The sequence below is a fragment of the Pseudorhodoplanes sp. genome, assembly GCA_032027085.1.
Lineage (GTDB): Bacteria > Pseudomonadota > Alphaproteobacteria > Rhizobiales > Xanthobacteraceae > Pseudorhodoplanes.
Window position 1 is genome coordinate 2,123,053 of sequence record JAVSMS010000001.1, and the last position, 57,671, is coordinate 2,180,723.

The window sequence follows — 57,671 nt, forward strand, 5'->3', positions numbered from 1 at the left end:
AATCGAAATACTCATTCTGCTCCCAGTCGCTCGGCTCGTCGGCCGGCGCCTGGCGGCCGTGATCCTCGCGCCAGCGCGCATAACGGCCGAGTTCGTTGCGCTTGAGCCTGAGGAAATAGTCCATGAACACCTCGCCGAACTGCGCGCGAAAAATGTCCGACACCTCGAGCGCCTTCAGCGCGTCTTCGAGATTGTTCGGCAGCAGCGGATATTGTGACGCGTAAGGGTTGAGCTCCTGCGGACCGGGATCGCGCTTGTTGGCAACACCGTCCAGGCCGGCGACGATCTGCGCCGCCATGTAGAGATAGGGATTGGCCGAAGGTTCCCCGGCACGGTTCTCGATGCGCGTCGCGCCATCGCCCGGCGCGCCCAGGACGCGCAGCATCACGCCGCGATGATCATAAGCCCAGGTGGCGCGATCGGGCGCCAGCGAATTCGGCCGGAAGCGCCGATAGCCGTTGATGGTGGGTGTGGTGAACGGCGTCGCGCCTTGCGCATGCGCGAGCAGTCCGCCGAGATATTGCAGACCGAGCTGCGACAGCGGATCGCCCTTCTTTGGTGGCATGAACAGATTCTTGCCGCTTGCATCGACCAGCGACTGATGCAGATGCCAGCCGCTCGAGTAATAACCCTTGATTGCAGGCCGCGCCATGAAGGTGGCGAAATAGGCCATGCGGCGGCAGATCTGTCGTGTCGCGCTGCGGAAGAGGATGAGATTGTCGGCGGCCTCAAGTGCCGAACGCGGCGCAAAGGTGCATTCGACCTGACCCGGGCCCCATTCATTTTCAATCGACCTCAATGGCAGATCGATGGTCTCGAAATGCTCGGCGAGCTGTGACAGCACCGGCTGCATCAGGTCGAAATTGGATTCGGAGTGATACGAGTAGCCGGGTTCTGCCGGAATTGTGCGGATCGGTTTTCCGCGCGTGCCGGGAATGCCGATATTCTCCGCGCCCAAACAATCATCGGCAACGCGCAGCAGATACCATTCGACTTCCAGGCCGACGACGAGGCCTTTCTTCTGCTCGGTCAGCCTCCCAATCTGCCGGCGCAGCAATTGCCGCGGCGAGAAATGGAAGGGGATGCCGGTGTTGAAATATTCGTCGCAGAGAATCCATCCGACGCCGGGCGCCCAAGGCAGCACCCGGAATGTCGCTGGATCGGGAACGATCGTGAGATTGGGCGAGCCGGTCATCTCCTCGAGGCCCATGCCGCCGCCCGGCGTGAACGAGGAGAAGGTGCGCGCACCGGACGCATCCAGCGTCGTCGTCGCGACATTGATGTTGTAGCCGTTCGAGAGCGCCGACAGGAAAGCGGGGACAGTCAGCTCCTTCGTGCGGGCATGACCGTGCGTGTCGGACCAGACCACGCGGATCAGGCGCAGCTTGTCTTTTTCGACGCGGCGCTTGATCTCGGCGGCGCGGCGCTTCTGTTCGGCGGTCCAGAGGCCGAAACGCTCGATAAAGGGAATAGCCTTGGTCGATCGGGGATTTCCCGATTTGCTGGATCGGTAAAGCATGCGCCCATCCTCGTTCGGATCGGGCAAAGGCCCGCATCCGTCGGACCGCGGCTCTCGGATCGCCGCTCGTTGGAATCATTCTCAAAAATCGATATAGATATTTCAAATGAATTATCGGCCTATATTCATGCTAAAAGCGGCATATGTCTAAACCCACGGCCGCGCGCGCGGGACAAACCTTGCGGCGCCGCGTCCGCTTGCGGCAGCTCGAATTGCTGGCCGCGCTGGATCACGCGGCGACATTGAGCCAGGCGGCGCGGGAGGTATGGCTGTCGCAGCCCGCCGCATCCAAACTGCTGGGGACGCTGGCGCAGGATCTCTCGATCGAATTGTTCGAGCGCGTCGGCCGCACCTTGCGGCCGACGGCCGCCGGGCGCGCACTGATCCGGCATGCGGCGAGTTTCATCAGCAATCTCGATCGCGCCCAGGCTGATCTCGACGCTATTGAAGGCGGGTTGATCGGCGTCACCGCCCTCGGCGCCGGGATTGGCGCCTGCTACGTTCTGGTGCCGCGCGCGCTGTCGCTGCTGCTCGAAAAGGCGCCGGGCATCGCCGTGACGTTGCGCGAAGGCCCGATGGAGGAGATGCTTTCCATGCTGCGCGACGGGCGGCTCGACATGGTCGTGGGGCGCGTGGATTCCGCGCTGGTCGACCGCGATTTCGTGCTCGACGAACTTTACGATCCGCCGATCCACATCGTCGCCGGCCCCAGACATCCTCTCGTGAAGAACCGCCCAGTGAGCTGGGCGACGCTGGCGGACCAGGAATGGATTTTGCCGCAGGAAGGCACGCCCATGCGTACCGGCATCGAACGCATTTTTCAGCGCGTGCGGAGGCGGCCGTCGCGCTGCATGTTCGAATCGTCGTCGATCCAGACGAATGTCAGTCTGCTCAATGCGCGCGACATGCTGTGGGTGCTGTCGGCGGATATTTCGGACTACTTCGAGAGGCTGGGCTTGCTGGCGGTCCTTCCGGTGGAGAGCCTCTGCGGACCGGCCGCACTCTCGGCGGTGCGGTTGCGCGGCCGCAGCCTGTCGCCGCCTGCGATGCGTCTGCTGGATTGCATTCACGCCGCTGCGCGGCAATTGCCCGGCCAACATGACGGCAAGCCAAGGAAGCCCTCCCGAAATAGAGACAGGAAAGCTTGAGGCGGCAGATGCGGTTGTGCATCCGCCGCCTCGCGTCGTTCAGAACTTGTAAGTGAGGCCCCCGCCGACGATCCACGGGTCCAGCCGGGCCTTGCCGGTCAGCGGGATTGCCCCGTCATTGACCGCCGCTTCGAATTTCGGACGCAGGAACAGCTTTTTAACGTCGACGTTAATTCCCCAGTGCCGGTCGATCATGTAGTCGAAGCCGGCCTGCAAGGCGGGCGCGAAGGCATTGTCGATGCTGAGGCTCGAAATGCGGACCGCCGGATTTCCGCCTGGTATGTTGGCGGCCTTCTCGCTGAAGAACACCGTATAATTCACGCCGGCGCCAACATACGGCTTGAATGCGCCGAAATTGGTGAAGTGGTATTGTAGTGTCAGCGTGGGCGGCAGCAGCCAGGTCTTGCCGATCGGCAAGCCGTCCATGTTCAATCCCGGCGCGGCGCCGCCGATGACAGTCCCTTTGCCGGTGGCTTTGTGCGGCGTGACGCCGAGGATCAGTTCGGCCGCGATATTCGGTGTAAAGAAATAGGTGATGTCGAGTTCAGGCACGACCGACGTCGACCAGTTTGCATTGCCGCCCGGCAATTGGTCGAAGGTTGTATCGTCGCGCGGATCGACGACGATCGCCCTCAGACGAATCATCCATGGATTCCACACGGAAACCGGCGACACAGCCTTGACGGGCATATCCGCTGCAGAGGTCAAGGTTGGACTGAACGCCGCAGCTACCAAAGCAAGACATATTGCGCTTAAAAGGTTTTTGATCATGCAGGCCCCCGTTTCTGACGTTATGGCATAAGCAAGCCATCAACTGCCCCTGATGACCGAACGCCGATCGGGTTTTCGAAAACTTGATTCACCTCAAGTTTATTTATTCGTACAGGCGTGTTGCGCAGTTGCAACAAATCGATCGCTTGTTTTCGATTAAGCTAGCTCTGAAACCGGATGTGGGAACATCCGGCCAATCCTTCTGTGAGTTGTTCAAGCGCCGCACGATTGACCAGCCTAATACCGCGGCGTCCTTTCATCTCGATCAGTCCACGCTTGGTGAGCTTGCTGAACGTGCGCGAGACCGTTTCGGTTGTGACACCGAGATAGTCGGCGATGTCCGTTCGGGATATTTGCAGCAAGACGTCCATGCTGTCGGCTGCCGATGTTCGCGCATGCATCTCAAGAAGGAATGCTGCAAGACCTGCCTCCGAACCGCGCTGCCCAACCGTCAAGGCAAGATCATAGGCGCGAACCAGATCCGCCGAGACCGCCTCGAACAGCTTGGACGAAAAACCGGATTCCTCGCGGGCTATGGCTTCGAATTCCGACTTTGGCACGGCGCGCAATTCAGTCGCCGCCACCGCCTGGGCGCTGAACAGATATTTCGCATCAGGCCCGAGCCCGACGAAGTCCCCGGGAAATGCAAAGCCAACGATCTGTCGCCGCCCATTCCCGAGGCTCTTGTAGAGCCGCATGACGCCTTTCCTGACCCAATGCACATGGGTCTGGACGTCGTTCTCAAGAAAAGCGTGCTGATGACGGTTCAGCCTGCGGGTATGGCAGTGCAGGCCGATACGGCATTGGCCCTCGCATGAACAGACCGCGGGACCTCGGCCTACATCACTCCCGATGCCGGAGACGCATAGTGGGAGAGGCTTCACGGGGAGTGCCGGTGTCATTGCTGACGATCTTTTAGCGCTTGGACGAGCTTTGAATTTGACCTGGATCAACAGTGTCGCATCGGGTCCCGCCGCCAGGACGATCGGGTGCCTGCGATCCTGCTGCAAGTCCGGGCTTTCACGATGGCAAAACAGGCCATTAACGGGGGTTTTTGCCGGCTGCAAAGCCACATTATGATCGACACGCAGGGCCAGGACGTGACATGAGAGCGGCGCTCCGGCCCTTGCAGAAGGAGATGACGACGTGCCCAGCGGCATGCGCAAAGGACTGACCAGCTATGGCGACAGCGAATTCTCGCTGTTCCTGCGCAAGGCCTTCATCAAGGCCATGGGCTATTCCGACGATGCGCTCGACCGGCCGATTGTCGGCATCACCAACACCTATTCGGATTTCAATCCCTGTCACGGCAATGTGCCGCAACTGATCGAGGCAGTGAAGCGTGGCGCGATGCTTGCGGGCGCGATGCCGATGGTGTTTCCGACGATCTCGATCCACGAGAGTTTCGCCTATCCGACCTCGATGTTCCTGCGCAATCTGATGGCGATGGACACGGAGGAGATGATCCGCGCCTTGCCGGTGGATTCCGTCGTGCTGATCGGCGGCTGTGACAAGACCATACCGGCGCAGGTGATGGGCGCGGTGAGTGCCGACATTCCCGCCATCGTGCTTCCAGTCGGGCCGATGCTGGTCGGTCATTTCAAGGGCGAAGTGCTCGGCGCCTGTACCGATTGCCGCAGATTATGGGGTGAATTCCGCGGCAACCGCGTCAGCGGCGAGGATATCGAGGTTGCCAATGCGCGGCTGGCACCGTCGGTCGGCACCTGTGGCGTGATGGGCACCGCGAGCACGATCGCGATCATGATGGAAGGGCTTGGTCTTGCATTGCCCGGCGCAGCGTCGATTCCGGCGCCGCATGCCGACCGCATCCGCATGGCGGAAGCGACCGGCAAGCGCGCCGCCGAGATGACAAAGAACGGCCCGAAGCCGTCAGAGATTTTAACCAAGGATGCGTTCCACAACGCGATCGTGATGCTGCAATCGATCGGCGGCTCGACCAATGGCGTCGTGCATCTGTCGGCGATTGCCGGGCGCACGAAGAATCCGATCAAGCTCGAAGATTTCGATGAGATCGGCAGGACAACCCCAGTACTGGTCGATCTGAAGCCGTCCGGCGATCATTACATGGAACACTTCCACCAGGCTGGCGGTGCACCGCGGCTGATGCAGGAATTGAAGGATGTGCTCAAGCTTGACGCGCTGCATGTGATAGGCGGCACACTCGGCGACGCGATCAAGGTTTACGAGGACGTGCCGGGTCAGACCGTGATCAAGGCGCGCAATGCGCCGCTGAAGAAAGAAGGCGGTCTCGCGATTCTGCGCGGCAATCTGGCGCCGCGCGGCGCCGTCATCAAGCAGGCGGCGGCCTCGACCAAGCTGATGCAGCATGAGGGGCGCGCGGTGGTGTTCGAGTCGGTCGAAGACATGACCAAGCGCATCGACGATCCCGATCTCGACGTGAGCGAAGACGATGTGCTGGTGATGCGCAATGCCGGCCCCATCGGCGCCCCGGGCATGCCGGAGGCGGGCTATCTGCCGATTCCAAAAAAACTCGCGCAGAAGGGCATCAAGGACATGGTGCGCATATCCGACGCGCGGATGAGCGGCACCGCTTTCGGCACCATCGTGCTGCACGTCTCGCCGGAATCGGCGGCCGGCGGCCCGCTGGCGCTGGTTAAGACCGGCGATCGCATTAAGCTTGATGTGGCGAACCGGCGAATCGATCTGATGGTCGACGATGCCGAACTGAAGAACCGCGCGGCGGAATGGAAGAAGCCGCCGATGCCCGAGGTCGCGCAACGCGGCTACGCAAAGCTTTACCGCGAGCATGTGCAGCAGGCGGACGAAGGCTGCGACTTCGATTTTCTCTCTGCGGTGAAGAAGTAGCCTGCTATTGGCTCGCCACGCGCGGTGCCCGCTCGCGCACGGGCGCTGCCGGCGGCTCGATCGCATCCGCGGGGGAGCGTTGCCACATTTGGCCGCTGCGCCCGCGTTCGTAGCCGTATTCGAACACGCTGCGCATATAGGCGGTGTCGAAGCCCGGTCGCTCTTGGTTCGGGAAGCTGTCGTCGATCGCGGCGAGATTCATGTCCCAGCCACGGCGCCTGACGAACTCGTAGGAAGCCAGCAAGGTGTTGCGGGTATTGGACCGCACTGATGTCGCAAAAGCCCGAACCGCAATCTGCAACGTCCTCGGCTTCACCACCTCGAAATAGGGGCCAAGCTTGCCGTTGAGAATTGCGTAGATTTTCGGCCGCACATTGGCGGGAAGGATCGGCTTTCGGGCCAGCAGGGCCGCCTCTGGCACGACAAGGATATTGGCAGTGACGCCGCCGTCCACGTGCATTTCGGCGAACCGCTTGCCGTTGCCTTCGACATCGATCAGAACCGGTGAGAAGATACCGGGGATGCTGGCGGAGGCTTCCATCACCTTGCGGAAGAGGTCGAGCGCGCCGGGCTGTCCGCTCGCTGCGATCCGGCCCATGTCCCAGATCGAAGTACGCTGCGAATCGAGATCGGTGGTGACGATGAACAGCCGTCGGCCGGCGCGATATTCGTTGGCGACCGCCTCCAGCATGTTGGCATCGACATATTTTGCGATCAGCGCCTTGAGCGGCTCGGCCTTGAACAGGCCGGTGCCGAACAATCCGCTCACGCCTGCGAATTGCAGAAAGTTTTCCATCTCGCCGCTGGCGAAGACATGGCGCAGCGCTTCGTCATAGCCGGAGCCGAGAAATGCGAAAGGCGCGATGAGCGCCCCGGCGCTGGCGCCGGTCACGACCGTGAATTGCGGCCGGTTGCCTCGTGCGGTCCAGCCGTTGAGAAAGCCGGCGCCGAAGGCGCCGTCGGCACCGCCGCCTGACAGCGCCAGCATCGTGGGCTGGCGCGTATTGATGCCCGCGTAGCGGGACACGATGTTCGGATCGTCAGCCCACGCGCGCACGTCCGGAAATCCGGGAACGGTTGCGAACGCCTGATCTTCCTGCGTGTAGGGGATGCGCTCGATGCTGGCGCAGGCAGTGAGCAGGATCGCAAGCGCGAGCCCGGTAAACAAAGACAAAACCGACTTGAACCGAACCCCGCCCACCAAACTCGTTCCTGCCGCCCAGGGTCCCCGACCCGCGCATGTCCGGCCCACAAAGCATGTTCCGGTTCGCTTCCGCTTAAATTGCGGCGATCTTGCGGGGTAGCGTAAATAATTGGTTACGTGTGGCTCCGCTGCCACCCCACACGAGACAGCTCCGCAGCAGTCGCATCGCGAGACACTTGCATCCGGCGGTGTTTTGACTACCCGATGGCGGTTCAGAAATGGGTGAGGGACCCTCCATGGCCAAATCGCACAAAGTCATCATTACCTGCGCTGTCACCGGCTCGATCCATACGCCGTCGATGTCGCCGTATCTGCCGGTCACACCCGAACAGATCGCCGATGCCGCTATCGGCGCGGCCGAGGCAGGAGCGGCGATCGTGCATCTGCATGCGCGCAATCCGCGGGACGGCCGGCCGGACCAGTCACCCGAGGCCTTTGCGCCGTTCCTGAAGGTCATCAAGCAGCGCTCCAATGTGGTGGTGAACATCACCACCGGCGGCGCGCCGACCATGGCAGTGGAGGAGCGTGTTCGTCCGGCCGCCACATACAAGCCGGAGGTTGCCTCGCTCAATATGGGCACGATGAATTTCGGGCTCTATCCGATGCTCGGTCGCTTCAAGGACTTCAAATACGACTGGGAGCAGCCTTATCTCGAAGGCACTCGCAAGGGTTTCTTCAAAAATACCTTCGCCGACATCGAATACATCCTCACCACCTGCGCCGAGAACAATACCCGCTTCGAGATCGAATGTTACGATATCGGCCATCTCTACACGCTGAAGCATTTCCTCGACCGCGGCGTGGTGAAGCCGCCGCTCTTCGTACAGTCTGTCTTTGGCATTCTTGGCGGAATTGGCACCCATGCCGAGGATGTCATCCACATGAAGCGCACCGCCGATCGGCTGCTGGGCGCAGAGAATTACCACTGGTCGGTGCTCGGCGCAGGCCGCTTCCAGTTGCCGATCGCGGCGCAGGCAGCGGCCATGGGTGCCAATGTCCGGGTCGGGCTTGAAGACTCGATCTGGCTTGGCGCCGGAAAGTTGGCCGAGTCGAATGCGGCGCAAGTGACCAAGGCGCGCCAGATCATTGAAGGGCTTGGCCTCGAAATCGCCAATCCGGATGAGGCGCGGGAAATCCTCTCGCTCAAGGGCGGCGACAAAGTTGCATTCTAGACATCTTGCGCCGTATCGTCGCGGTGCCCGTTGTATTGAACAGTCGCCAGATTGGATGGCGGCCATTAATAAAGGCGCATGACCCATCATTCGCCTCTGATTTCCATTATTGTGGTCGGCTTGGTGCTGGCCTTTGCCCTGGGCGCGTTGGCGCATCGGTTTCGCATTTCTCCTCTGGTCGGTTATCTGCTGGCTGGCGTGGCAGTGGGACCCTTCACTCCCGGCTATGTTGCTGACCAGGAGCTCGCCAATCAGCTCGCGGAAATCGGTGTCATTCTGCTGATGTTCGGCGTCGGCCTGCATTTCTCGCTGAAGGATCTTCTCTCGGTCAGGGCAATCGCCATTCCCGGCGCAATCGTCCAGATCGGCATCGCCACCATTCTGGGCATGGGGCTGGCCTGGTGGCTTGGCTGGTCGATCGGTGCCGGACTGGTGTTCGGCCTGTCGTTGTCCACCGCCAGCACCGTCGTGCTGTTGCGCGCCATGCAAGAGCGGCGCCTGCTCGAGACCGACCGCGGCAAGATCGCCGTGGGATGGCTCATCGTCGAAGATATCGCGATGGTGCTCACGCTGGTTCTGCTGCCGGTTGCAGCCGATGTCATGAAAGGCTCCGCGGCGGCCGACTGGACAGTTTTGGCCATCCCTCTCGCCATGACGGTTGGCAAAGTCGGCGCCTTTGTCTTTGTGATGCTGGTGATCGGCCGTATCGTGATTCCCTGGATATTGCATTACGTGGCTCATACCGGATCGCGCGAATTGTTTCGCTTGTCGGTTCTCGCCATCGCGCTCGGTGTGGCCTATGGCGCAACCAATCTGTTCGATGTGTCCTTCGCGCTTGGCGCTTTTTTTGCCGGCATGATCCTAAGCGAGTCGGAGCTGAGCCAGCGCGCCGCCAACGAAACGCTGCCGTTGCGAGACGCGTTCGCCGTTCTGTTTTTTGTCTCCGTCGGCATGCTGGTCGATCCAATGATCGTGGTGCGGGACATCGGCCCGGTTCTGGCCACGCTGCTCATCATCCTCTTTGGCAAGTCGGTGGCCGCCTATGCCATCGTGCGGTTGTTCCGGCACCCTCAATCGACGGCCCTCACCATCTCCGCAAGCCTTGCCCAGATTGGTGAATTTGCATTCATTTTGGCCGGGCTTGGTGTCGCCCTGTCGCTGCTGCCGGAGCGCGGCCGCGATCTGATTCTCGCCGGCGCCATATTGTCGATTTTGCTGAACCCGCTGCTCTTTGCCGCTTTGGATTGGTGGACGTCCCGCAGCCTGCCGGCTCAGACGAGCGATGCCTCGGCCTCAGAGAGCGGCATAAGGGAGAAAAAAGCCCGTCGTCCCCGGCGCGCGCCGATGCCGGTCACCGCTCTTATGGATCACGTCGTCCTGGTCGGCCATGGCCGAGTAGGCGGCTTCATCAGTCCGGCTGTGACGGCCGCCGGGATTCCGTTGCTGGTGGTTGAAGATAACGCGGATGACGCGGCAAAGCTCAAGGAACGGAGTATCGAAACAATTGTCGGCAATGCTGCCGATCCCGAGATCGTCAAGGCCGTAAATTTGCAGGCCGCGCGCTGTCTGCTGGTGGCGATCCCAGACGCGTTCGAGGGCGGCCAGGTGGTGCAGCAGGCACGAACGATCAATCCTGGCCTCACCATCATCGCCCGTTCGCATTCGGAAGAGGAAAACCAGCATCTCCTGAAACACGGGGCGAGCCAGGTGATCATGGGCGAGCATGAAATTGCCAAGGCCATGATTTCTGCCATCCCGCGCGCCGCTCCCGCGGACGCGCCTCAGAAACCGCTGGAATCTTAGGTCCGTCGACAATTTCTGATTGCCGACCTGCTGGTCTGTCCTTTTTATAGGGCCAGAAACGGTTGGCGATGGCAGCGCTCGATTCGATCAGCATTCTCATTTTGCTCGGCTCCGTGCTGGTGCTGGCGGGGATCCTTTCCAGTCTGGTGGCCTTGCGTTTTGGCGCGCCTTTGCTGCTGATCTTCCTTCTCATCGGCATGCTGGCTGGAGAAAGCGGCCCGGGCGGGATTCACTTCAACGATGTGGGGCTGGTTTACGCCGTTGGCTCCGTCGCGCTGGCGCTGATCATTTTTGACGGCGGACTGCGCACTCGTTTTGCCGTATTCCGGAGCGTGCTCGGTCCGGCCAGCGTCCTCGCCACCATCGGCGTCGCGCTGACCGCTACCCTGACAGCGCCTGCCGCGATCTACGCTCTGGGATTGAGCTGGACTGAGGGGTTGCTGGTTGGAGCAATTGTTGCCTCCACCGACGCTGCCGCCGTGTTCTTTCTTCTGAACGGGCGTGGCCTGCGCCTGCGCCCGCGCATTTCGGCCACCATTGAAATCGAGTCGGCCACGAACGATCCCGCCGCAATCCTGATGACGATCGTTCTCGTCGAAATCCTGCTGGTGGGCGAGAAGCCATGGCCGGAAGTGGCTTGGCTGCTGGCTTGGCAAGCCGTGATCGGTGGCTTTCTCGGGCTTTTCGGCGGTGCCGCGATCGTCTTCTGCCTGAACCGGCTGCCGCTGCCACAAGGTTTGCACGCGCCCTTTGTTGCTGCCGGTGCACTGGCAACGTTCGGTCTCTGCCAGACGATAGAAGCGTCGGGATTTCTCGCTGTCTATCTGATGGGTTTGGTGGTGGGAAATCGGGTTACGCGCGGACATGGAGCCATCATCGCCTTTCTCGAGGCCGCGACTTGGCTCGGCCAGATTGTCATGTTTGTGCTGCTTGGCCTGCTGGCATGGCCGGACACGTTGGTCACGCGGCTCATTCCGGCGACGCTGGTCGCCTTGATGCTGACGCTGGTTGCGCGCCCGGTCGCCATCTTCCTGTGTCTGGCACCGTTCGGTTACACCAAGCGGGAGAAACTCTTCATTTCCTGGGTCGGTCTGCGCGGCTCGGTCAGTGTGTTTCTCGCCTCGATTCCGCTGCTGGTCGGACTGCCGAACGCGCAGGTCTATTTTGACGTCGGATTCGTCGTGGTCCTCCTCTCCCTTCTGGTGCAGGGCTGGACCATCGCTCCAGCCGCACGCCGCCTGCGCATCGCCAAGAAGCGTGCCGACCCGTTTCGGGCACGCGTGGAACTGGATTTGCCCGGTCAGCGTGCGCAGGAACTGGTCGGTTATCCGGTCATGCCAGGCAGTCCTTTCCTGCGGCGCGGATTCATGCCGCCCTGGGCCAAGATAGCGCTGGTCGTCCGCGGTGAACGCGTGCTCACCCCGGAGGAGGCGCACGGCGTACACGAAGGAGATCACGTCTATCTGCTGGCGCCTCAGGACAAGGCGCCGGCGCTGGACCGCTTTTTTGCCGATCTTCCGCCGCCGTCTTCGCCTGACCCGCGGCTGCTCGGCGACTTCTTCGTCTCGGGCGATGTCACGCTCGGCGCCATCGCCGAAATCTACGGCATCACTTTCGATAACAGCGATCCGGCAATGATGTTGTCGGATTTGTTCATCAGGCGCCTCGGCCGCGCTCCGCAGGCTGGCGCAGTCCTTCGAATTGGCGATGTTGCGCTGGTCGCCCATCGGGTCAAGGATGGGCATGTCGTCACCGTCGGGTTGCAACTGGCGGATGAGGAAGCTCTTCCCTGGTGGCGGCGATTCCCTGCTAATCTGCGCCGCTATCTGACGGCGTGAGCTATAGCGCCCGCCGCGCAACCGGGATGCGGCTCTTGTCGAATTCGATGATCGTCGCCTCGATGCCGAAGACCGAGGCGATACGCTCTGCGTTGAGCGCGTCCTGCGGTTTTTCGTCGGCGGAAATGCGACCGTTCTGGATCATGATGATCCGGTCGGCATAGCGCGCGGCCAGCGCCAGATCATGCACCACGGCCAGCACGGCACCGCCCTTGCGGGCCTGATCGCGCAGCAGGTCCATGACCGTCAATTGATGCCGCGGATCGAGCGACATCGTGGGCTCGTCGGCGAGCAAAATCCTGGCTTCCGTTGCCAATGCGCGCGCGAGGGCGACTCGCGCCTTTTCACCGCCGGACAGATGCGTCACCGGACGATGCGCCAGCTCCTGCGTTCCGGTCACCTCCAGCGCATGCGCCACGGTCCGCTTATCTGCTTCGGTCGGCGGCGAAAACGGATCGCCATGCGGATAGCGTCCGAGCGCCACGATCTGCTCGACCGGCATGGGCCAGTGGAAGGTATTGCCTTGGGGCAGATAGGCAATGCGTTTAGCGCGCTCACGTGGCGTATATTCAGCAAGCGGCCGGCCTTCCACATGAATCGCACCGTCGCAAGGCAAGACGCCGGCAAGCGCGCGGACCAGCGTCGTTTTGCCGGCGCCGTTCGGTCCGACCAGTGCGGTGAACTGGCCCTGCCGGAGCGTCAGCGAGGCGTCGCTGACAATCAGCGTGCGGTCGAGCCGGACGGACAGGTTGCTGGCCGTGAGCATGGGCGCGCCGCTCATGTCGGTGCTCCTTCCAGCTCGCGTCGCTCGCCGAAAATCATCATCAGGAAAAATGGCACGCCGATTAGTGCGGTGACCACGCCGACTTTCAGTTCGATGGCGGCCGGGATGGCGCGTACCGCGATATCGGCGGCGAGCAGCAAGGCCGCGCCCGCCAATGCGCCGGGCAGCATCACGCGGGCCGGATCGGCATTCACCGCGCGCCGCACCAGATGCGGCGCCACCAGCCCTACGAAACCGATCGAGCCGGCGACTGCCACCGCTGCACCGACGCCAAGCGCAACGCCGGTTACCACCATCAGGCGCGTGCGCACCAGATCGACGCCGAGCGAGGCAGCGGCATCCTCGCCGAGGGTGAGCGCGCGAAAGCTGCGCGCATTGGCGAACAGCACAATCCAGCTTGCGATGAGGAACGGCACCGCAATGACCAGGTGATCGCTGCTGCGATCCTCCAGCGAGCCGAGCAGCCAGAACGCGACTTCCAGCGCAATGAAGGGATTGGGTGCGAGATTGAGGACGAGCGCGGTGGCCGCGCCCGCGAAGCTTGCCAATGCGAGACCGGCGAGCAGGATCACGGTCAGGCTGGCGCGGCGGCCGGCAATCGCCACCAGCCCGCCGATTGAAATCAGCGCGCCGGTCATGCCGGCGAGCGGAACGGCCAGGGACGTGGCCGAGACGAACCCGAAGGCAATCATGAATGATGCGGCGGCGGCCGCCGCCTGCGGCGCGCCGAACAGAGCCGGTTCAGCCAGTGGGTTGCGCAGCAATCCCTGCAGGGCGGCGCCGGAGAGCCCGAGCGTTGCGCCGATCAGCACGGCCAGCAACGTGCGCGGCAGACGGATGTCGCGTACGATGATACCAGCCGGGCCCTCGCCCGAGATCAGCGCCGACAGCGCCTCGCGCGGCGACAATCCGGCCGATCCGATCATGAGTGACACCAGAATTAGAATCAGGATGAGGACGGTGAGGGCGACGATGAGACGGCCGCCGCTTCTGGTTGTTGTGAAGGACATTGCTGCTTGAACTTGCGGGCTCCGGGCTGGGCGCGCGACTATGCCTTTATGCGACGATTAATGCCAATGCTGGTTGCCGCCATGCTTCTGGGATGGTCAGTTCCGGCAAAGCCCGCCGAAATGCCCCGCCGTGTGGTGTCCTTCAATCTGTGCGCCGACCAGCTCGTCCTGGCTCTGGCCGATCCGGACCAGATTGCAGGCCTGTCTCCCTATGCCGCCGATCCGGGCCTGTCGGTCATGGCCGACGAGGCGCGCCCCTTCCGGCGGCTCGACTGGCAGGCGGAAGCGACCATCGCATTGCAACCCGATCTGGTGCTGATCGGGCCAAACGACCGCTCGGTGACGCGGCGCATGCTGGCGGCCCAAGGCATGCGCGTCGCGGAAGTCGGCTTTGTCACGGATCTTGAGAACGCGCGACAGCAGATCCGCGAGGTGGCGGAGCTTGTCGGCCACAAGGAGCGTGGCGAAAAACTCGTTGCCGAACTCGATGCGGCGCGGGCTCGTCTCGCAGCAGTTCCGAGGTCGCAATATACGACGGCAGTGGTGGTGGAGCGCGGCGGCTATACGCAGGGGCCGTCGAGTCTCGCCGCAGCCTTGTTGTCCGAAGCCGGGCTGAAACCGCCGGCTGGCGCGCCGGCCGGATATGGCGGGTTCATTCCGCTGGAAAAGCTGCTGGTACTGAAGCCGGATATCGTCTTCCTGAAGGATCCGCCTTCCGCGCCCTCGGATCAGGGCGCGCTCTATCTGACGCATCCGGCCTTGCGCGAGCTTTATCCTGAGAATCGCCGCGTGGCGCTGCCGACACGCTACACCATGTGCGGCGGGCCGGCCCTGGTTGCGGCCTTCGGTTATCTGGCGGACGCGCTGACGCGATTGTCCGTGCGCTGAGCGGCAGACCATTCATCGACAATGCGCACAAGCGCCTCGAGCCCGTCGGTGAGCGCCGCAGGGCCAGGCTGCAGGATCAGCGGCGATTTGATGTCGTGCAGGAAGCCCGTGCGCACCGCCGGGATGGCGGAAAAGCCAGGGCGCGCTGCCACCTTCTCCGGAACGAATTTCTTGCCGCACCAGGAGCCGATGATGATGTCAGGAGACGCGGCAATGACCTGCTCCGCCGATACGATGCGATCTTTCGCACTCTTGTACGACGACAGTTCAGTAAAGACATCCACGCCGCCGGCCGCCTCGATCAACTCCGACACCAGCGGATGCCGGAAATCATCGGCTCGTCCCATTCCTCGAAATAGATGCGCGGCCTGTTTGCAGGGCGGGCGTCGCGTTGCCGCGTTTGCGACAAGCGCTCTTCAAGCGACCGCGCGAGCCCGTCGGCCTGTTCGGAAACGCCGACCAGCGCGCCGAGCGTGCGGATCATCGCAAAGATGCCGGCGAGGTCGCGCTGATTGAAGGCATGCACCGCGACGCCCGCCCGGATCAGGACGGCGACAATATCGGCCTGCAGATCGGAAAAGGCGAGAACAAGGCCAGGCTCGAGCGCGAGAATCTTCGGCACATCGGCGCTGATGAAAGCCGAGACACGCGGCTTTTCCTTGCGCACCTGCGGCGGCCGCACCGCATAGCCGGAGACGCCGACGATGCGGCGGTCCTCGGCGAGGAGATACAGTGTCTCCACAGTTTCTTCGGTCAGACAGACAATGCGCTCGGGCGGGAACATCCCGCTCATCTTACGCGAATAATTCCGTGTCCGCTGCCTTCAGGATTTCATGGCCACCGATAGCGCTCACCCGCCCGCCATCCAGGCGAACGACACTATTGGCGATCCGGCGGATTTCGCCGGGGGAATGGCTGACATAGATCATCGGCACTTGGGCTTCGTCGCGCAGCCGCTCCAGATAAGGGAAAATCTCGGCCTTGCGCGCGGCGTCGAGCGAGGCCAAGGGCTCGTCCAGCAGCAGCAGGCGCGGCTGCATCAGCAAGGCGCGGCCAATCGCGACACGCTGCCGCTCGCCCCCGGACAGCGGGCCGGGCCGGCGATCGAGAAGATGCGCGATGCCGAGTAAATCCACCACACGGTCAAATGTGTTCTTGTCACGCTTAATGCCCGACATCCAGCGACCGTAATCGAGATTCGATCGTACATTCATGTGCGGAAACAGCCGGCCCTCCTGGAAGACATAGCCGATTCCGCGCCGGTGAGGCGGTCTGTTCACGCCCACACTGGAATCGAACAGGGCATCGCCCTCGATCGCTATGCGGCCTTTGTCCGGCTTCAGCAGCCCGGCGATCATGCTGATAACGGATGTTTTGCCGGAGCCGGATGGACCGAACAAAGCGGTTACGCCGCGCTCGGTCTCGAATTTCGCCGCGAGAAAGAAATCGCCGAGCCGTTTCTGCACATCGACCGCGAGCATGCTAGTCACCGTGATAGCGCATGCTGGCGCGGCGCGCGAACCATTCCGAAATAATGAGAGCGATCAGCGACAGCACGATAGCAACAATGACTAAGCGCCCCGCCGCTGCGTCGCCGCCGGGAATATTCGTGTAGGTGTAGATGGCGGCGGAGATGGTCTGCGTTTCGCCGGGAATATTCGATACGAAGGTGATGGTGGCGCCGAATTCGCCAAGTGCCTTGGCGAAACACAGCACCATGCCGGCGATCACGCCGGACAAGGCCAGCGGCAGCGTCACGGTCGCGAATATCCAGAGCGGGCTGGCGCCGAGCGTTGAGGCGGCGGCTTCCAGCCGCCGATCGATCGCCTCGATCGAGAGGCGGATCGCCCGAACCAGCAGTGGAAATCCCATGACCCCGCAGGCGAGCGCCGCGCCTGTCCAGCGGAATGAGAACACGATACCGAAATGCTCATACAGAAACGCGCCAATAGGGCCGCGACGGCCGAACGAAATCAGCAGCAGATAGCCGGTCACGACCGGGGGCAGCACCAGCGGCAGATGCACGAGACCGTCGAGCAGCGCCTTGCCCCAGAAATCCTTGCGGGCGAGCAGCCACGCCACGGCAATGCCGAAGGGCAAGGCAGCGAACGTGGCCCAGAGGGCGATCCGGAGAGAGAGCCGGATCGCCGTCCATTCTTCGGGAGTCAGTTCGAGCACGTTCAGGATGTCGGCTTGATCAGGAAGGTGAAACCGTGTTTCTCGAACGTGGATTTCGCGACCTGCGAGCGCAGGAACGACAGGTAGCCCGCGGTCTCCGGTTTGGCCGTCGCAGTCGCCGCGACCGGATAGGTGACCGGCTGGTGCGAGTTTTCCGGGAACGTGCCGACGATCTTCACGCCGGGATCGATCTTGGCATCGGTTTCATAGACGATGCCGAGCGCTGCCTCCCCGCGCGATACCAGCAGCAGCGCGGCTCGGACATTGTCGGCCATCGCGAATTTCGGCTCCGCTGCCGCCCATGCGCCGAGACTTTCCAGTGCGGCCTTGGCATAACGGCCGACCGGCACCGCCTTCACGTCGCCGGTGGTGATCTTTCCGTCGCCGGCAAGCTTCGCAAGGTCGAAGCCCTTGGCGATGGTCACCTTGCCAATCTTGGAATCCTTCGGCGCGATCAGGACCAGCTTGTTGCCGAGCAGGTTGACGCGCGTATTGGTCTTGATGGCTTTCTTGTCGATGAGATAGTCCATCCATTTCAGATCGGCAGAAACAAAGATGTCGGCCGGCGCGCCTCCCTCGATCTGTTTTGCCAGCGCGGAGCTGGCGGCATAGCTCGCCACGACCTTCACGCTGGTGGTTTTGGTATAGGCGGTGTTCACGTCGTCGAGCGCGTTCTTCATGGACGCGGCGGCGAAGACGGTGATGGATTTGTCCTGCGCGGCGGCAGGCGAGGTGATCGGGCCGCTCAGGGCCGCGAACAAGATCGCGGCAGCGAGTGCAGCAAAATGACGTCTGATCATGGCGGTTCTCCGGGTGACGGCAAGCCGCCACCTGCAAGGGTGTCTTTGAAATTATGCGATCGTCCTTGAGGAACCGCCGTTCCAGATATTCGGGACGCGCGCCCAGCGCGTCGCGGATCGCGGGTGCACTTTAGCGATCTGTACCTGATTGCCAAGTGCCATTTGGCACTGCACATTCCACGCCCCGGGAGGACAGAAATGCGCGAGCCGGAGCTGCTGGGCGGCGACTATGACTACATTATTGTCGGGGCAGGGTCGGCCGGATGCGTGCTGGCCAACCGGCTTTCTGCCGATCCGAAGAGCAAGGTGCTGCTGCTCGAGGCCGGCGGCCGCGACAACTGGATCTGGTTTCACATCCCGGTCGGCTATCTGTTCGCGATCGGCAATCCGCGCGCCGACTGGATGTTCAAGACCGACGCGGTGCCGGGCCTGAACGGCCGCAGCCTGAATTATCCGCGCGGCAAGGTGATCGGCGGCTGTTCGGCGATCAACGCCATGATCTATATGCGCGGCCAGGCCGGCGACTACGATCACTGGCGGCAGCTCGGCCTGACCGGCTGGGGCTGGGACGATGTCAAGCCGATCTTCCGCAAGCAGCTCGACCATTTCATGGGCGAGGGCGAGCACCATGGCAAAGGCGGCGAATGGCGTGTGGAATATCCGCGCCTGCGCTGGGACATCACGGATGCATTCCAGCAGGCGGCCGCCGAATACGGCATTCCGAAAGTGTCCGATTTCAACACCGGCGACAACGAGGGCGTCGGCTATTTCCACGTGAACCAGAAGCGCGGGCGGCGCTGGTCGTCGGCGCGCGGCTTTCTGAAGCCGGTGCTGAAGCGCGAAAACCTGCGGCTGGAGACAGGCTGCCTTGCCGAGCGCATCATTTTCGATCGCAGGCGCGCTATCGGTGTGCGTTTCCGACAGAATGGTGAAGTGCGGCTCGCGCGTTGCAAGGGCGAGGTGATTCTGGCCGCAGGCGCGATCGGGTCGCCGCAATTGCTGCTGATGTCCGGGATCGGGCCTGCGGCGCAGGTCAATCAATTTGGGATCATGCCCGTCCTCGACAAGCCGGGCGTCGGCGAAAACCTGCAGGATCATCTGCAGTTGCGCCTGATCTATAAAGTCTCTGGCGTCACCACATTGAACGAGACCTATCGCTCGCCTTTTCGCCGCGCCGGCATGGGCCTGAACTATCTGTTGCGTCGCCGCGGGCCCCTCACCATGGCGCCCTCGCAGCTTGGCGCATTCACACGGTCTGATTCCGATCAGGAACGACCCAATATCCAATATCACGTGCAGCCATTATCGCTCGACAAGTTCGGCGATCCGCTGCATTCCTTCGCAGCCTTTACCGTCAGTGTCGCCAATCTGCGGCCGACGAGCCGCGGCCATGTCCGTTTGCGCTCGGCAGCGCCGGACGACGCGCCGGCGATCCAGCCGAATTATCTGTCGACTGACGAGGACCGGAAAGTCGCGGTGGATTCCATTCGCGTGACTCGCAGGATCATCGCGCAACCGGCCTTGCAGAAATTTTTCCCGGTCGAGTATCTGCCGGGCGGCGATGTCCGGGACGAGGACGAGGCCGGACTTGTTGCGGCGGCGGGCAATATCGGCACCACCATCTTTCATCCGGTGGGCACGGCCAAGATGGGCCGTCCCGACGACAAGCTCGCCGTGGTGGATGAGCGCCTGCGCGTCATCGGGCTTGAGGGCTTGCGCATCGCCGACGCCTCTGTCATGCCGACCATTACCTCCGGCAATACCAACTCGCCCACTATGATGATTGCAGACAAGGCCGCGGCGATGATCCGCGAAGACGCCAGGCGCTGACCGATGGCGCGGGTGAAGTTCAATCTGTTCGAGCGGATCAAGAGTATCCTGCTGACGCCGCGCAAGGAATGGCCGGTGATCGAGCGGGAATTCACCGAGCCGGCATTTCTGTTTGTCCGCTACGTCGCAATTCTGGCGCTGATTCCGGCGCTGGCCGGATTCATCGGCCAGTCCCTGGTCGGGGTGAAGGTCTCTGTCGGGACTTTCCGTGCGCCGATCGTGTCGGGCCTTGCGAATGCGGCGATCAGCTATTTGCTGTCATTCGTGATCGTGTATCTGGTGGCCATGGCCATCGACCTCGTGGCGCAATTCTTCGGTGGGCGGCGCAATTTCATGCATGCGCTGAAGCTGTCGGTCTATGCGCATACGCCGGTCTGGCTTGCCGGGGTTTTCCTGATCATGCCCGGTCTGCGCTTTCTGACCGCACTTGGGCTTTACAGCTTTTATCTGCTCGGGACCGGCGCAACCCCGCTGATGGATGTGCCGCGCAATCGCGCTCCGCTTTTCGCGCTGGCGATCATCGTCTTCGCCTTCGTCCTTATCGTTGTTCTGGCGCTGATCAAGGATTTCGTGTTCGCGCTGCCGCGCAATCTCTGATCACGGCGCCAGCAGCACCTGCCGGCAAGCGGCGGGAAGGTCCGCCATGGTCAGCGGCGGTTTCGGCTTCGGCGGTTCTTTCGGCGGCGGCGGATTAAGAATGTGTTCCTGGAACCAGTAATCCAGCTCCTTGCCGCAGCCGTCGCTGTCCGGAGGCGGATCCTGCGGCTTGCAGTCCGGGCTGTCCTTCGGACAGACAATGCGGATATGGAAATGATAATTGTGCCCCCACCACGGGCGCACCTTGTGCAGCCATGAACGGTTGCTGCCGGCCTCGCGGCAGAGCGCTTTCTTGATCGCGGCATTGACGATGATGCGCTCGACTTGCCGGTCTTCGGCGGCGGCGCGGATGATGGCCGCGTGCTGCGAGGTCCAGACCGACGGATCGATATCCTTCTTGTCCTCGCGCACCACATTGGTCGCCGACATTTCCTCGCGTTCGAGCCGGGTCAGTTCGCGCGCCGGCATGGGCGTCAGCCAGATATCGGCGTCGAGCCCGACCTGATGGCTCGCATGCCCCGTAAACATCGGGCCGCCGCGCGCCTGCGCCATGTCACCGACCAAAAGACCGCGCCAGCCGACCTTGGGACCCTTGTCAGCCAGTTTCTCGAGCGTGCGGACGAGATTCGGATGACCCCAGTTGCGGTTGCGGGACAGCCGCATCACTTGCCAGGTCTTGCCGTTGATCGGCAGCGCGACACCGCCGGCCAGACACCCCCGCGTGTAAAAGCCGATCGCGCGGGCCTGCAGGTTCGCCGGCGTCGGCTTGCGGACGAAAAGTTCCTTGGCCGGAGTTTTCGGGTCCTTGGGATTGGCGAGCGGCGGCAGCGGCTTCGGGCTGACGCTGCCGATGTCCTGCGCGCCCGCGGCGCCGCCAAACCAAGGGGCGCTTAAGGAAGCAGCAACAGCCATCGCGATAAGGTGGAATTGCAGCTTTAGCATGCATGCCGTCTAGCCGGACGCGGCCGATTTGTCAGCACAACTCTGTCGCCGCCGGATGGGCCGTTCCGACGTCGGGTTGACAGAGATGAATCGTATTGTCCCCGCCCTGATGGCGCTGATTTTCTGGCCGCTGCCGGCACAGGCCGATCTGGAAGTGCGGGTCGACAAGGCTAGCCAGCGCATGTTCGTGAGCGTGGACGGCGAGATGCGGCATTCCTGGATCGTGTCGACCGGCCTCGGCGGCGGCCCGCATGATGGTACCTACAGGCCGCAGCGGCTGGAGCGCAAATGGCATTCGCGCAAATACAATATGGCGCCGATGCCTTATTCGATCTTCTTCGACGGTAATTATGCGATCCACGGCACCACGCATGTGAGGCAACTGGGCCGGCGCGCATCCAAGGGCTGCGTGCGGCTGCATCCCGACAATGCCGCCGTCTTGTTCGCACTGGTGCGGACGCATGGCGCCGACAATACCCGCATCATCATCGAGCGCGTCGGCGCAACCAACATGGCTGCCAAACCGGCGCAGCATTTGGCCGCGGAGACCGGCGCTGACATCCGCCGCAATTTTGAAGGCGCCGGTGATTGAACCTGGACGCGCCTGAGCGCGACCAAATCCCGACCAATATCTGAGCCGCCATTGCCGGGGCTTTTCGCCCGGTTTCTCAGTCATGCCGGAAACGCAGTCATGGCGGCGCTCACGGAAAAACGGAGACGACCATGCTTGTGACCACCATGATCCATCTCGCGCCGCGCACCATCGCGCAGGCGCGCACCGCGCGCGCCATCTCTCTCGGCAAACATGTGCGGCGCGGCTTCCGCCGCCTGTCACGCGGGATCGTGGCGTTCCGCGCGCGCATCGCGCTGGCCCGGCAATATGAACGCGAGCTGGCCCTGCTGATGCAGGCCGACGACCGCATGCTCAGCGATATCGGCCTGACCCGCGCCGACGTTGTTGCCGCTTCGCGCAGCGGCTGGTTCACGCCCGGCCGCATGATCGATGACTCCACGACACGGCGCGGAAGCGACAGGCGGAATGCACAGAGCCGCAGCGACGTATCGCGTCTGCCGGCGCCGTCGCTGACGCCCGGCGCGCCGCTGCTGCTGACAGTGGAGACTGCTAATTTCCGCTGAGTGGATGACCGCCAAAAGACCTTAGCCAACGCTCCGCCGCCCCTGTTGTTTGAAGGCGCGGGGCTCGCCTGTCCCTGTTTCCTTTCCTCTTTCCGTTTCCGGAAAGAGCAATGGAGCGCCGGGAGGCGCAGGGCTCTTCGCCAGGGGCCGGCGCTCACAGGCCCCCTTTGGCGGGGATTGACGCACCCCGCCGCGCGCCTGGCGAGGCGCGCGGGCTCCTGGCGAAGAGCCCTGCGCCTCCCGGCGCTCCATCGGTCCCGCGCGGCATCAAGCCCCCGGGACGGTCAGCCGTCTGCGGGTCCTTCGCCCGCATCGGCCCCGGAGCGCCGCACCGTATCTCCGGCGCGACGGGTCTCCGGCCCGCCCGTCTGTCCGCACCGCGTCATGACGGCGGCGCGGGGAAGGGCGGAGACGAAATATGATTATCATCCTATAGGAATAGAGTCAATAGAGGCAGCGGTAAAAGAAGCGTAGGCGTGATCAGGCCTGACGCCGACGGTGGCTACCATTTCCAGACCAGGCTTCCCTTGACCGAATGGTCGCTTACCCGCGTGGAGAATTGGCCGGAATACGTCAGCCCGATGGCGAGGTCCGCTCTGATACCAAGATCAACGCTGGCTTCGACCAGTGCAGAATCGCGAGCAATCGTGACGCCTGCGATATCGAATGGCGTGCCACCGTTGGCAAACGCCATTGTCATCGACGGAGCCAGATCGCCAAAGGCATGGCGCCACCCCAGCGTCCCGCGCGCAGTAACAGTCGCACCGCCGGGTGCTATGCCGGTGGTCGCCGCCCGCGCTCCCAGAGTCGCAAATGTCGCGTGGTTCGATTGGCCCTCCCCGGTGAGTGCAGCAGCCCCACCGGACTCGGCAAAGCCGTCCGTATGCACTTCGACATAGGCGACGTTCGCGAACGGCTCGATTGCCACGCCGCCGGACGACAACGCCACGCCGGCTTCTCCAAACGCCTGCATGCTGCGAGCTTGGTAATTTGCATTCACCATGTTGCTGAAGAAGGACACGCAGCATCCTTCGCCGCCAAGAAAGCCGATGCTTCGACTCGTGGAGATGTCATGCCAAGTGTTCGCAAGGCCCGCACGCAGCCCGACCGCGTGGAATTGTCCGCCGCCATAGAAACCGAGATGATAGTTGTCGAGCGCGGCCGACGAACTGCGCTGATCAGCATGCAGCCGGGAACGACTGTAGCCGCCCGCAATGCCGAGCCGCCATGACTGGCCAAAGGTCGCATCGAGTCCGCTGATGAGGCCTCCGGTCGAATGAGTGAGCGTGGCGGCATTGCCGTCGGCGCCGGCGCGGCCCCAGGCGCCGATCGCCTGCGCCCAGGTGGCGATGACGCGCTCCGCTGGCGAAGGGACTGTTGCGGCCTGTGCTGCAAACGGAGCCGTGAATGCCTCGGCTGTGGCGCCGTAAGCCGACACGGGACCGGCAGGACTGAGTGCCTCAAGCGGGCTGGACCGGCCGCCATAGGGTTGCCGCAGTCGTTCGAACACCGCATCGCGCAGGAGGCGCGACTCGTCGAGCATTGCACTCGCTGCGCTGGCATGAATCTCGCCCGAGAGCAGATCGAATGCCGTGCGAGCCTGTTCTGCGTTGCCGAGCACGACCACGTCGTAGATGGGGTTGCCCGTACCGAGCTGTTCCACCGCGGCTCCGGTTGCGATCTGATTTGGAGTTTGTCCTACGCCGGCGAAAGTGAGGCCGGTGCTGACGATCTGCAGGTACACATTGTTGGCGTCATAGCTCAGGCAGGCGCAAAGGAAATCGGACGCGAAGTCCAATGCCGAGAATGTTCCGATCAGCCCGCCGGAAGCGGTGAGAATGGTGTAAGTCTTGTTCTTAGGATAGTTGCCGGGCTCCGCGATGACGTGCACGGTGCCGGCGAGGGTGGCCGTCCCTGTGACATTCGTGCGATCGTTGCTGGTCGGCGAAATGTCGACTTGGTAAGTGGACGCGGGCGTGAAGCTGAGATTGCCCTGCACACTGAGCGTGCCGATGGGAGGGCCGGGAGCAAGAATGCCGCCATTGATCGACGTCGTGGGCAACGTTCCGGTGCCGCCGATGGTGCCGCCCGAATTGACCGTGAGCCCGCTCGACGGCGCGATCGAGCCGTCGACCAGCAGCGTGCCGCCGTTGACCGTCGTCGCTCCCGTATAGGTATTCACGCCGGTCAGCGTCTCGGTGCCGGCGCTGAGCGTCAGCCCGCCGCCGACGCCGCTGATGACGCCATTGTAGCTGCCCGACGCGCTCGACAGCGTCAGCGTCTGGTTACCGAGCACGACCGAGCTGTTGGCCACGCCCGAGAGCGTCTTGATCGTGGCGCCGGCGGCCGTGGCGGAGATGTCGAAGACGCCCGCTGCATTGGCCACGTCCACGCCGGCCGAGGCCGCGATGCTGCCGGTGCCGGACAAGGCCAGCGTGCCGGTGTTGATCGTGGTCGAGCCGGCATAGGTGTTGGTGCCCGACAGCGTCAGCGTGCCGGTGCCGGTTTTCACCAGCGACCCGCCGGGCGGGCCGACGCCGGTGTCGCTGATGACGCCGCTGACCGTGGTGCTCTGGTTGTTGCCGCCGACGGTGAGTTCGTTGTCGCCGAGCAGGAAATTGCCCGCGCCGGCGATGGAGCCGGCCGAAATCCGGCCGTCATTGGCCGGGCCGCGGCTGGTCGAGAAATTGACCTGGCCGCCGAGGTTGTTGACGATGGCGGCGTTGCCGCCGGTACTGGTGCCGCGGAAATTGAGCGTGCCGTTGTTGGTGATGGCGGCGCTGCCACCCGTGCTGGTGTTGTTGAAGTCGATGGTGCCGCCGACATTGTTGGTGATGTCGGCGCTGCCGGCGGTGGCGGTGTTGAAGAATTCCAGGCTCAGATTGTTGATGATGGTGGCGGAGCCGCCCGTGCTGGTGTTGCGGACATTCAGCTGGTCGTTGTTGGTGATGCTGGCGGTGCCGCCGGTACTGCTGTCGTTGAAATCGGCGACGTCGTTGTTGGTGATGGTGGCGCTGCCGGCCGTGCTGCTGTCGTTGAAGTCGAGGTTGCTGTTGTTGGTGATGACGGCGTTGCCGGCCGTGCTGGTGTCGTTGAAGATTAGGTTTCTGTCGTTGCCGACGGTGGCGGTGTTGGCGATGACGGCGTTGCCGGCGGAGGCGGCGTTGTTGAAAATGAAGTTGTTGTTGTTGTCGATGGTGATGCTGCCGCCGTTCACCACGATGCCGGCGCCGTTGAAGGTGACCCTGCGGTTGTTGGGCGTGGTGAAGGTGTAGTTCGACGCGCCGACGTTGAACGTCCAGCTTCCGATCGTGGTGTTGGCCGAGTTCGTCAGGTTCGTGACGGTCGACACGTCGAAAAACGCGGTCCCGGTCGGCACGCTGCCTGTGGACCAATTGGCGCCGGTGTTGAAGTTGTTGGAACCCGGGTTGAGCAGCCAGGTCGCGTCCTGCGCGGCGGCCGGTGGGGCCGCCGCAATCAGCGCCCACGCTGCAAGTATAACGCGCAATGTTGCCGCGCGCTTCGGTCGCTTGCGTCCGCAGGTGCTCAAGCGCCCTCGCACGCGAAGCCCGCCTCCGGCGTGGCGGATCTTCCAAGCGATCCGACGTGGCGCCGTGGAGCGGACAGAGATTGCGCCGCCGTCTGATGCCGTTTCGCGAGAAAACAAGGGCAGCACCCTGTGCAGCGTCAGCGTGAGTCCTGCGGCCGGGCGTGACTGCAACAATCGGTGCCCACTGCGCCGAGGCGTCAATGGAAGCTGTCAAAGCTAAATTAAATTGTTCTAAATCCGTTTGCCGCACTTGCGTTTCAGGATCAGCATACCACCGCATCAGACTCGCGATTGACCAGCGGGAAGAGACCGCTCGGTTAGATGGTATCCACGGCCCGCTAAGAATCCTTGGTGGTATTTTCAGCAGCGGTGCCGGGCCGAGGGATTACACATCCACCTTCAGCGCGGCGATGAACGCCTCCTGCGGGATGTCCACCTTCCCGTACTGGCGCATCTTCTTCTTGCCTTCCTTCTGCTTCTCCAGAAGCTTGCGCTTGCGGGTGGCGTCGCCGCCGTAGCATTTCGCGGTCACGTCCTTGCGCAGCGCGCGCACGGTTTCGCGCGCGATCACCTTGCCGCCGATCGCGGCCTGGATCGGCACCTGGAACATGTGCGGCGGGATCAGTTCCTTCAGCTTCTCGACCATGGCGCGGCCGCGGCTTTCCGCGCGTGTCCTGTGCACCAGCATCGCGAGGGCGTCGACCGGCTCGGCGTTGACGAGGATCTGCATCTTCACAAGATCGGAAGGCCGATAGTCGGTCAGGTGATAATCGAAGGAAGCATAGCCCTTCGACACCGATTTCAGCCGGTCGTAGAAATCGAACACCACTTCGTTGAGCGGCAATTCGTATTTCACCATGGCGCGGTTGCCGACATAGGTCAGCTCTTTCTGCACGCCGCGGCGGTCCTGACAGAGTTTCAGCACCGCGCCGAGATAGTCGTCCGGCGTCATGATGGTGGCTTCGATCCACGGCTCCTGGATCTCTTCGATCTTCACCACATCCGGCATGTCGACCGGATTGTGAATCTCAATCTGCTTTCCGTCGGTCAGCGTCATCTTGTAGATCACCGATGGCGCGGTCGCGATCAGGTCAAGATTGAATTCGCGCTCCAGCCGCTCCTGGATGATCTCGAGATGCAGAAGGCCGAGAAAGCCGCAACGGAAGCCGAAGCCGAGCGCGGCTGATGTTTCCATCTCGAAGGAGAAGCTGGCGTCGTTCAGGCGCAGCTTGCCCATCGCCGCGCGCAACTCCTCGAAGGCGGCAGCATCGACCGGAAACAGACCGCAGAACACCACCGGGATCGCCGGCTTGAAGCCGGGCAGGGCTTCCGCGACCGGCTTCTTCGCATCAGTGATGGTGTCGCCGACGCGGGTGTCGGCCACTTCCTTGATCGAGGCGGTGAGGAAGCCGATCTCGCCCGGCCCCAGCTCCTTCACTTCCACCTTTTTCGGCGTGAACACGCCGACACGATCGACTTCATAGGTTGCGCCGGTGCCCATCATCTTGATGGTGTCGCCTTCCTTCAGCGTGCCGTCGACGATGCGCACCAGCACGATGACGCCGAGATAGGAATCGTACCAGCTGTCGACGAGCAGCGCCTTGAGCGTCGCGTCGCGGTCGCCCTTCGGCGCGGGCAGCTTGTGCACGATCGCCTCCAGCACGTCGGGCACGCCGATGCCGGTCTTCGCCGAAATCGGAATGGCGTCGGAGGCGTCGATGCCGATCACGTCCTCGATCTGCTGCTTCACCTTCTCCGGCTCGGCGGCGGGCAGATCGACCTTGTTCAGCACCGGCACGATCTCGTGATTGTTGTCGATCGCCTGATAGACATTGGCGAGCGTCTGCGCCTCCACGCCCTGCGAGGCATCGACCACGAGCAGCGAGCCCTCGCAGGCGGCGAGCGAGCGGTTCACCTCATAGGCGAAGTCGACATGGCCCGGCGTGTCGATCAGGTTCAGAATGTAATCCTGCCCGTCCTGCGCGCGGTAATTGAGCCGCACCGTCTGCGCCTTGATGGTGATGCCGCGCTCGCGCTCGATGTCCATCGAATCGAGCACCTGTTCCTTGCCCGCCATCTCGCGCGCGTCGAGGCCGCCGGTGAGCTGGATCAGCCGGTCGGCCAGCGTCGATTTGCCGTGGTCGATATGCGCCACGATCGAGAAATTGCGGATGTTTTTCAGGGGGGCGGTACTCATGGCGGGCAGATAGCACCGGCCATCAGGGGCGGCAAGGCTGCCAAAAACTGCCTCTCCCCGTCACCCCGAGGCGCGAGCGACTGAAGGTCGCTGGCCTCGAAGGGTCATGGTCGAAGAAGGCGGTGCATAGTTGGTGCCGTCATCCTTCGAGGGCGCTTCACGCCACCTCAGGATGACGGATCGAAGCTTAATATCGGTAATGATCCGGCTTGAACGGGCCTTCGACCTTCACGCCGATATACTCGGCCTGGTCGGGGCGCAGCTTGGTCAGCTTCACGCCGATCTTGTCGAGATGCAGCCGCGCGACCTTCTCGTCGAGATGCTTGGGCAGCGTGTAGACCTTCTTCTGATACTTGCCGTCCTTGTTGTGCGCGAAGAGCTCGATCTGCGCCAGCGTCTGGTTGGTGAAGGACGAGGACATGACGAAGCTCGGATGACCCATGGCGTTGCCGAGATTCACCAGGCGGCCTTCCGACAGGAGGATAATGCGGTGGCCGTCGGGAAACTCGATCTCGTCCACCTGCGGCTTGATGTTCACCCATTTCATGTTGCGCAGACCCGCGACATCGATCTCGTTGTCGAAATGGCCGATGTTGCAGACGATGGCGCGATCCTTCATCTGCCGCATGTGGTCGGCGGTGATGATGTCCTTGTTGCCGGTGGCGGTGACGAAAATGTCGGCGCGCTTCACCGCGTCCTCCATCGTGGTCACTTCATAGCCTTCCATCGCCGCCTGCAGCGCGCAGATCGGATCGATCTCGGAGACGAGCACGCGGCAGCCGGCTTGACGGAGCGACGCCGCCGAGCCTTTGCCGACATCGCCGAAGCCCGCGACCATCGCGACCTTGCCGGCCATCATCACGTCGGTGCCGCGGCGGATGCCGTCGACCAGCGATTCACGGCAGCCGTACAAGTTGTCGAACTTGGACTTCGTCACCGAGTCGTTGACGTTGATCGCGGGGAAGAGAAGCTTGCCTTCCTTCTCCATGATGTAGAGGCGATGCACGCCGGTTGTCGTCTCTTCCGAGACGCCGCGGATATTCTTCGCAAGCTCGGCGAACCAGCCCGGCTTTTCCTTCAGCGTGCGCTTGATCAGCGCAAACAGGATCTCCTCTTCCTCCGAACCAGCCTTGTCGAGGAACGCCGTGTCGCCCTTCTCGGCGCGGTAGCCGAGATGCACCAGCAGGGTCGCGTCGCCGCCGTCATCGAGAATCATGTTCGGCGTGCCGCCGTCGCTCCATTCCAGGATCTTGCGGGTGTATTCCCAGTAGTCCTTCAGGCTTTCGCCCTTCACCGCGAAAACCGGAATGCCGGCAGCGGCGATGGCCGCGGCGGCGTGATCCTGGGTTGAATAGATGTTGCAGGAGGCCCAGCGGATGTCGGCACCGAGCGCAGCCAGCGTCTCGATCAGCACAGCCGTCTGGATAGTCATGTGAAGTGAGCCGGCAATGCGGGCGCCCTTGAGCGGCTGCGCGGCGCCATATTCCTCGCGGGTCGCCATCAGGCCCGGCATTTCGGTTTCGGCGATGTTGATTTCCTTGCGGCCGAATTCGGCGAGGCCGATGTCAGCGACGACGTAATCGGAAAAGCCGGCTTTCTTCGCGACTGCGGTCATGTTCTTCGGAATCCTTATGTCTTGAGAGACGCGGCAGGCTCACGCGCGTGCGGACGCGCAGCCCTCGAGCCGCCTTCGGCCCGAGCCTATAGCAGGGGCCGGAGCCGCCTGCAATCCGGATATAAAGATTTCTTTATGTGATTTTCAAAGTGGAGGCTTGATCCTTCTAACCGCCGCCACGGCAATTGTGGTGGACTTTCAGGCGGTTGCGCTGCTTTCCACAGGAAGGCCGGACGCTTTCCATTCCGGGAAACCGTCTTCGAGCCGGTGCACGGTGTAGCCACGCGCCCTCAGCAGGGACACCGCCTCGAACGACAATACGCAGTAAGGGCCTCGGCAGTAGGCGACGATTTCGCGCCCCTTTGGCAGTTCAGCCAATCGCTTTTTGAGTTCGGGCAACGGAATGTTCAGGGCGGACGGCAGATGGCCCAATGCGAACTCCGTTTCCGGCCGGACATCAAGCACGGTCACGAGCCTGTCCCGAAGGCGTTTAATCAGGCCCTTGCGCGTGACAGGTTCCATTGCGTCGCGCGCGCGGAAGTAGGCCGCCATCACGCGCTCGATCTCGGCGGCGTTGCGCTCGCCGACGCGTCCGAGCGCCTTCAGGAGGGCAATGACATCGTCCTCCCCGGCGAGCGAGTAGAGCACCCGCTTGCCATCACGGCGCGTCGCGACCAGCGCGGCGCGTCGCAGGATCTGCAAATGGCGGGAGGCATTCGCAAATGTCAGCCCGGCCTGCGCCGCCAGTTCCTCGACGCTTCGCTCGCCCTGACCGAGATGCTCCAGCAGCTCCAGACGGTGCTGGTGGCCGAGCGCCTGCGCGATCCCGGCAAGACCGGCAAATACCGCCTGTTTAGGTCCAATGCTTGACATCATCTCTCATTCATTCGATCATTCATCATAGCCATTGAATGATATAGAGGGGCGCTCGCGGACGCAAAACAATAACGGCCGCGGACTCGTCGTCGCCTCTGCATGAGCACAACATCTCATGGACACCGAGCACCGCCAAGGCCACTGGCAGCGAACCTACGAAGTGAAGACCGGGCAGGAGGTGAGCTGGCATCAGGATTCACCAGAACCCTCGCTCAGGCTGGTCACCGCCGCGGCAACATCGTTGGCGTCTTCCATCATCGATATCGGCGGCGGAACCTCGTATCTCGTCGATCGTCTTGTGCAGCGCGGATTTCGCAAGGTCTCCGTACTCGACGTGTCTTCCGCCGCGCTCGCCAAGGCGCAAGCGCGTCTTGGTGCACAGGCTTCGGTCGTCGATTGGATTGCCGCGGACATCACGATCTGGACGCCGACGCGCCTCTACGACGTGTGGCATGACCGGGCGACCTTTCATTTCATGGTGACCGAAGCTGACCGCTCCGCCTATCTTGAGCGTCTGAGAGCGGCCCTCGCGCGCGGCGGACATGCCGTCATCGCGACATTTGCTTTGGACGGGCCTGAAAGATGCAGCGGATTGCCCGTGATGCGCTACGATCCGGCAGGCCTCGCCGACACGCTGGGGACGGAATTCACGCTCGTCAGCTCCGAGCGCCATCTTCACCACACACCTGCGGGGTCCGTGCAGCCCTTTCAATTCAGCGTCTTCAGCCGCCGGTTGGACGCTTCATGACCGGCGGCTTACCGCGTGCAGCGCCGCCGATCCTGCGCGCCAAGCACCACAAGTCGGCATCGATGTTCAATCCGGAGAATCTGCTGCGCGAAGCACGCCGCCAGAAGAATCTGCCGGATAGCCCGGTCCCCGAGGTCTGCATCCTCGATCCGGACGGAGATATCGTGCGCCACCTGAGCGCCACCGGACGGGCGCAGCGAGTGGAAGGCTGGGCCTGCTATCATAGCGACATGGTTCGCTTCACGGAGGGCGGGCGCGACTATGGGATCGTGGGCTGTGCTGTCGGTGCGTCCTATGCAGTGCTGCTCGCCGAGCAGATGTTCGTTTCGGGCTGCCGCCTGCTCATCAGCATAACGTCATCCGGACAGATCAAGCGGCTGCGGGAACCGCCTTATTTCATCCTGATCGAACGCGCGTTGCGTGATGAAGGGACGAGCTACCATTATCTGCCTGCCGACAGGGATTACGCGGAAGCCGATCCGGCATTAGTCGCGGCTGTGGCGCCAGCTCTCAAGCAATCGGACACGCCGGTCGAACGCGGAGCCTCCTGGACGACCGATGCGCCATACAGGGAGACGCCTGAAGCCATCGAAGCTGCGCGTGCAGAGGGCATCCTCGCCGTCGAGATGGAGGCAGCCGCGCTCTATGCTTTCGGCGAGGCGCGGAACAAGCCGGTTCTCTGCTTCGCGCATGTGACGAACCGGATGGGGCGGGCCGGAGACTTCGAGAAGGGCGAAGCCAATGGCGCAACCGCGGCTATCACGTTGATTCACGCCGTCGCCAATTGCTGGCTGCGGTCACGATAGAAGATTTGGTTTCGAATGCGGAGCCTGCTTTACGCCGCATGTCCATGGCATGGCTGGGTGGCGTGCGCGGTGCGCAAGCTCGCTTCAGGCCGCAATGGTCTGGCTACCTTTCCGAACTGGCCGGTCTGGCCGGATTTGCCTTGAGCACGCCGGCCTGCTCCAGGGCGGCCGCGGTCTGCTGCATCTTGTTGATCAGTTCAATGGCGGCGGCGGGAGGCAGGACCAGGCGGCAGGCCGGGTAGCGACGGCCGGTCAGCGGCGCGTCCTTCTTCATCTCGTCCATGCGGGTGATGCCGAATTCGATGCGCAGGGTCTGCCCGTCAAAGAAGATGCTGTTGACGGCATCGGCAAAGGTCTCGCCGCATTCGGGCCGGTCGACATAGCGGACGCTGGCGGTCTTGGCGCCGCTGGTTGGCTTGCTGGCGGCAGCCTGCTGCCGCGCGATGGAGTCGGATGTCGAGTTTTTAGGCGTGGTCATGGCAATTCGCTCCCCCAGGAGAAAGCCGGCCCAGTGTTGTGGTTCAGAACTTCGCGTCGCGGCGAGTCCTCAAGCGAGTGCGAATTCAGGACGCCAGCGTTGTTGCTCTTATCTATCCTGAACTGTGCGGCGTGCCAACGGCGACAAGGTATGCGGCGTTCCGGCAGGAACGCCGCAGACTTCAGACATCAGATCACAGCAGCGCCACCTTGCCGCTCGCGAGATCGTAGTTGGCTCCGACCACTTTCACCTTCTTGTCCTGCACTAGTTTCGACACGATCGGTTTCGCCGTCGTCAGCCGGCGTACGCCATAGCGTACATTTTCCTCGATGGAAGCTTGCAGCAGATTGTCGGGCTTGCCGCGTTTAGCGATTTCGACGGCCGGTTTGATATCGCGCACCATCTCCTGCAAATGGCCCGGCAATTTTGCGCCCTCCTTGAGCACCTTGATGGCGGCGCCGACCGCGCCGCAATTGCTGTGGCCCAGCACCATGATCAAGGGCGCGCCAAGAAATTTCACTGCGTATTCAATGCTGGCGAGGACGTCGTCATTGACGAAATTGCCGGCGACACGAACAACGAACAGATCGCCCGGACCCTGGTCGAAGGCGAGTTCGGGTGCGACACGCGAATCCGCGCAACTCAGGATCGCTGCGACCGGATATTGACCTGTCACCCGCGCGGCGCGGCCGGCGGAAAAATCCTTGTTGGCCGCCGTGTTGGCGGCGTAGCGAGCGTTGCCGTCCATGATGCGCTTCAGGGCGTCGTCCGGCGAGATGGCGTTTTGCGGCATCGCGGTTTGCGCGAAGGCGGAAGGAAACGGAGACGCGGCGGCACCGAGCAGCGCGGCGCCTCCCGACAAGAGGCCGCGGCGCGACATCGAGGCAGGCCGGTAACATTCATTGCACATGACTGTTTCCCTGAGTTGCGGCGCCCATCGCCGCAAACGAAGGCGCGCAGGGTGAGCCGTACGCGTTAAGCCCGGGTTATTTTCGGAAGCGAGATTTCCCAATTGCGCGGGAACGTGGGCGAACGATCTGAAATCGCGCCGTCAATCCTCTTCGCCGAAGCGGTCGCCGATCAAGGTGCTGATCGCGTCGATGACTTCGGCGGCGTCCCTGCCCTTGGCCTCGACCGTGATCGAGGTGCCCGGGCCGGCGGCCAGCATCATCAGGCCCATGATGGAATTGCCGCCCACCGTTTCGCCCGCGCGGGTGACCTTCACGTCGGCGTCGTAGCGTTCGACCGTCTGCACGAATTTCGCCGAAGCGCGGGCGTGCAGCCCCTTTTTGTTGGTAATTTCCAGAATGCGGATAATGGCGCCGTCAGAGCCGCTCATTTTCCGGCGAGGACCCGGCTGGCAATGGTGACGTATTTGCGCCCGGCTTCCTGGGCGGCGGCGACCGCCTCCGGCAGCGGCACTTCGTTGCGGACCTTGGCGAGTTTCACAAGCATGGGCAGGTTGATCCCGGCGATGACCTCCACCTTGGGCCGGCTCATGCAGGAAATCGAGAGGTTGGAGGGCGTGCCGCCGAACATGTCGGTGAGCACGGCGACGCCGTCGCCGCTGTCGACCCGCTTGATGGCTTCCACGATGTCTTTCCGCCGCTGCTCGACGTCATCGTCGGGGCCGATAGTGACGGCTTCGATCTGCTGCTGCGGACCGACGACATGCTCGAGGGCGGAACGGAACTCCACGGCGAGACGGCCGTGGGTAACGAGAACAAGGCCGATCATAAAAAACTCCGGCGGGCGCGATGGTTTGCGCCGCACGAAAGGGCGCCATCATGACCATCCAAAAGCCCATTGCAAGGGGCTTTCTGCGGATTGAACCCGCATGCTGCATTGCGGTAAATATGGATGAAGTCCAAATTTTGCGAGCCCGCTGCCTGGCCATTCTGCAGGCCAGACCTTCCAGGCCCGTGTTCCACAGCCCGGCCGGCTCAATTCGTCCGCAAGGCGGCGAGGACAAGAGGCAGGGGCTCGATGCCGGCTGCGACCGCAAGTCGCGCAAGGGGGACGCCTGCAATCGTCGCAGTTTCCGCTTCCGGCTGCGGCAAGCGGTCGGCGTCAAGCGCGGCCAGATCGACAACCCAGCCAACCACGGCGAGTGGCTCGAACGGCAGGCGCCGGATTCCCACACCTCGGACCTCGATCAATCCCTTCAACTGCTCCGGAGGCCGCACCAGCAACTGGCCATTCACGGCCTCCACACAGGCCCGATCGTCGGTCACCAGCCGGGCAAGCGGAAGCAGGCCGGCGACGCCGGCATCAAGCAGCCCCAATACCAGACGCGATTTTCCGGAACCGGCCGGGCCGCGAATGAGCATCGCCCGGGCGCCGATCAGGACCGCCGATGCATGAATGGTGGAACCGGTCACGGTCAGAGCGCCGGCAGGCGCACCGTGAAGCGGGCGCCGAGCACCAACGGAGCCGCGCCGTCATGGGTGGGAACGCCGAGCCGGTTTTCGGCGCGGATTTTGCCGCCATGCGCTTCGATGATCTGCTTGGAGATCGACAGGCCAAGGCCTGAATTCTGTCCGAAGCCCTGGTGCGGGCGATCGGTGTAGAAGCGCTCGAAGATCTTTTCCATTGCGTCGGGCCGGATGCCGGGCCCATCGTCGTCCACCACGATCTCGATATCCTGTTTCAGGCGCCGCGCGGTGACCCGCACATTGCCGCCCGCGGAGGAGAAGGAACGCGCATTTTCGATCAGATTGTCGATCACCTGACCGAGACGCGAATCGTGTCCCGGCGTCATGAAGGCGGATGGCCCGCCGCCTTCGAAGGCGAGCGAGACGGAGATACCGTCATTGTGACGGACCTCGTTCGCGACGCTGACCACCGTGTTGAGCAACTGATGCAGGTCGACGGGTTCGGATTCCTGCCGCTGCAATTCGGCATCGAGCCGGCTGGCATCGGAGATGTCGGAGATCAGACGGTCGAGCCGCCGCACATCATGCTCGATCACCGCCAAGAGGCGAGCCTGGCTTTCCTTGGTCTTGGCCAGCGGCAAGGTCTCGACGGCGGAGCGCAGCGACGTGAGCGGGTTCTTCAGTTCGTGCGCCACATCGGCGGCAAAGCTTTCGATCGCTTCGATGCGGCTATAGAGCGCATTGGTCATGTCGCGCAAGGTGCCGGAGAGATGCCCGATTTCGTCGCCTCGCTTGGTGAAATCCGGAATCTCCACGCGCGAGCGGATGCGCCGGCGCACATGTTCGGCAGCTTCCGCGAGCCGCCGCATGGGGCCCGCGATGGTGCGCGCCAGCAGCATCGACAGGATCACCATCACCGCCGCGCCGATCAGGAAGACCTTGAAAATCGCAAGCCGCTCGGCCTCGACCATCTGGTCGATGTCGGCACCCTGCGTTGACAGCAGGATGGCGCCGCGGATGGCGCGGAATCGCTGCACGGGCGCCGCGACCGATACGATGACTTCGCCGCGTGAATTGATGCGCACCACGCTGGCTTTCTGTCCGGTCAACGCCGCGGCGACTTCCGGATAACCCTTGCCGTTGGCGGCGCCCAATTCCTGGTAGATGGGCAAATCGCCGCGCGCGAGCCATTTGCGGATTGAATTCCATTGCTTCTCGAAGAAGCCGGGTTTTTCGGCGCCGGGCGCCGGCAGATCGAAGCGCAGTACATCGCCGCGGCCATAGAGATTGCGGCTGTCGAGCAGCAGCACGCCGTCATGATCGTAGATGCGGGCGCGCGTGTTGGTCGGCGAAATCAGCCGCCGCAGCACCGGCGCCACGCGTTCAGGATTAATCGGAAACTCGAAATTGTTCGCGGCCTCGTCGGACGGCCCGTAGGATTCGCCGACCTGCAATTCGAGCAGCTTGTCGGGATCGAGCGTGATCGCGTCGGTCTCGACCGTGGCCGATGCGGCAATCGCGCCGGCGATGATATCGGCCTGAACCAGAAGGCTCTGCACCCGCGCTTCGATGAAGAAGGCGCGCGACTGCGACAGATAGAAAATGCCCATCACCAGCGCGAACAGGCCGGCGACGTTGAGAATGACAATGCGGCGGGTCAGACTTGACGACGACTGCCCGATAATCGTCTGCCAATAACGCTGCAAACGCCCGACGCTTTTTTTCGGCGCCTCGGGCGCGGCTTTGGCCTCGGCCTCCGCCTGGGACAGGATTATCTTGGTTCGATCGAGCACGTGCTGGCGTCTGCCCTGCTGTGGTCCGTGCCGCCCCCGTTTGCACGCAAGAGTCGCAGTCTAACGCAAGCCAGTGGAGCCGTCACACCGTCCGTTGCCTGGATCCCGTCCAGACGCTTTTCAGGCTTCCTTGAAGCGGTAGCCCACGCCGTAAAGGGTTTCGATCATGTCGAAGTCGTCGTCGACCACCTTGAATTTCTTGCGCAGCCGCTTGATGTGGCTGTCGATGGTGCGGTCATCGACATAGACCTGATCATCGTAAGCCGCGTCCATCAGCGCATTGCGGCTCTTCACCACGCCCGGGCGGCTGGCCAGCGCCTGCAGGATCAGGAATTCGGTCACGGTGAGAGTGACCGGCTCGCCTTTCCAGGTGCAGGTGTGGCGCTCCGGGTCCATGCGCAGCAGCCCGCGTTCGAGCACCTTGGCGGTGTCAGTCTCGCGCGGCGCGCTGCCGTCCTTCGGGGTGCCGCGGCGGAGGACCGCCTTGACGCGTTCGACCAGCAGCCGCTGCGAGAAAGGTTTGCGGATGAAATCGTCGGCGCCCATTTTCAGGCCGAACAATTCGTCGATCTCCTCGTCCTTTGAGGTGAGGAAGATCACCGGCATGTCGGTTTTCTGGCGCACGCGGCGCAGCAGTTCCATGCCGTCCATGCGCGGCATCTTGATGTCGAGAATGGCAAGATCGGGCGGCGACGACTTGAAGCCGTCGAGAGCAGACGCGCCGTCGGTGTAAGTCATGATCCGATATCCCTCCGCTTCCAGGGCGATGGAGACGGAAGTCAGGATGTTGCGGTCGTCGTCGACGAGAGCGATGGTCGGCATGAGCCCTTTTCCAGTGGTGGTAAAAGAATCCCCGGGCTGTGAAGCCTGCAAAGCTGGGCCGAAATGTGACTATTCGGCAACAACTATATGATTCTACAGGGACGACAATTCTAGCCCCAAATGGTTCCCAATGCCGCCATTATTCGTGAGAGTTAACGGCAGCACCCGTTAGGACCCAAGATATGCAGCCAAACGCGGATTTCGACCCCAAAAAAGCGGTTCGCAAGCTTTTGCGGGAAAGCCGCTCCGGGGCCCTTGCGACGCTGTTGCCGGATTCAGGCTCCCCCTATTGCTCGCTGGTCAACGTGGCGACCGCCTTCGACGGCGCGCCGCTGCTGCTGATCTCGAATCTGGCGCTGCATACCCGCAATATCCTTGCCGACGATCGCGTCTCGCTGATGCTCGACGAGCGCAAGGAGGGCGATCCGCTGCAAGGTGCGCGCGTGACGCTGACGGGGCGCGCCGGCGTGACGCAGGATCAGAATGACGTCCGGCGCTATCTCGCGCGTCAGCCGGAATCGGAAATGTTTGCCGGCTTTGCCGATTTTGCGTTCTACCGCATCGCCATCGACGGCGCGCATCTGGTCGCCGGGTTCGGCCGCATCATCGATCTAAAGCCAGCCGACATCCTCGTCGATCTTGTGGGCGCGGATGATCTTCTCGCTGCGGAAGCCAGCGCCGTCGCGCACATGAATACAGATCACGCCGATGCTGTGCGGCTCTATGCGACCAAGCTGCTGGGCGCGCCGGACGGAGATTGGAGCTGCGTCGGCTTCGATCCCGAGGGTATGGAATTGCAGAATGGACGGACGGCATTGCGGTTATCGTTTCCGCAGCGCATCGCCGGCGCCGGACAGTTGCGCCAGGTGCTGAAGCAATTGGCAGAAGACGCACGAAAAAAAAGCTGACCGGCCGCCGTGTCATTCCTCACCTTGCGGCTCGTCCTGCGGTTTGATGCGGTGCAACAGATCGCGGACGCCGCAGCATGAAACCATTTTCGGCCAAAAGACTTGGCATCTCGTCCCTCACGCTCTAAGAGGTCGCGCCGCCCCGGCAGGGGCGCTATAATTTTTTGCCGCGCTACCGACCTTCGGCGTTCATGGGACCGGCCAGTCATGGCCGGACGCGTTTCGGGAGGATATCCGTGCAAGAGACTGGCATTCGGAATAAGGCCTTTGGCGCCGACAAATTCGGCCTCAAGGATCTCGCTGCTGTTCACTGGAATCTGACCGAGGCGCCGCTCTATGAGCACGCCATCACGGCGCGTGAAGGCAACATCGTCGCGGGCGGCGCGCTCTGCGCCGAAACCGGTCACCACACCGGCCGTTCCCCCAAAGACAAGCACACGGTGGTCGACGATCTCACGCGCGACAGCGTCTGGTGGGACGGCAACCGCAAGATGTCGAAGGAGCATTTCGAGAACCTGTACCTTGACTTTCTCGCGCATTGCAAAGGCAAGACGCTGTTCGCGCAGGATCTTTATGGCGGCGCCGATCCGGCCTATCGCATCAAGGTGCGCGTGTTTACCGAGCTCGCCTGGCACTCGCTGTTCATTCGCACGCTGCTGATCCGGCCGAACCAGTTCGAAGTCGAAAGCTTTGCGCCGGAGATGACCATCATCGACCTGCCGTCGTTCCGGCCCGACGCCAAGCGTCACGGCGGTCGCGAAGGCTCCGACACCATGGTCGCGATCGACTTCTCGCGGAAGATCGTGCTGATCTGCGGCTCGTCATATGCCGGCGAGATGAAGAAGTCGGTGTTCACGACGCTCAACTTTTATCTGCCAGCGCAGGGCGTGATGCCGATGCATTGCTCGGCCAATGTCGGACATAACGGCGACAGCGCGCTGTTCTTCGGCCTCTCCGGCACCGGCAAGACGACGCTGTCGGCCGATCCCAACCGCATCCTGATCGGTGACGACGAAACCGGCTGGGGCCCGAACGGTATCTTCAATTTCGAAGGCGGCTGCTACGCGAAATGCGTCAATCTCACCTACGAGAACGAGCCGCAGATCTGGGACGCCACCAACCGGTTCGGCGCGATCCTGGAGAATGTGGTGTTTGATCCTGTCACGCGCGTGCCGGATTACACCGACATTTCCAAGACTGAGAATACCCGCTCGGCTTATCCGCTGGAGTCGATCCCGAATGCGTCGCGCACCGGCTGCGCCGGCCATCCGAAGAATGTGATCTTCCTCACCGCCGACGCCTTTGGCGTGATGCCGCCGATCGCGAGGCTGACGCCGGCGCAGGCGATGTATCACTTCCTGTCCGGCTACACCGCGAAGGTCGCGGGCACCGAGAAGGGTCTTGTCGGTGTGCAGCCGGAATTCTCGACCTGCTTCGGCGCACCGTTCCTGCCGCGTCCGCCGGCCGAGTATGGCAACCTGTTCCGCAAATACATCACCGATCACAATGTCGATTGCTGGCTGGTGAATTCCGGCTGGACTGGCGGCAAATATGGCGAAGGTCGCCGCATGCCGATCAAGGCGACGCGCGGGCTGGTCACCGCGGCGCTCGACGGCTCGCTGAAGAATGCATCATTCCGCACCGATCCTTATTTCGGTTTCGCGGTCCCGACTTCGGTGCCCGGCATCGAGCCGCATCTGCTCTATCCGATGAAGACCTGGAAGGACAAAGCCGCCTTCGACAAGACCGCGCGTGACCTCGTGAAGATGTTCCAGGACAACTTCACGAAGTTCGAGGATAAGGTCGAGGCCGATGTCCGCGCCGCGGCGCCGGAAGTACGGCTGGCGGCGGAGTAGTGTTGTCATCGGCCGCGCCCGTTCTCGGGTTTATCCGGGATCGGCTCTTGAGGTGGACAAGTCGGTGCAGACGCTGGTGATGACTGGAGCCCCGCTTTCGTGCGGCAAGATAAAGAGATAAGGGCGGCCTTTTGGCCGCCCCTATTTTATTCCCCAATTGCGATCGCCGTGACGAGCAGGATCAGGCTCGCCATTCCCAACGCGGTGCGCAGAACATGCGAATATTCCCAGCGGTCGCGCAATTGCGTCCAGTTCGGCTCATGCGTTGAGTGATCGCCACTGCGTGAACCCAATCCGAAAAAGGCCGCGCCCGCCGCTTTCAGCTTGACGTCCTTGAGCCAGAAATTGTTCACAGGGTGCGTCAGCAGCCAATAAGCCGCGTGCATGGCCGCGAGCGCAAGAAGCGCGGCGCCGATCAACCAGAAGGAATCGCTGCCGAACGGTGTCAGAACGAGCAGACCGATCAGCAGCAGCAGGCCGAGCGGTTCCGCGGCACCGCCGATCGTGAAGCCCGGATAATAAATCTGCTGAACAGCCAGATACTGGTCTTTCGGCAGTCGGAGCTTGCCGGGCAGCTCAAGCGCATGTGCCAGCGCCAACGCCACGGCAATGACCACTCCAAGAACAGTTACGACCTGGTAGGCAACAAACATGGAGAGGCCGTCCGGATCAATTCGCCCGCTGCGCCTGCTGACCCAGAGTGTTGAACTGCGCCTTCTGCTCGTTGCTCAGCGACGCATAGAATTCCGACAATGCCGGTTGCACTGTTCGCGCCGCTTGCAATAACGCGTCCAGGCGTTTCTCCATAACTTCCAGCCGACCGGAGGGTGTTAGCGGAATAGGATCGGGACATGCGGCCTGCAGCAATTCGACCGCGCTGCTGGTGGCGAGGCTGAGCTTGTCGAGTTTTTCTCGCTGGGCGTCGCTTGGCCTGATCGCTTCCTCGATTTCCGCGATCGGCAGGTCGACGAGCCCTGGCTTCGCGTCGCCGCAGCCTTTCGCGTCGGGTTGCGGTTCGCGCAGCACCCGCTTGCGCTCATCGGCCGCCAGCTCTTCCGGCCCGATCGCCGTGAAGCGTGCTTTCTGCTCGTCGCTCAATGAATTGTAGAAGGCGTCCAATGCCGGCCGCACGATCCGCACCGCATGCAAGGTCGCCTCGACCCGGCGTGTCATGGCGGCGAGACGGCCGGTCGGCGTCAGCGCGATGTCCTCATCGCAGGACGCTTTGAAGGCGGCTGCGGCATCCGCCGCGGCGTGCTTCAGCTCTTCCAGCAGGCGCTTCTGTTCGCCGTCGGGCTTGACCGCCTGCTCGATCTGCGTGAACGGCCAGGCGGTAATGCCTTTGCCGGGTTCGGCGCAAAGCTGCGCCGCCGATCGCGTCGTGCCGCGCGGCAAGGCGCGTCGTGGCGAGGGCGGGGCGCTGCCAGTCGTGCCGGGGATTGAGGCGGTTTCGTATTCGACATAGGGATTGCCGTAGCCCCAGAACACGCCGTCGAAGAAATCATCATACACATAGGCCCAGTAGGCCTCGTCATAGGCGTAAGGCCAGTAGGTGTATTCGAAGATGTCGGAATAGGCGTAAGGGTAAAAGACAGGGCCAAACCAGGCGACGAAAGCGGCGCGCTTGCCGCGGCGCCAGGCGTGACGGGCGGCGGCGCGCGCGAGCCGGGCCTCGCGCCGGTCGGCGCGGTTGTGGAAACGCGCGGCGAAGCGGCCTTCGCGTGCAGCTTCGATACGTTCCTTGCGGCGATCAAGACGACGCTGGTCGCGTGCAACCGCGTTCTGGTCAACAGCCTGCTGGCGCTGCAACGCCTGGCGGCGATTTTCCCGTTGTTCGGCTCGGAGATTTTGCACTTGCTGACGCTGCTGCGCGCGTAATTCGCGGCGCTCGCCGCGACTCAAATTTCTGCCGCGCAATTCCTGCCGCTGCTTCGCCTGCAACTGACGCAACTCGCGGCGTTCCTGCTGCTGCAACTGCCGCTCCTGCTGACGTTGCGCGGCGCGCGATTGCTGGGTTTGAACGGCGCGTGCCGCCCGATCCTGCGGTTCGGCACGGCCCGGACGCTGGGCCTCGCGGCGCTCAATTCTCTCCTGCCGCCGCAGCGCGCGCTGTTCGATCCGCTGCTGACGTTGCTCAATCCGTTGTTGCCGTCGCTCGGCGGCGCGCGGTCTCCACTCCGGAGCGGGGCGTCCTGCTGCCCGCGGCGCAGGCGCGGCGCGGGGAGGCGCGGCATGCCGCTGCGGAGCTGCGCGCTGTGGTGCGGCCATGCGTGGCGGAGCAGCTCGTGGTGGTGCAGCCATCCGAGGAGGCGGCGCGGCGCGTGGTGGCGCAGCCATGCGCGGTGGTGCAGACATGCGGGGCGGCGGTGCCGCGCGTGCCGGCGCTGACATACGCGGCGGCGGGGCGGCCCGGGGTGCGGCGGGGGCAGGACGTGCCGCCGGTGCCGGCCCGGGGGCCGCAGCGCCAGGTCCTCGCCGCTCGGCGGACACCGGTTCTGCCCACAGGGCAGCCAGCAACAGCGATGCCGCGATCACACGGAAACTCAACATCATCTTGTCCCCTTGCCGGGGTCGCCCACAAAGCAAACCGGGGGCTTGCCTTATTTGTTCCCAGCGCCAATGAATGCAGGCTGAATTTCAAATGCGGCGAAAGCGCGCTCCCCCCATTACGCTTCCACGAAAGTAGAAAGACGGCATGCAGGTATTGGTGATCGGCGCAGGCGTGGTCGGTCTGGCAGTGGCGCGCGCGGCGGCGCTCAAGGGTCATGACGTCATTGTTGCGGAAGCCGCGTCGTCAATCGGCACCGGAATTTCGTCGCGCAACAGCGAGGTCATCCATGCCGGCATGTATTATCCGACCGGATCGCGGCGCGCGCAGCATTGTCCTCGCGGCAACCGCATGTTGTATGATTTCTGCGCATCGCACGGCGTGCCTCACAAACGTTGCGGGAAACTGATCGTTGCCACCAACGAAGCCGAGCGCACGCGGCTCGAGCAGATCCGGGCGCAGGGTCTGACCAACGAAGTCGACGGCCTCGACATTATCGGCGGCAATGCTGCGCGCGACATGGAGCCGGAATTGTTCTGTGTCGCGGCCCTGTGGTCGCCGTCGACCGGCATCATCGACGGCCATGCCTATATGCTGGCGTTGCAGGGCGACATCGAAAGCCGCGGCGGCGCCATCGCCTTCGACACGCCGGTCAAGCGGCTGTCGACGGACGGCAAGACCTGGCAGGTCGTTTTCGGCGGCAAGGAGCCTGGCACGCTCGATGTCGACGCGGTGGTGAATTCGGCGGGCCTGCGTGCGCAGGCGCTGGCGTACAAGATCGAAGGCTATCCAACGCAACGCATTCCTCGCCTTGTCCTCGCGAAGGGGAATTATTTCAGCTACACGGGCCGTCCCGTCTTCTCGCGTCTGATCTATCCGACGCCCGTCGACGGCGGGCTCGGCGTGCATGTGACGCTCGATCTCGCCGGACGCATGCGCTTTGGTCCCGATGTCGAATGGATCGAGGAAGAGGATTACAATGTCGATCCGGGGCGCGCGGCGTCGTTTTATGCGCGCATCCGCACCTATTGGCCCTCGCTCGCCGATGACACGCTGATCCCGGATTATTGCGGGATTCGTCCGAAGCTGACCGGCCCGGGGCAGCCGCCGGCCGATTTCATGATCGACACGCCGGCGGATCACAAGATGCCGGGGCTGGTAAATCTGTTCGGGATCGAATCGCCGGGTCTGACGTCGTCGCTGTCGCTCGCGGACGAAGTCGTTTCCTATCTCGAGAACTGAGGACGCAGATTGCGGGGCGGCACCGGGGTGGGCGCCTGAGCAGGCGCGGGTGCCTGGCCTTGCGCGGTGAGCGGCCTCATCGGTTCATAGCCCGGTATGTCGTCGCCAGCCTCGCTGTCATGCGACGGCTAGCCTGCGAATTGTCCAAGCGATGCGCTTCCTCCGGTCGAACAGGCAGGCTAAGCTTTGTCCCACGATCCGGGCCAATGCCCGGAAAGGCGGCCGCACCACCAGAACAAGAAGCCGCGACGATTCTTACTCGTCAGGGAGGGTATTCTCGATGAATTGGTTCAGGTCTGCCGCAGCCGGTGCTGCGGTTCTCATGTCGGTCGGTGCCGTACAGGCCCAGCAATTCGATGCCGTGCGCTGGCCGGTGCCGATGGCGTTCGGCTCGAACCTGGTCGCGCTTGGCGACGCCATGCCGTGGGTGGCGCAGCAGCTCGACAAGGTGTCGGGCGGCCGCGTCAAGCTCCGGATCTTCGAGCCCGGCAAGCTGGTACCGGCGCTCGCCGTGTTCGACTCGGTTTCCGAAGGAAAGGCCGAGGCCGGCTATACCTGGATGGGCTACGAAGTGGGCAAGGTACCGGCAGCGGCGTTGTTCGGCGCCGTTCCCTTCGGAATGGAATCGCCCGAATTCATGGCCTGGATGTATTTTGGCGGCGGCAATGAGCTGCTGCGCGACCTGTTCAAGCCGCACAACGTCTATCCGATCTTCTGCGGAACGATCGGACCGGAAGGCGCGGGCTGGTTCCGAAAGGAGATCAATTCCGCCGACGACATCAAGGGCCTGAAATTCCGCGCGGCCGGTTATGGCGGCGACATCTACAAGGAAGTCGGTGCCTCGGTGACGCTGCTCCCGGGCGGCGAACTGTTCCAGGCGCTTGAAAAGGGCGTTCTCGACGGCACGGAATTCTCGCTGCCGACCGTCGACGAGCAACTCGGTTTCTTCAAAGTCGCGAAATACTACTACATGCCGGGCTGGCATCAGCCGTCGACCAACCAGTACCTGTATGTGAATCTGGCGGCGTGGAACAAGATCTCGCCGGCGACCCAGGCGCTGATCGAGACCACCTGCACGGCGGCGGTGACCATCGCGCTCGCCAAGTCGGAAGCCCTGCAAGGCAAGACGCTGGCGAAATTCGAGAAGGAAGGCGTGCAGGTGAAGCAGGTCAATGCCAATCTGCTCAAGGCTTTCCAGGCCGCAACCAAGAAGGTGATGGCTGAGAAGTCCGCCGCCAATGCCGAGTTCAAGAAGGTTTATGACAGCCAGCAGGCCTTCATGGCGCAGAACCAGAAGTGGAAGGAATACGGCTACCTTCCGCGCGACTTCAAGTAAGCGAACCCGGGAATGAGCATCACTCATCCCGTGCCGGACGGCTCCTCCTCGGCGGGGCCGTCCGGAATTCCACTGCCGGAAACACGGCTGTCGCGATTTCTCGACGCCGTCGTGGTGTGGATCGGCGAGACGTCGTCCTGGATCTGGACCGCGTTGATGCTGCTAATCGTCTATCAGGTCTTGCAGCGTTATGTCTTCGGACTTGGCTCGATCAAGATGGAAGAGATGCAGTGGCATCTCTACGGCATCGGATTCATGCTGGCGATTCCATTTGCGGAAATTCGCGAACGTCACGTGCGGATCGACGTGCTGGCTGAACATTGGCCGCTGCGGCGGAGGCTGTGGATCGAGGCGTTCGGTCTCCTGATCTTCCTGCTTCCGTTTTCGATTTTCGCGATCATCCAGTCGGTGCCCTATGTCACGCATTCCTATGCCGTGGACGAGATTTCCTCGGCACCGGACGGATTGCCGTATCGCTATGTCCTGAAGGCCTTCATCGTGGCGACATTCGTTCTGCTCGCCATGGTCGCCATTTCGCGGCTGTCGCGCGTCATCGCGGCTCTGAGAATGCAGCACTGAACGGGCGCGGGGCGGGGGCGCGGGGGCCATGGAAGTCTACGAAATCATTGTCGTCCTGTTTCTTTTGTCGTTCATCGGGTCGCTGTTTCTCGGCTACCCGATTGCATGGACCCTGGGCGGGTTGTCGCTTCTGTTCACCGCCGGCGGCATTGTCCTGCACGACTATTTCGGCGTTGACACCTACCTGCTCAACCGCTGGGGCAACTTCGCGATTCTCGTCGATCGCATTTTTGCGACCATGTCGAACTGGGTGCTCGTGGCGTTGCCCATGTTCGTCTATATGGGCCTGATGCTCGACCGCTCCGGCGTCGCCGAGCTGATGATGACGAATTTCGTCCGTGTGTTTCGTGAAATGCGCGGGGGGCTTGCGGTCACCGTCGTTCTGATCGGAATTCTGCTGGCGGCTTCGACCGGCATCGTGGGCGCGTCCGTGGTTCTGCTCGCCACGCTCTCGATCCCGATCATGATGCGGCAGAATTATTCGAAGACGCTCGCCTCCGGAGTGGTCGCCGCCGCCGGCACGCTCGGCATCCTCATTCCGCCCTCGATCATGCTGGTGATCATGGCCGACCAGTTGTCGATCTCGGTCGGCGATCTGTTCATGGGCGCGATCGTTCCGGGCGTCATGCTTGGAATCCTCTATCTGGTCTATGTGATCGTCCTCGGGCTTGTCCGCCCGGAACTCGCGCCGCCGCCGCCCCAGCATCACAAGTTGACCGGGCGCGAGATTGTCGGGGCATTCCTCGCCACCGTTCCGACGGCGGCCCTGATCCTGGCGGTGCTGGGCTCGATCTTCTTCGGCATTGCGACACCGACCGAGGCGTCCGGCGTCGGCGCCTTCGGTGCCACGCTATTGGCGCTGTTCAACGGCCGGCTCAATCTGAAGGTCATCCGCCAGGTCGGCATCGAAACCGCGCTGACCACCGCTTTCATCTTCGGCATCTTCCTCGGCGCCACCGCTTTTGCGCTCGTCATGCGCTCGCTCGGCGGCGACGAGTTCATCGGTCACCTGCTCAAGGGCTTGCCGTTCGGCCCAAACGGCATCGTGATCTTCATCCTGTTCGTCGCCTTCATCGCCGGCTTTTTTCTCGACTGGCTCGAGATTGTGCTCATCATTCTGCCGCTGGTCGCCCCGGTGGTGAAGGATCTCGGCTTCAATCTGACGTGGTTCGTGGTGGTGTTCGCAGTCACGCTGCAGACCTCGTTTCTGACGCCGCCGGTCGGGTTCTCGCTGTTCTATCTCAAGGGCGTGGTGCCGAAAGACATCACCACGCGGCATATCTATATCGGCATCATTCCCTTCGTGATCCTGCAAGTGCTCGCAGTCGCCGTCACCTTCCTGTGGCCCGAGCTCGTATTGTGGCTGCCGCGGAAGATGTATGGTTCGGTCGGATGAGCGAATCATACGGCTGAGAGTGAGCATGCAGGTTCTGGTGATCGGCGCGGGCGTGGTCGGGCTCGCGGTGGCGCGCGGCCGCGCTCGGCGGCCACGATGTCATTGTCGCGGAGGCTGCCTCTACGGTCGGCACCGGCGTCTCCTCACGTAACAGCGAAGTCATCCATGCCGGGATGTACTATCCGACTGCATCGCGGCGCGCGCGGCATTGTCCTCGCGGCAACCGCATGTTGTATGATTACTGCGCATCGCACGGCGTGCCTCACAAACGTTGCGGGAAACTGATCGTTGCCACCAACGAAGCCGAGCGCACGCGGCTTGAGCAGATCCGGGCGCAGGGCCTGAAGAACGAGGTCGATGCCGTGATCAATTCGGCCGGACTGCGCGCGCAGACGGTTGCGCACAATATCGAAGGCTATCCTGCGCAGCGGATTCCCCGCCTCGTGCTCGCGAAGGGAAACTATTTCAGCTATACGGGCCGGCCGGTGTTTTCGCGCCTGATCTATCCGACGCCCGTCGACGGCGGGCTCGGCGTGCATGTGACGCTCGATCTCGCCGGACGCATGCGCTTTGGTCCCGATGTCGAATGGATCGAGGAAGAGGATTACAATGTCGATCCGGGGCGCGCGGCGTCGTTTTATGCGCGCATCCGCACCTATTGGCCCTCGCTCGCCGATGACACGCTGATCCCGGATTATTGCGGGATTCGCCCGAAGCTGACCGGCCCGGGGCAGCCGCCGGCCGATTTCATGATCGACACGCCGGCGGATCACAAGATGCCGGGGCTGGTAAATCTGTTCGGGATCGAATCGCCGGGGCTGACGTCGTCGCTGTCGCTCGCTGACGAAGTCGTTTCCTATCTCGAGAACTGAGGACGCAGATTGCGGGGCGGCACCGGGGTGGGCGCCTGAGCAGGCGCAGGTGCCTGGCCTTGCGCGGTGAGCGGCCTCATCGGTTCATAGCCCGGTATGTCGTCGCCAGCCTCGCTGTCATGCGACGGCGCCACTTTCACTTCCGACAGACGTCGGCGCATCTCGCCGCTGATCGGCGTGAACTCGGAACCACGTCCGGTCGCCTGCATCAGGCCCTTGTTGGTTGCGACGATGTCGCCTGGTCGCAATGTCGGATCGTCCCTGATATCGAGCCGCGCCAGGCCGAACGGATTCTTGCCGTTGCAGCTGCAGCCCTCGACCAGCTTTTCGCGGTAGGCGAAGGCTGTCGGCAATTCGCGATAGGTGCGGCCGTCGCTGGAATGCGCGTAGTCGATCCTGCTGCCGAAGTAGACCTTGGTCGGCGCCGCCGGACAGAAGGAATTGCAGATTTCGACCGGGTTCGCCGCGCGGATCGGGAAGTGGCGGCCATCGCAAGTGCGTACACAGAACGCCACCGACGGGCCGCCATCGCCACGCAAGCCGTCCGGACTGTCGTAATTCGGATAGGCATTGTTGGGATCGCCATAGACCGGTTGCTGCGGCGGCGGAGGCTGCACCGCGCGGCGGAAGCCGCCGAACAAGAGATCGAAGAAATTCTGCGCCAACGCGGGCGGCGGGCTGACAACAATGCCAGCCGTCAGCACGGCGAGGAGCAGCAAGCCGGACCGCAAGGTACGGGAGCGAGGGCAGCGATTGTCAGACACCACATCCCCTGAAGCTTGGACGCAAATAACGCGCCCGACCGGAAAAGGTTGCGCGGTGTCCTCTTGGTCGGAAACCGGCGACTGAGGTTCATGCCCTTGGCGTTGCTAAGGGCAGGCAATTGCGTTCAATCTGATCCTTCAGACAATTGCGGCTCTCCTAAGGCTCGTCGTCCGGTCCCTCGCGCCGGCCTCTTCCGTCCGTCGCCGCCGCGCCGACGGGGAAGGGCGCGGGACCAACCGACCGCACGATACGGCCAGCCCTATCCGGCAGGTTTTCATCCGCGGGCGGTTGCCCGGTACCGGCCTTGATGCGAATGCTGCCGGGACGACCTTTGGTCGTGCCGCGGCCGGGGGCAATTTTGACGGCGAACAGCTTTGAACGCATCTCGCCCCGGAGCGGCGAAAAATTGATCGACTGTCTCGTACGGCCGGCAACAACAAAGCCTTGCGAGGTCGCGACGATATCGCCCGGCTGCAAGGTGGGATCCTTTTCGGCATCGATCTGCGCGAGGCCGAATACATCCTTACCGTTGCAGGTGCAGCCGGACACGACCTCGCTTCGGTAGGTGAATGCCGCCGGAAGGTCCTTGTAGGATCTGCCGTCGGAGGCGACGGCGGTGTCGATGGTGCTTCCCGAAAAGACCTTGGTGCTCGCCGCCGGGCAGAGCGCGCTGCAGATTTCAGCAGCTTCGGCGCCGCGCCGATAGTTGATCGGAAAATGACGGCCGTCGCAAAGCCGCACGCAATAGGACAATCCCCCACCCGAGCGGCGGGCTGGCTGTTCCGGTTGGTCATCGCGCGCATTCGGACGCGCATTCGGATCTGCATAGGACGGCGGCGGCCTCCGGAACGCATTGAACAGAAAATCAAAAAGACCCTGCGCGGTGGCGGGCTCCGGCGGCATTGCCGTTGTGAAGGCGAGGATGGCCGCGGCGCAGAAAGCTCCGGAGAGGCGAAGTCCTGGACGCAAGACACGACTCCTTGCACGTCATCCCCGTTCCATCCCGCCTCCAAAGATGCACGATAACGCGCCTCACCCGCGCCGGTTGCGGCGGACAAGCGCCGGACGCGGAAGAACGCGCGCAAAGAAACGTGAATGGGTGAGCCCGCCCAGAACCTGACGTACTTGCTGCCCTTTGACGGAGCGGGCAGGCAGCAAGGCTTACGCATGGGAGTCTAACTATCAACGGAACCAACGCGTGGTCCTGCTGCAGGCAGTGAGATGCTCACGGATGGCGCATGGCAGGCCGCAGCCGAGCGCGCATCGTGTTGTAGTCGGGCATGATCTGTTCCGAGAGCCGGTTCCCGGGGAAGCCTGCTCTAGCGGCGCGCCTCGACCGCCATTTTCACTGCGAAACCGGCGAGCATCGTGCCCATCAGCCAGCGCTGCGCCAGCATCCAGAGCGGCCGTGCGGCGAGGAAGGTTGCGATCGAAGCAGCGGCGATGGCGATGACGGCATTGACCGTCACACTGACGCCGATTTGCGTCGCGCCGAGCGCGATCGACTGCAGCAACACGCTGCCCTCTGCCGGATCGATGAACTGGGGCAGCAACGAGAGATACAGCATCGCAATCTTCGGATTCAGAAGATTGGTGAGAAAGCCCATCGCGAACAGTTTGCACGGACTGTCGGCCGGCAATTGATGCACCTGAAACGGCGAGCGCCCGCCGGGTCGCACAGCCTGCCAGGCGAGCCAGAGAAGATAGACGGCGCCAGCGAACCGCAGCGCGTCATAGGCATAGGGGACGGCGAACACGAGCGCGGTGATGCCGAAGGCCGCGCACAGCATGTAGAAGACGAAACCGAGTGCGACACCGCCCAGCGAGACTAGCCCGGCCATGCGGCCATGTGAGATCGAGCGCGAGATCAGATAGATCATGTTCGGTCCCGGCGTGAGCACCATGCCGAGCGAGACGAGCGCAAAGCCGATGAGGGCGGTGGTTGTAGGCATGGCGTGACTTAGGGCGGGTTTAATCAGGTTTATTTTTTGCGCGTCCCTGCGGAAGTGGGACCCAGAATCCAACACCGGATTCTGCTTTCGCAGACGCATTATGTGGCGCGCCGTTCATTTTGAACAGGCACGCGGCGGGAATACTGCTTTGCACGCGCTGCAAAGCCTCTTAGGGCCGCTTTGGAATCTGCAAGCCGCGCTGCACTGCCGGCCGCGCCAGGCCGCGTTCCAGCCAGGCCGGCACGTGCTTCAGGCTGTCGAATTCGACCAGATCGCGCGCCTCGTAGAAGCCGATCAGGTTGCGCACCCAGCCGAGCATGGAAATGTCGGCGATGGTGTAATCCTCGCCCATGATCCACTGCCGGTTCTTCAGGCGCGCTTCGAGCACGCTGAGCAGGCGTTTTGATTCGTTCACGTAACGCTGCAGCGGGCGCTTGTCCTCGTAGTCCTTGCCTGCAAACTTGTTGAAGAATCCGACCTGACCGAACATCGGCCCGATGTTGCCCATCTGGAAATGCAGCCACTGGATGGTCTCGATCATGCGAGCGGGATCGAGCGGGATGAACTTGTCAGTCTTGCCGGCGAGATAGCCGAGGATCGCGCCGGATTCGAACAGGCCGAGCGGCTTTCCGCCCGGACCGTCGGGATCGAGGATCGCCGGAATCTTTCCGTTCGGATTGAGCGAGAGAAATTCAGGTGTCTGCTGCTCGTTCTTGCCGAAGTCGACGCGGTGCGCCTCATAGGGCAGCCCGGTTTCCTCGAGCATGATCGAGACCTTCACGCCGTTCGGCGTCGGCAGCGAGTAAAGCTGCAGACGGTCGGGGTGTTTCGGCGGCCAGCGTTTGGTAATGGGAAAGGCCGAGAGGTCGCGCATATTATGTGAAACTCCTTTCCTTGCTCGGTCACGCTGAGTGGTCGCCGAAGGCGGTCCTCGAAGGGCGACGGCCGATGGGGCCGTTCACCCTTAGAGGCTCGCAAGCTTCGCTTGCTCACCCCTCGCGATGACGGACTTCTACTGGCGTATTTGGGCTAATGCGCCTCGTCCCAATTATCCGCCGCCCGGGCGTCGACTTGCAGCGGCACGTGCAATTGCACCGCCGGATGCGGGGCGTCTTCCATCACCTTCTTCACCACCGGCAACGTTTTGGCGACTTCGTTTTCCGGCACTTCGAAAATCAGCTCGTCATGCACCTGCAACAGCATCTGCGCTGAGAGCTTGGCTTTCGCGAGCGCGTCGTCCATGCGGATCATGGCGCGGCGAATGATGTCGGCGGCCGAGCCCTGCAGGCGCGCATTGATGGCGGCGCGTTCGTTGAAGGCGCGCAGCGACGGATTGCTCGCCTTGATGTCCGGGTAATGACATTTGCGGCCGAACACCGTCTCGACATAGCCATGGGCGCGGCAGAATTCCCGCGTCGCGTCCATGTAGTCGCGGATGCCGGGGAAACGCTCGAAATATTTCTTGATGTAGGCGCCGGCTTCCTCGCGCGCGATGCCGAGCTGGTTGGCGAGCCCGAAGGCGGAGATGCCGTAGATGATGCCGAAGTTGATGGCCTTGGCCCTCCGGCGGATTTCGCCCGGCATGTCCTTCACCGGCACGCCGAACATCTCCGACGCGGTCAGGGCGTGAATATCGATGCCGTCCTGGAACGCCTGCCGCAGCGCCGGCACGTTCGCCACCTCCGCCAGCAACCGCAATTCGATCTGCGAATAGTCGGCCGAGACCAGCTTGTTGCCGGGCGCGGCGACGAAGGCGCGGCGGATTTTCCGGCCCTGCTCGTTGCGCACCGGGATGTTCTGCAGGTTCGGCTCGGATGAGGAGAGGCGGCCGGTCGTGGTCGCCGCCAGCGCGTAGCTTGTATGCACGCGCTGCGTTCGCGGATCGATGAAGTTCGGCAAGGCGTCGGTATAGGTCGAGCGCAGCTTCGAGACCTGCCGCCAGTCGAGAATCTTCTGCGGCAATTCATGACCCGCTTCGGCCAATTCCTCCAGCACCGAAGCCGAGGTGGACCAGGCGCCGGTCTTGGTCTTGCTGCCGCCCGGCAGGCCGAGCTTGCCGAACAGCACGTCGCCGAGCTGCTTGGGGCTGCCCGGGTTGATCGGCTCGCCGGCCAGATCGTGAATCTGCTTCTCCAGCCGCGCGCTTTCCTTGGCGAAGTCGCCGGACAGCCGCACCAGCTCCTGCCGGTCGACCGAGATGCCGCGCCGCTCCATCCGCGCCAGCACCGGAACCATCGGGCGCTCCAATGTCTCATAGACATTGGTCATGCCTTCGGCCACCAGCCGCGGCTTCAGCACCTGCCAGAGCCGCAGCGTGACGTCGGCTTCTTCCGCTGCATAGCCGGCGGCGCCGTCAATCTCCGCCTGATGGAAGGAAATCTGTGACTTGCCGGAGCCGACAATGTCGCTGAGCGCGACGGGTTTGTGCCCCAGCCAGATATCCGACAATTCATCAATGTCGTGTCCGTGCTTGCCGGCGTCGAGCACATACGACATCAGCATGACGTCATCGCACGGCCTCGTCGTGACGTCGCGCATCGACAGGATCTGCCACGCAAATTTCATGTTGTGGCCGATCTTGAGCACGCCCGGGTGCTCCAGCAGCGGCTTGAGCGCCGTCAGCGCATCCGCTTCGGGTATCTGGTGCTCGGCAAGACCGTCGTCGAACAGGCCTTCGCCGCCGCGCTTGCGATGAGTGAGCGGCACATAGCAGGCTTCATTGGGCGCGACGGCGAGCGAGAAGCCGCACAGCGTCGCCTGCATCGGATCGACGGTGTCGGTCTTGGTGGTGATCGCCACTACGCCGCCGTCCAGCGCGCGCTCGATCCAGGCCTTGAGGCGGGCGAGGTCGCGCACCGTCTCGTATTGCTTGCGCTCGAAAGTCAATGCGCGAATCTTCGCCGCGCGCGCCGCCGCAAGCGAAACGGGTGTGAATGTCGTTGCCGCTTCGGCCCGCGGACGCTCAACGCGCATCCCGCCGCCAAAGAGCGGGAGGCGGCCGGTGGCCGGTGCTTCCGCCGGGCCGGGCGGGGCCGCGACAGCGCCGATGCTTTCTGTCTCGACCGCCGCGGCCTGGCCGCCGGCGCTCAGTCTTGCGTCGGCCGCGACCTGCGAGGCGTCAATGCCGGACGCCTCCGCCACGCGGCGCGTCAGCGTGTTGAATTCCATCGCTTTCAGGAATGCGATCAGCTTTTTGTAGTCCGGCTGATGCACGGCGAGGTCTTCGACCGGCACCTCCAGCGCCACATGCTGGTCGAGCGTCACCAGACGTTTCGACAGGCGCGCCTGTTCAGCATTGTCGATCAGGGCCTGCCGGCGCTTCTCCTGCTTGATCTCGCCCGCGCGATTGAGCAGCGTTTCCAGATCGCCGTATTCGCCAATGAGCTGGGCGGCGGTTTTCACGCCGATGCCGGGCACACCCGGCACATTGTCGGTGGAATCGCCGATCAGCGACTGCACCTCGATCACCTTCTCCGGCGGCACGCCGAATTTCTCGATCACCTCGGCGCGGCCGATCTTCTTGTCCTTCATGGTGTCGTACATGAGGACGCAGTCATTCACGAGCTGCATCAGGTCCTTGTCGGACGCCACGATGGTCATGGTCGCGCCGGCTTCGCAGGCGATGCGGGCATAGGTCGCGATCAGATCGTCGGCTTCGTAGCCGGACTGTTCCAGCGAGGGCAGGTCGAAGGCCTTCACCGCTTCCCGGATCAGGCCGAATTGCGGAATGAGATCGGCGGGCGCATCCGGGCGATGCGCCTTGTATTGCGGATAGAAATCTGTGCGGAAGGTCTTTTCGGATTTGTCGAAAACGACCGCGAGATGCGTCGGCTTCTCCTCCGGCTTCATGTCGCAAAGCAGCTTCCACAACATGTTGCAGAAGCCGAGGACGGCATTGACCTGCAGCCCGTCCGACTTGCGGGTCAGCGGCGGCAGCGCGTGATAGGCGCGGAAGATGTAGGACGAGCCGTCGACCAGAAAGACGTGATTGCCCTTCTTCAGGCCCGCGGCCGGCGCGGCCTTTGCGGCCGGTTTGCTTTCGGCGGGCTTGCTCGCGGCAGGCTTGGCGGATTTGGATTTTGCGGCGGATTTGGCTGTCGGCATGGCCGGGAATGTGGGCTTTGGCTGAAGTCGAATCAACAGTTTCCTGCCTGCTGGACAAGAGCCTCTCGGTTCTCGTCGTCAGCGTCCGTAATTGCACAAGTCGGCTACAGCCGATTTGTGATGGACGATCCAGTAAACACACGATTCTCAGTGATTCTGGATGCGCCGCTTGCGTTTGGCCTGCCGGAGGAGCGAGAGAGCAGCGGATCGAGAGGGCAGTGGATATTGCGCGGCAAAAGTGATTGTCATGACGTCGCCATGAAGTTCGATGCCCCTCTGCCCATTGATGCGGTCTTGTCCGATCTGACGGCCGTACTGGGGGACCGCAACGCCGCTGTGCTGGTGGCGCCGCCCGGCGCCGGCAAGACCACGCGCGTGCCGCTGGTGCTGGCGCAGGAGACATGGGCCAAGGGCAAGAAGATCATTGTGCTGGAACCGCGGCGCCTGGCGGCGCGCGCCGCCGCCGAGCGCATGGCGAAGACGCTTGACGAGAAGGTCGGCGAGACGGTGGGTCTGCGCGTGCGCTTCGGCTCGAAAGTGTCTGGCAAGACCCGCATCGAGGTGGTGACCGAAGGTATTTTCACGCGCCTTGTTCTTGGCGATCCCGAACTGTCCGGCATCGCCGCCGTGCTGTTCGATGAATTCCATGAACGATCTCTGGACGCCGATCTCGGGCTGGCGCTGGCGCGCGATGTGCAGCAGGGCTTGCGCGAAGATCTGAAGCTGCTGGTCATGTCGGCGACGCTCGACGGCGCACGGGTGGCGAAGCTTCTGGGCGATGCGCCGGTGGTGGAGAGCGAGGGGCGCGCTTTTCCGGTGACCACGCATTATCTCGGGCGCGACGCGCGCGCGCCCATCGATCGGCAGGTGGCGGATGCGGCGGTGCGCGCGCTACGGGCGGAAACCGGATCGCTTCTGGTATTTCTGCCGGGCGCGGGGGAAATCCGCCGGACCGAGACGCTGCTGAAGGAACGAGTTTCCGATCCCGCTGTCGACATCGTTGCGCTCTACGGCGCGCTGGATGCACGCGAGCAGGATGAAGCGATTGCACCGGCGCCTGCGGGACGGCGCAAGGTGGTGCTCGCAACCTCGATCGCTGAGACGTCGCTCACTATTGAAGGCGTGCGTGTCGTGATTGATTCGGGACTCGCACGCGTGCCGCGCTTTGAGCCCGATGTTGGCGTGACACGTCTTGAGACGGTTCGCGTCTCGCGCGCCGCGGCCGATCAGCGGCGCGGCCGCGCCGGCCGCACCGAAACTGGCGTTTGCTATCGCCTGTGGGACGAGCCGGAGACGAATTCGCTCGAAGCTTTTGCGCGGCCGGAGATTCTGGCTGCCGATCTGTCGTCATTCGCGCTCGATCTGGCGCAATGGGGCGTGAGCGATCCAGCCACATTGGCGTTTCTTGATCAGCCGCCGCGCGCCGCCTTCTCCGAAGCGAAGAAACTGCTGATCGAACTCGATTGTCTCAGTGCCGACGGCCGCATCACCGACGAGGGCCGCGCCATCCGCGCGCTGCCGCTGCCGCCGCGGCTGGCGCGCATGGTGTTCGATGCGGCACGCGAGGGCGCAGGCGGGCTTGCCGCCGACATTGCATTGCTTGTCACCGAACGCGGGCTGGGCGGGGATGCAGTCGATCTCACCCATCGTCTCGACAATCTGCGCCGCGACCGCTCGCGCCGCGCCGAGGATGCACGGCGGATGGCGGCGAGGTGGGCGGAGATTGCTTCGGCGCCCTCCCCTGCAGGGGGAGGTGAAACCTCGGTCGGCGCCATTCTCTCCCTCGCCTATCCCGACCGTATCGCGCGCAGCCGCGGCGCGGGTGGAAGCTTTCTGCTCGCCAATGGACGCGGCGCCAATGTCGATCCCGCCGCGAGTCTGGCGCGCGAGCAGTTCGTCGCCGTCGCTGAACTGACGGGAACGGCTGCGCAAAGCCGCATCCTGCTGGCGGCCCCGATTTCGCTGTCAGAGATCGAAACACGTTTCACCGCTCATATCGAACAGCGCGATGAGATCACAGTCGATCCCGCATCCCTGAGCCTGCGTGCGCGCAAGAGCCGCCGCCTTGGCGCCATCGCCTTGTCGGAACAGATCGTGCAGGTCGCGCCGAACGAAGAGACCGCACGCAAGCTTGCGGATGCGGTCGCGTCGGCGGGATTGCAAAAACTGCCGTGGACCAAATCGCTGCTGCAATGGCGCGACCGTGTCATGTTCCTGCGCAAGGCGGAGGGTGACGAATGGCCGGATCTTTCCGATGGCGCGCTTGCGGCGAATGTCGGCGGGTGGCTCGTGCCGCTGCTGTTCGACAAATCGTCCGTCTCCGCGCTGTCGGCGGATGAACTCCATACGGCGATTACCAACTTGCTGCCGTGGAATATGCGCCGC

At 63.0% G+C, this 57,671-nt stretch carries 47 protein-coding genes and 2 pseudogenes (2 of these 49 only partly in view); 21 read left to right on the forward strand and 28 right to left on the reverse strand.

Annotation, left to right across the window (positions count from 1 at the left end):
- On the reverse strand, nucleotides 1-1,519 hold the 5' portion of the coding sequence (locus RO009_10340) for a glutamine synthetase family protein (protein MDT3685427.1). The gene continues 8 nt to the left of window position 1, outside the view; the window shows 1,519 of its 1,527 coding nt (coding positions 1-1,519); the start codon lies at nucleotides 1,517-1,519; the stop codon falls past the left edge of the window.
- Between the two features lie 143 nt (nucleotides 1,520-1,662).
- Between RO009_10340 and RO009_10345 the strand changes: the two genes are divergently transcribed.
- Nucleotides 1,663-2,667, forward strand: coding sequence for a LysR family transcriptional regulator (locus RO009_10345; GenBank protein ID MDT3685428.1), 1,005 nt, complete (start codon nucleotides 1,663-1,665; stop codon nucleotides 2,665-2,667).
- Between the two features lie 39 nt (nucleotides 2,668-2,706).
- On the opposite strand, the gene RO009_10350 is transcribed toward RO009_10345, so the two are convergent.
- Nucleotides 2,707-3,438, reverse strand: coding sequence for an OmpW family protein (locus tag RO009_10350; protein ID MDT3685429.1), 732 nt, complete (start codon nucleotides 3,436-3,438; stop codon nucleotides 2,707-2,709).
- Nucleotides 3,439-3,521: 83 nt separating this feature from the next.
- Here RO009_10350 and RO009_10355 point away from each other — a divergent pair, with 83 nt between their 5' ends.
- Together RO009_10355 and RO009_10360 are read left to right on the forward strand one after the other, a co-directional pair.
- Nucleotides 3,522-4,256: a hypothetical protein gene (locus RO009_10355; GenBank protein ID MDT3685430.1), complete on the forward strand. Its 735-nt coding sequence runs from the start codon at nucleotides 3,522-3,524 to the stop codon at nucleotides 4,254-4,256.
- A 328-nt stretch (nucleotides 4,257-4,584) separates the two neighbouring features.
- Nucleotides 4,585-6,285, forward strand: a complete 1,701-nt coding sequence (locus RO009_10360; GenBank protein MDT3685431.1) for an IlvD/Edd family dehydratase — start codon at nucleotides 4,585-4,587, stop codon at nucleotides 6,283-6,285.
- A 4-nt stretch (nucleotides 6,286-6,289) separates the two neighbouring features.
- Here RO009_10360 and RO009_10365 read toward each other — a convergent pair whose 3' ends face one another.
- Complete coding sequence (locus RO009_10365; GenBank protein ID MDT3685432.1) at nucleotides 6,290-7,486, reverse strand: patatin-like phospholipase family protein; 1,197 nt, start codon at nucleotides 7,484-7,486, stop codon at nucleotides 6,290-6,292.
- Between the two features lie 239 nt (nucleotides 7,487-7,725).
- On the opposite strand from RO009_10365, the gene RO009_10370 reads away from it, so the two are divergent.
- The 3 genes from RO009_10370 (at nucleotide 7,726) to RO009_10380 (ending at nucleotide 12,302) form a co-directional block, all read left to right on the forward strand.
- A complete protein-coding gene (locus RO009_10370; protein MDT3685433.1) occupies nucleotides 7,726-8,661 on the forward strand; it encodes a 3-keto-5-aminohexanoate cleavage protein in 936 nt (311 codons plus the stop codon).
- Between the two features lie 78 nt (nucleotides 8,662-8,739).
- Nucleotides 8,740-10,464 carry a YbaL family putative K(+) efflux transporter gene (gene ybaL / locus RO009_10375; protein MDT3685434.1) on the forward strand — a complete coding sequence of 575 codons (1,725 nt, stop codon included), beginning with the start codon at nucleotides 8,740-8,742 and terminating at the stop codon, nucleotides 10,462-10,464.
- Nucleotides 10,465-10,532: 68 nt separating this feature from the next.
- Nucleotides 10,533-12,302 carry a potassium/proton antiporter gene (locus tag RO009_10380; GenBank protein ID MDT3685435.1) on the forward strand — a complete coding sequence of 590 codons (1,770 nt, stop codon included), beginning with the start codon at nucleotides 10,533-10,535 and terminating at the stop codon, nucleotides 12,300-12,302.
- A gap of 1 nt (nucleotide 12,303) precedes the next feature.
- Here the strand turns inward: RO009_10380 and RO009_10385 are convergent, their stop codons facing one another.
- Entirely contained in the window at nucleotides 12,304-13,083 is a 780-nt protein-coding gene (locus RO009_10385) for an ABC transporter ATP-binding protein (protein MDT3685436.1), read from the reverse strand.
- Complete coding sequence (locus tag RO009_10390) at nucleotides 13,080-14,096, reverse strand: iron ABC transporter permease (GenBank protein ID MDT3685437.1); 1,017 nt, start codon at nucleotides 14,094-14,096, stop codon at nucleotides 13,080-13,082. The genes RO009_10385 and RO009_10390 overlap by 4 nt, the downstream gene beginning before the upstream one ends.
- A 66-nt stretch (nucleotides 14,097-14,162) precedes the next feature.
- Between RO009_10390 and RO009_10395 the strand changes: the two genes are divergently transcribed.
- A complete protein-coding gene (locus RO009_10395; protein MDT3685438.1) occupies nucleotides 14,163-14,984 on the forward strand; it encodes an ABC transporter substrate-binding protein in 822 nt (273 codons plus the stop codon).
- On the opposite strand, the pseudogene RO009_10400 reads toward RO009_10395, so the two are convergent.
- The 4 genes and pseudogenes from RO009_10400 to modA form a co-directional block, all read right to left on the reverse strand.
- Nucleotides 14,945-15,777 (reverse strand): annotated as a pseudogene (locus RO009_10400) (cobalamin-binding protein). The gene RO009_10395 and the pseudogene RO009_10400 overlap by 40 nt on opposite strands.
- 1 nt (nucleotide 15,778) lies before the next feature.
- Nucleotides 15,779-16,465: a molybdenum ABC transporter ATP-binding protein gene (modC, locus tag RO009_10405; protein MDT3685439.1), complete on the reverse strand. Its 687-nt coding sequence runs from the start codon at nucleotides 16,463-16,465 to the stop codon at nucleotides 15,779-15,781.
- Between the two features lies 1 nt (nucleotide 16,466).
- The gene (modB, locus tag RO009_10410) at nucleotides 16,467-17,162 is read right to left on the reverse strand and encodes a molybdate ABC transporter permease subunit (protein ID MDT3685440.1); all 696 of its coding nucleotides are present in this window, start codon (nucleotides 17,160-17,162) and stop codon (nucleotides 16,467-16,469) included.
- Between the two features lie 2 nt (nucleotides 17,163-17,164).
- Nucleotides 17,165-17,962 (reverse strand): molybdate ABC transporter substrate-binding protein, encoded by a 798-nt coding sequence (modA, locus tag RO009_10415; protein ID MDT3685441.1) that lies wholly within the window; start codon nucleotides 17,960-17,962, stop codon nucleotides 17,165-17,167.
- Nucleotides 17,963-18,160: 198 nt separating this feature from the next.
- Here modA and RO009_10420 point away from each other — a divergent pair, with 198 nt between their 5' ends.
- Both RO009_10420 and RO009_10425 read left to right on the forward strand, forming a co-directional pair.
- Nucleotides 18,161-19,792, forward strand: a complete 1,632-nt coding sequence (locus RO009_10420) for a GMC family oxidoreductase N-terminal domain-containing protein (GenBank protein ID MDT3685442.1) — start codon at nucleotides 18,161-18,163, stop codon at nucleotides 19,790-19,792.
- Between the two features lie 3 nt (nucleotides 19,793-19,795).
- Nucleotides 19,796-20,389 (forward strand): Yip1 family protein, encoded by a 594-nt coding sequence (locus RO009_10425; GenBank protein ID MDT3685443.1) that lies wholly within the window; start codon nucleotides 19,796-19,798, stop codon nucleotides 20,387-20,389.
- On the opposite strand, the gene mepA is transcribed toward RO009_10425, so the two are convergent.
- A complete protein-coding gene (gene mepA, locus RO009_10430) occupies nucleotides 20,390-21,301 on the reverse strand; it encodes a penicillin-insensitive murein endopeptidase (protein MDT3685444.1) in 912 nt (303 codons plus the stop codon). It abuts the gene before it with no gap.
- Nucleotides 21,302-21,416: 115 nt separating this feature from the next.
- On the opposite strand from mepA, the gene RO009_10435 reads away from it, so the two are divergent.
- Together RO009_10435 and RO009_10440 are read left to right on the forward strand one after the other, a co-directional pair.
- Nucleotides 21,417-21,923, forward strand: a complete 507-nt coding sequence (locus RO009_10435; protein MDT3685445.1) for a L,D-transpeptidase — start codon at nucleotides 21,417-21,419, stop codon at nucleotides 21,921-21,923.
- Nucleotides 21,924-22,054: 131 nt separating this feature from the next.
- Nucleotides 22,055-22,468 carry a DUF1127 domain-containing protein gene (locus RO009_10440; GenBank protein MDT3685446.1) on the forward strand — a complete coding sequence of 138 codons (414 nt, stop codon included), beginning with the start codon at nucleotides 22,055-22,057 and terminating at the stop codon, nucleotides 22,466-22,468.
- Nucleotides 22,469-22,970: 502 nt separating this feature from the next.
- On the opposite strand, the gene RO009_10445 is transcribed toward RO009_10440, so the two are convergent.
- The 4 genes from RO009_10445 to RO009_10460 form a co-directional block, all read right to left on the reverse strand.
- Nucleotides 22,971-26,018, reverse strand: a complete 3,048-nt coding sequence (locus tag RO009_10445; GenBank protein ID MDT3685447.1) for an autotransporter domain-containing protein — start codon at nucleotides 26,016-26,018, stop codon at nucleotides 22,971-22,973.
- A 385-nt stretch (nucleotides 26,019-26,403) separates the two neighbouring features.
- Nucleotides 26,404-28,215, reverse strand: a complete 1,812-nt coding sequence (gene lepA / locus RO009_10450; protein ID MDT3685448.1) for a translation elongation factor 4 — start codon at nucleotides 28,213-28,215, stop codon at nucleotides 26,404-26,406.
- Nucleotides 28,216-28,402: 187 nt separating this feature from the next.
- Nucleotides 28,403-29,830 (reverse strand): adenosylhomocysteinase, encoded by a 1,428-nt coding sequence (gene ahcY, locus RO009_10455; protein MDT3685449.1) that lies wholly within the window; start codon nucleotides 29,828-29,830, stop codon nucleotides 28,403-28,405.
- A gap of 198 nt (nucleotides 29,831-30,028) precedes the next feature.
- Entirely contained in the window at nucleotides 30,029-30,703 is a 675-nt protein-coding gene (locus tag RO009_10460; GenBank protein MDT3685450.1) for a metalloregulator ArsR/SmtB family transcription factor, read from the reverse strand.
- Between the two features lie 118 nt (nucleotides 30,704-30,821).
- Here RO009_10460 and RO009_10465 point away from each other — a divergent pair, with 118 nt between their 5' ends.
- Nucleotides 30,822-31,454, forward strand: coding sequence for a class I SAM-dependent methyltransferase (locus tag RO009_10465; protein MDT3685451.1), 633 nt, complete (start codon nucleotides 30,822-30,824; stop codon nucleotides 31,452-31,454).
- Nucleotides 31,451-32,260 carry a nucleoside phosphorylase gene (locus RO009_10470; GenBank protein MDT3685452.1) on the forward strand — a complete coding sequence of 270 codons (810 nt, stop codon included), beginning with the start codon at nucleotides 31,451-31,453 and terminating at the stop codon, nucleotides 32,258-32,260. Before RO009_10465 ends, RO009_10470 begins: the two co-directional genes overlap by 4 nt.
- Before the next feature lie 103 nt (nucleotides 32,261-32,363).
- Here the strand turns inward: RO009_10470 and RO009_10475 are convergent, their stop codons facing one another.
- The 7 genes from RO009_10475 to RO009_10505 all read right to left on the reverse strand — a co-directional run bounded on the left by RO009_10475 (nucleotide 32,364) and on the right by RO009_10505 (nucleotide 37,728).
- Entirely contained in the window at nucleotides 32,364-32,738 is a 375-nt protein-coding gene (locus RO009_10475; GenBank protein ID MDT3685453.1) for a hypothetical protein, read from the reverse strand.
- Nucleotides 32,739-32,931: 193 nt separating this feature from the next.
- Nucleotides 32,932-33,648 (reverse strand): carbonic anhydrase, encoded by a 717-nt coding sequence (locus RO009_10480; GenBank protein MDT3685454.1) that lies wholly within the window; start codon nucleotides 33,646-33,648, stop codon nucleotides 32,932-32,934.
- Between the two features lie 141 nt (nucleotides 33,649-33,789).
- Nucleotides 33,790-34,077 carry an HPr family phosphocarrier protein gene (locus RO009_10485; GenBank protein ID MDT3685455.1) on the reverse strand — a complete coding sequence of 96 codons (288 nt, stop codon included), beginning with the start codon at nucleotides 34,075-34,077 and terminating at the stop codon, nucleotides 33,790-33,792.
- A complete protein-coding gene (locus RO009_10490; GenBank protein MDT3685456.1) occupies nucleotides 34,074-34,475 on the reverse strand; it encodes a PTS sugar transporter subunit IIA in 402 nt (133 codons plus the stop codon). The genes RO009_10485 and RO009_10490 overlap by 4 nt, the downstream gene beginning before the upstream one ends.
- A gap of 206 nt (nucleotides 34,476-34,681) precedes the next feature.
- A complete protein-coding gene (locus RO009_10495; GenBank protein MDT3685457.1) occupies nucleotides 34,682-35,119 on the reverse strand; it encodes a serine kinase in 438 nt (145 codons plus the stop codon).
- 2 nt (nucleotides 35,120-35,121) lie between these two features.
- Complete coding sequence (locus RO009_10500) at nucleotides 35,122-36,819, reverse strand: stimulus-sensing domain-containing protein (protein MDT3685458.1); 1,698 nt, start codon at nucleotides 36,817-36,819, stop codon at nucleotides 35,122-35,124.
- 207 nt (nucleotides 36,820-37,026) lie between these two features.
- Complete coding sequence (locus RO009_10505) at nucleotides 37,027-37,728, reverse strand: response regulator transcription factor (GenBank protein MDT3685459.1); 702 nt, start codon at nucleotides 37,726-37,728, stop codon at nucleotides 37,027-37,029.
- 182 nt (nucleotides 37,729-37,910) lie between these two features.
- Between RO009_10505 and RO009_10510 the strand changes: the two genes are divergently transcribed.
- Both RO009_10510 and RO009_10515 read left to right on the forward strand, forming a co-directional pair.
- Nucleotides 37,911-38,636 carry a pyridoxamine 5'-phosphate oxidase family protein gene (locus tag RO009_10510; GenBank protein ID MDT3685460.1) on the forward strand — a complete coding sequence of 242 codons (726 nt, stop codon included), beginning with the start codon at nucleotides 37,911-37,913 and terminating at the stop codon, nucleotides 38,634-38,636.
- A 236-nt stretch (nucleotides 38,637-38,872) separates the two neighbouring features.
- Nucleotides 38,873-40,492, forward strand: coding sequence for a phosphoenolpyruvate carboxykinase (locus RO009_10515; protein ID MDT3685461.1), 1,620 nt, complete (start codon nucleotides 38,873-38,875; stop codon nucleotides 40,490-40,492).
- A 146-nt stretch (nucleotides 40,493-40,638) separates the two neighbouring features.
- On the opposite strand, the gene RO009_10520 is transcribed toward RO009_10515, so the two are convergent.
- A complete protein-coding gene (locus RO009_10520; protein MDT3685462.1) occupies nucleotides 40,639-41,145 on the reverse strand; it encodes a DUF1772 domain-containing protein in 507 nt (168 codons plus the stop codon).
- Between the two features lie 16 nt (nucleotides 41,146-41,161).
- On the reverse strand, nucleotides 41,162-42,760 hold the full coding sequence (locus RO009_10525) for a Spy/CpxP family protein refolding chaperone (GenBank protein ID MDT3685463.1): 1,599 nt from the start codon (nucleotides 42,758-42,760) through the stop codon (nucleotides 41,162-41,164).
- A 427-nt stretch (nucleotides 42,761-43,187) separates the two neighbouring features.
- On the opposite strand from RO009_10525, the gene RO009_10530 reads away from it, so the two are divergent.
- From RO009_10530 to RO009_10550, 5 genes and pseudogenes are all read left to right on the forward strand, one after another.
- Nucleotides 43,188-44,282, forward strand: a complete 1,095-nt coding sequence (locus RO009_10530; protein MDT3685464.1) for an NAD(P)/FAD-dependent oxidoreductase — start codon at nucleotides 43,188-43,190, stop codon at nucleotides 44,280-44,282.
- A 280-nt stretch (nucleotides 44,283-44,562) separates the two neighbouring features.
- Nucleotides 44,563-45,618 carry a TRAP transporter substrate-binding protein gene (locus tag RO009_10535; GenBank protein MDT3685465.1) on the forward strand — a complete coding sequence of 352 codons (1,056 nt, stop codon included), beginning with the start codon at nucleotides 44,563-44,565 and terminating at the stop codon, nucleotides 45,616-45,618.
- Between the two features lie 12 nt (nucleotides 45,619-45,630).
- Nucleotides 45,631-46,197, forward strand: a complete 567-nt coding sequence (locus RO009_10540) for a TRAP transporter small permease subunit (GenBank protein ID MDT3685466.1) — start codon at nucleotides 45,631-45,633, stop codon at nucleotides 46,195-46,197.
- 28 nt (nucleotides 46,198-46,225) lie between these two features.
- Entirely contained in the window at nucleotides 46,226-47,593 is a 1,368-nt protein-coding gene (locus RO009_10545; GenBank protein MDT3685467.1) for a TRAP transporter large permease subunit, read from the forward strand.
- 25 nt (nucleotides 47,594-47,618) lie between these two features.
- Nucleotides 47,619-48,465: pseudogene (locus RO009_10550) on the forward strand (FAD-dependent oxidoreductase).
- Here the strand turns inward: RO009_10550 and RO009_10555 are convergent.
- From RO009_10555 to polA, 5 genes are all read right to left on the reverse strand, one after another.
- Entirely contained in the window at nucleotides 48,450-49,229 is a 780-nt protein-coding gene (locus RO009_10555; protein MDT3685468.1) for a DUF2865 domain-containing protein, read from the reverse strand. The pseudogene RO009_10550 and the gene RO009_10555 sit on opposite strands and share 16 nt — an antisense overlap.
- 157 nt (nucleotides 49,230-49,386) lie before the next feature.
- On the reverse strand, nucleotides 49,387-50,199 hold the full coding sequence (locus RO009_10560) for a DUF2865 domain-containing protein (protein ID MDT3685469.1): 813 nt from the start codon (nucleotides 50,197-50,199) through the stop codon (nucleotides 49,387-49,389).
- A gap of 350 nt (nucleotides 50,200-50,549) precedes the next feature.
- A complete protein-coding gene (locus RO009_10565; GenBank protein MDT3685470.1) occupies nucleotides 50,550-51,182 on the reverse strand; it encodes a LysE family translocator in 633 nt (210 codons plus the stop codon).
- Between the two features lie 169 nt (nucleotides 51,183-51,351).
- Nucleotides 51,352-52,056: a glutathione S-transferase N-terminal domain-containing protein gene (locus tag RO009_10570; GenBank protein ID MDT3685471.1), complete on the reverse strand. Its 705-nt coding sequence runs from the start codon at nucleotides 52,054-52,056 to the stop codon at nucleotides 51,352-51,354.
- A 155-nt stretch (nucleotides 52,057-52,211) separates the two neighbouring features.
- A complete protein-coding gene (gene polA / locus RO009_10575; GenBank protein MDT3685472.1) occupies nucleotides 52,212-55,286 on the reverse strand; it encodes a DNA polymerase I in 3,075 nt (1,024 codons plus the stop codon).
- 258 nt (nucleotides 55,287-55,544) lie between these two features.
- Here polA and hrpB point away from each other — a divergent pair, with 258 nt between their 5' ends.
- Nucleotides 55,545-57,671, forward strand: partial view of an ATP-dependent helicase HrpB gene (gene hrpB, locus RO009_10580; protein MDT3685473.1) — the 5' portion only. Its footprint extends 342 nt past the window's final position; the window shows 2,127 of its 2,469 coding nt (coding positions 1-2,127); it begins with the start codon at nucleotides 55,545-55,547; the stop codon falls past the right edge of the window.

What these genes read in the sequence shown, in the direction of transcription:
- RO009_10390 (MDT3685437.1), bottom strand. Translation starts at nt 14,096, where the DNA reads ATGTCCTTCACAACAACCAGAAGCGGCGGCCGTCTCATCGTCGCCCTC.
- RO009_10350 (MDT3685429.1), bottom strand. Translation starts at nt 3,438, where the DNA reads ATGATCAAAAACCTTTTAAGCGCAATATGTCTTGCTTTGGTAGCTGCG.
- RO009_10505 (MDT3685459.1), bottom strand. Translation starts at nt 37,728, where the DNA reads ATGCCGACCATCGCTCTCGTCGACGACGACCGCAACATCCTGACTTCC.
- RO009_10570 (MDT3685471.1), bottom strand. Translation starts at nt 52,056, where the DNA reads ATGCGCGACCTCTCGGCCTTTCCCATTACCAAACGCTGGCCGCCGAAA.
- RO009_10420 (MDT3685442.1), top strand. Translation starts at nt 18,161, where the DNA reads ATGCGCGAGCCGGAGCTGCTGGGCGGCGACTATGACTACATTATTGTC.
- RO009_10425 (MDT3685443.1), top strand. Translation starts at nt 19,796, where the DNA reads ATGGCGCGGGTGAAGTTCAATCTGTTCGAGCGGATCAAGAGTATCCTG.
- RO009_10545 (MDT3685467.1), top strand. Translation starts at nt 46,226, where the DNA reads ATGGAAGTCTACGAAATCATTGTCGTCCTGTTTCTTTTGTCGTTCATC.
- RO009_10435 (MDT3685445.1), top strand. Translation starts at nt 21,417, where the DNA reads ATGAATCGTATTGTCCCCGCCCTGATGGCGCTGATTTTCTGGCCGCTG.
- ybaL (MDT3685434.1), top strand. Translation starts at nt 8,740, where the DNA reads ATGACCCATCATTCGCCTCTGATTTCCATTATTGTGGTCGGCTTGGTG.
- RO009_10475 (MDT3685453.1), bottom strand. Translation starts at nt 32,738, where the DNA reads ATGACCACGCCTAAAAACTCGACATCCGACTCCATCGCGCGGCAGCAG.
- mepA (MDT3685444.1), bottom strand. Translation starts at nt 21,301, where the DNA reads ATGGCTGTTGCTGCTTCCTTAAGCGCCCCTTGGTTTGGCGGCGCCGCG.
- lepA (MDT3685448.1), bottom strand. Translation starts at nt 28,215, where the DNA reads ATGAGTACCGCCCCCCTGAAAAACATCCGCAATTTCTCGATCGTGGCG.
- RO009_10485 (MDT3685455.1), bottom strand. Translation starts at nt 34,077, where the DNA reads ATGAGCGGCTCTGACGGCGCCATTATCCGCATTCTGGAAATTACCAAC.
- polA (MDT3685472.1), bottom strand. Translation starts at nt 55,286, where the DNA reads ATGCCGACAGCCAAATCCGCCGCAAAATCCAAATCCGCCAAGCCTGCC.
- ahcY (MDT3685449.1), bottom strand. Translation starts at nt 29,830, where the DNA reads ATGACCGCAGTCGCGAAGAAAGCCGGCTTTTCCGATTACGTCGTCGCT.
- RO009_10380 (MDT3685435.1), top strand. Translation starts at nt 10,533, where the DNA reads ATGGCAGCGCTCGATTCGATCAGCATTCTCATTTTGCTCGGCTCCGTG.
- RO009_10510 (MDT3685460.1), top strand. Translation starts at nt 37,911, where the DNA reads ATGCAGCCAAACGCGGATTTCGACCCCAAAAAAGCGGTTCGCAAGCTT.
- RO009_10465 (MDT3685451.1), top strand. Translation starts at nt 30,822, where the DNA reads ATGGACACCGAGCACCGCCAAGGCCACTGGCAGCGAACCTACGAAGTG.
- RO009_10525 (MDT3685463.1), bottom strand. Translation starts at nt 42,760, where the DNA reads ATGGCCGCACCACAGCGCGCAGCTCCGCAGCGGCATGCCGCGCCTCCC.
- modA (MDT3685441.1), bottom strand. Translation starts at nt 17,962, where the DNA reads ATGATCAGACGTCATTTTGCTGCACTCGCTGCCGCGATCTTGTTCGCG.
- RO009_10565 (MDT3685470.1), bottom strand. Translation starts at nt 51,182, where the DNA reads ATGCCTACAACCACCGCCCTCATCGGCTTTGCGCTCGTCTCGCTCGGC.
- RO009_10480 (MDT3685454.1), bottom strand. Translation starts at nt 33,648, where the DNA reads ATGTGCAATGAATGTTACCGGCCTGCCTCGATGTCGCGCCGCGGCCTC.
- RO009_10345 (MDT3685428.1), top strand. Translation starts at nt 1,663, where the DNA reads ATGTCTAAACCCACGGCCGCGCGCGCGGGACAAACCTTGCGGCGCCGC.
- RO009_10470 (MDT3685452.1), top strand. Translation starts at nt 31,451, where the DNA reads ATGACCGGCGGCTTACCGCGTGCAGCGCCGCCGATCCTGCGCGCCAAG.
- RO009_10490 (MDT3685456.1), bottom strand. Translation starts at nt 34,475, where the DNA reads ATGATCGGCCTTGTTCTCGTTACCCACGGCCGTCTCGCCGTGGAGTTC.
- RO009_10395 (MDT3685438.1), top strand. Translation starts at nt 14,163, where the DNA reads ATGCTGGTTGCCGCCATGCTTCTGGGATGGTCAGTTCCGGCAAAGCCC.
- modC (MDT3685439.1), bottom strand. Translation starts at nt 16,465, where the DNA reads ATGCTCGCGGTCGATGTGCAGAAACGGCTCGGCGATTTCTTTCTCGCG.
- RO009_10460 (MDT3685450.1), bottom strand. Translation starts at nt 30,703, where the DNA reads ATGTCAAGCATTGGACCTAAACAGGCGGTATTTGCCGGTCTTGCCGGG.
- RO009_10535 (MDT3685465.1), top strand. Translation starts at nt 44,563, where the DNA reads ATGAATTGGTTCAGGTCTGCCGCAGCCGGTGCTGCGGTTCTCATGTCG.
- RO009_10520 (MDT3685462.1), bottom strand. Translation starts at nt 41,145, where the DNA reads ATGTTTGTTGCCTACCAGGTCGTAACTGTTCTTGGAGTGGTCATTGCC.
- RO009_10370 (MDT3685433.1), top strand. Translation starts at nt 7,726, where the DNA reads ATGGCCAAATCGCACAAAGTCATCATTACCTGCGCTGTCACCGGCTCG.
- RO009_10540 (MDT3685466.1), top strand. Translation starts at nt 45,631, where the DNA reads ATGAGCATCACTCATCCCGTGCCGGACGGCTCCTCCTCGGCGGGGCCG.
- RO009_10530 (MDT3685464.1), top strand. Translation starts at nt 43,188, where the DNA reads ATGCAGGTATTGGTGATCGGCGCAGGCGTGGTCGGTCTGGCAGTGGCG.
- RO009_10385 (MDT3685436.1), bottom strand. Translation starts at nt 13,083, where the DNA reads ATGAGCGGCGCGCCCATGCTCACGGCCAGCAACCTGTCCGTCCGGCTC.
- RO009_10440 (MDT3685446.1), top strand. Translation starts at nt 22,055, where the DNA reads ATGCTTGTGACCACCATGATCCATCTCGCGCCGCGCACCATCGCGCAG.